Genomic DNA, 57,671 nt, shown 5'->3' with positions numbered 1-57,671 from the left:
ATTCTGAAATTTGCTTATAGTGTCCTGCCAATCGTTTATCGTGAATATTAAGCTCGACGGGTTTAGACCAATCCTGTGCTTGCTCATAAAGCTGGTTCATTTTTTCAGTCATGACCACATCAAACATTTGACTACTGTCTTTGGCCTGTTGCTGTTTGATATGTTGATAGGTGAAAAAAACAATGCTTGTGATAACAATCAGACTTGCTATCGCAATCAAAACTCGGCGCATACACACCTCCTATTTCCCTTCTTATAGTTTTGCTCTTTATAGTTATAAAATAGAGCTTATTCTTCTTTATATGCCATTTATTTCACAATACGCAACACTGTATTCGCTACTCAAAGCTTTAAATCCTTGTGCATCATCCCTATTATGATGGGTAATTAAAATTTATGAGATTCTCCCATGCGTGTTGATGTCTGGTCTGATGTAGTTTGCCCTTTCTGTTATATCGGCAAAAAACGCCTTGAACATGTAGCTGCTGAAGCAGGTATTGAGCTTGAAATTCACTGGCATAGTTTCGAATTAGATCCTGATGCGCCAGCAAAACATGACACTTCAAATACTGAGCGTTTAGCTAAAAAATATGGCCGTACCTATGAAGAAATGGAAGAAATGGAACGCAATATTGCGGCCATGGCTGCCTCTGAAGGTATTGATTTCCAATGGCAAAAGGCGAATTCTGGCAATAGTTTCAATGCACACCGTATTATTCACCTTGCGCAAAGCAAAGGCTTAGGCAATCAAGCAAAAGAAGCTTTTTTCCATGCTTATATGACTGAAGGTCTGGCAATTGGTGAACGTGAAGTTGTAGAAGAAATTGCTTCTCGTATTGGTCTTGATAATGCGGAAGTTGAATTTGTATTGGATACCAATGAGCTCTCTGATTTTGTTCGTCATGACGAAAAGATTGCTAAAGAGCAGTTAAATGTTACGGGCGTACCATTTTTTGTATTTGATCAACGAATCGCACTCGCGGGTGCTCAACCACGTGACGTCTTTTTAAAAGTCTTAGAGCAAGCACAACTGAAAGCAAATGCTGAAGCAGTTGAACAAGATGATGCAGCTGTTTGTAATGATGAATCATGTGATATTCCACAGAAATAAATCAACCCAATTGAAAGTGTGATGAAATCGTATGTTTTATCACCATTTTAGCAATAGAGCGTTCTAAAAAAAGAACTATCTAATTGTTTAAAATCAGTTTATGATTGCGTCTTAGAATATTCGCGCTGTAATGTTCTGTTTTTTATGTGTTTAATGATCGGAATTTGAAGTTTCCTTGATCTATCATCCCCCTTAATTGGGGGATTTTTTTTGGTTAAAAATAATCGCTACTAGCTTAAACTTTTTAATTTATTTCAAATATGTAAAAAAAGTTAAATTTACTTAACTTTTGTGTCGCCCTCTTGATTTTATTAGAAAAATCAACAAAAGTGGAAACAACAACAAAACATAAAGATAGATATGAAAACATTTCACGTAATGCCCTACCGGCAGCTTTTTGCACTTTTAACTATTGGATTCGGTTCGGTATGCATTGCTCATGCAGAAACGAGCTCTTCCACTCAAAGCCAACAAATAGAAGGTTTGTCATCTGGAGTTCAAACCGAAGCTACAACAGATGAAAATCTGTTAGATCAGATTCCACGTTGGGTAGATGCAACCCCAACTATTTTTCCAGAGCAATCTAGTCAACGTATTGTTCCCCCTACCGAACAAACAGAAGATCAAACCTGGGTTGACCGTAAGCAAAAGAAAATTCGTAATTGGGCCGATCGTACTTCTGAAAAAATTGATAACTGGTTTGGTGAAGTCGATCCACAAAAACCTGCTACTGCAACCATTCGCGTAATGGTCGATAACTATTGGAATGAATATGATAATTTTGAAATTAAGCCCAGAATACGAGGCAAGATTAAATTACCAACGCTAGAAAAACGGCTCAGCGTGGTGTTTGGTGATGACTCTCTTGATAATGAATTTAATAACAGCCCGGCCAATATTAATCAAAACCCAAATCAAGACTCCAATAAGAAGCTAAATGGTAAACAAACGCGAGATGACAACAGTTCGATTGCTTTACGTTGGTCAAATTTCTCGAAAAAATTGCCTTTTGAAACAGATGCTGACTTAGGTATTCGTTCTGGAGACGATATTTATGTTCGTTTAAAAGCATCAAGAGATTGGCAACTCCGTAATGATTTTAAGTTCTATGCTGAGCAAATTTATCGTTATGGCATAGACAGCGAAAACTATTTACGTACCAATCTTGAACTTACACATGCCAGACCAAATCAACCGTTTTTATCAAATCAGTTCAGCTTAACTTATGCCGATGATCAAGACGATGATTTAGCTTGGGAAAACAGAACTTTCCGCGAGCACAGTTTCTTTGCAAATAACCGTTTTAACTATGGTATTTATACAAGTGGTTATTACAACGACAATGACTTACGCTTAAACAGTTGGGGCCCGTTTGTTTCATGGCGTCAACCCGTTTTACGTGAATGGTTCTTTGTACAAGGCGATGTAAATTACTTTAATGACCACCGCGAAGATCGCAATCATTTTGTCAGCACCTTCTTACGCTTAGAAGCACTTTTTTAAGCTAGCCAACGTCACCTTGGAATTCTTCCAAGGTGATGAATAATAAAATACTTTTAAATAAAAATTTAAGCTTAGGCTTTTAAAGTACTGTTCTAATTTTTATTTTTGATTCCTTCGCCTTAAAAATGAATCAATTTTCTTCTTTTTCATTTCAAAATAGATCGGCTATCTTCATTTGTATTTATAGTTTGGGTGTATTGACTTTAATTCCGCATACTCAATTTTTTTATAATACGTTCAAGCACCAACGGTCACGGCGTTATCCTTATTCTTCTACGAGTTTTACTAAAGTAAAAAGACAATCACTTTCACTATCTCCTTGTGAAACAGAGACAAATGATGCTTTACCCGATGTCGCCTTAATTCAAGAACTAATGGCTGTATTTGGAAATGATACATTGTGGAGACGAGTGACTCAGCCTGAACAAACTTATAAGGCCTTTGGTAAGAAAAAGAAGAAGAACTCTTCAGCTCAGGTTTCGACAACTAATCCACTGAGTGCAAGCTGGGCGACCATTTCAACTTGGATGCCTTTTGAAAATAATCTTGATTTAGGTGCAAACTCAGAAAACGATGTTTATGTACAATTTTTGGCAAAGAAAAAATGGAATTTAAGACATAACATTAGTTTGGATACCGAACAGGTATTTCGCTATGGTTCTACTAGCCGGAACTACACCGAGACAACGCTAAACTTAACGCAGAAAATGCAAGATAACACTCTTTTCGCTAATAAATTTAATGTGAATAAGAGTGAAAATGAAGATTATAGTTGGGGAAATTGGACTTTCCAGCAGTATCAATTTCTAAAGGATAATCATCTTACTTACGGTGTGTATAGTGGTGGCGTATATACCAAAAATGACATTCGGCTAAATAGCTGGGGGCCTTATATTTCATGGCGGCAGCCTGTATGGCGAGATTGGCTTTTTATGCAAAATGACCTTAACTTTTTTAACCATATTGATGATGATTCGAAACATCAGCTCAGCGTTCAAATGAATCTCGAAGCTAATTTTTAATCAAAAATTATCAAATTGTGGATAACTCTTTCTTTATCCACAAAAAAAAGCCCCTGAAAGTTCAGAGGCTTTTTTTACGCTGAATTACTTCAGCAATAAGCTATTAATACGTTTTACATAAGCTGCTGGATCTTCAGGTAAACCACCTTCAGCAATAACAGCCTGATCGAAAATCACGTTTGCCAAGTCATCAAACTGCTCTGAACCTTCAAGTTTTTTCACTAAAGGATGCTCAGGGTTAATTTCTAAGATTGGTTTGATTTCAGGTACTTCTTGTCCCGCTTGTTTTAGCATCCGGATGAGTTGAGGCGATAACTCACCTTCGCTTGTTACTAAACATGCAGGCGAATCAACGAGACGTGTAGTCACGCGTACTTCTTTAGTTTTAGCTTTCAATGAGTCACTTAGTTTCTCAACAACAGGTTTGAACTGTTCAGCGGCTTGCTCAAGTGCTTTTTTCTCTTCAGCATCTTGCAAATCACCTAAATCAACCGCGCCTTTTGACACATTCTTTAATGGTGTACCGTCAAACTCTTGAACAAAGTTCATTGCCCATTCGTCAACACGCTCTGCCATTAATAATACTTCAATGCCTTTTTTCTTGAACAACTCAAGCTGTGGTGAGTTTTTCGCTGCCGCTAAGCTGTCAGCAGTCACATAGTAGATGGCTTTTTGGCCCTCTTTCATACGTGCCTTATAGTCAGCAAAAGAAGTTGTTACTTCATCATTTGTTGATGTCGCATAACGTAATAATTTTAAAATACGTTCGCGGTTACCAAAGTCTTCGCCCAAGCCTTCTTTAAGTACTGAACCAAACTCACTGTAGAACGTCTTGAATTTTTCTTGGTCTTTTTCGTCTTCTGACTTAGCCATACCATCAAGCAAGGTTAATATGCGGCGTGCGTTGCCTTCACGAATTGTTTTAACATCACGGCTTTCTTGCAACAACTCACGGCTGACATTCAGTGGTAAATCAGCACTGTCCACTACACCTTGAACAAAACGTAGATAATTTGGAATTAAGTTATCCGCATCATCCATAATAAAGACACGTTTCACATAGAGCTTAATGCCCGCTTTTGCTTCACGAGTAAAAATGTCATGTGGTGCTTTACTTGGAATATAAAGTAGCTGCGTATATTCAGTACTACCTTCAACACGGTTATGCGCCCAAGCCAGTGGTGCTTCAAAGTCATGCGTTAAGTTTTTATAGAACTCAACATACTGTTCTTCCGTGACTTCGCTCTTGTTACGTGTCCATAAAGCGCTGGCTGAGTTAATTGCTTCCCACTCGCCAGTTTTGACCATTTGGCCGCCTTTAGGCTCCTCACCTTCAGCAACCTCTTCTTCTTGCCAAACTTCTTTTTGCATTTCAATTGGCAAACTAATGTGGTCAGAGTATTTATTAACGATCTGCTTAACTTTATAAGATTCTAAATAATCAAGCGCGTCATCACGCAAGTGAAGAATAATGTCGGTACCACGTGAAGCCTTATCAATTTGTTGAACTTCAAACTCGCCTGTACCACCGCTAATCCAACGCACCCCTTCAGATGCATCTAGACCCGCACGGCGTGATTCCACGGTAATTTTATCAGCAACAATAAAACCTGAGTAAAATCCAACACCAAATTGACCAATCAACTGAGCATCTGCTTTTTGATCGCCAGTCAATTTTGACATGAAATCTTTAGTACCCGATTTTGCAATCGTACCTAAGTTATCAATCGCTTCTTGCTGATTTAAGCCGATACCATTATCAGAAATGGTTAAAGTTTTATCTTCTTTATTTAAAATAACTCGTACATGTAAATCTGGATCATTTTCATAATATTCAGGATGATTAATTCCTTCAAAACGCAACTTATCACATGCATCTGATGCATTAGAGATCAGCTCGCGTAAGAAAATCTCAGGGTTAGAATAGAGAGAATGCGTCACTAAATGTAAAAGCTGTGCAACTTCCGCTTGGAAACTATAATTTTGTGATGCTTGTTCACTCATAAATCACTCCTTAAATTTTGAAGTCTGTTTGTTCTCGAATGCTTTATGAATGGAGTACTTCTAGAATTTTTCAATCCTGAATATTAAAAATTTTTACTCTAATTAAAATGGACCCTGGCTTAACACTCTATCTTGCAAGATAGAGTCCAACTGCTGTTGTCGTTGTTGGTAAGCTTTGCTAAGACAACTTACACCAGCCGCACAAGCATTTCTTTTTTTCAGCCATTGGTATTGAGCATCTTTCTGGCTATCACGCCCACCCATCGGCAATGCATGCAGGACAATTTGATAGGTTGTTGCCATTTTCACATCAGCATCATTTAAAGAACGATTTTTACAAATACTTTTTTCCGTTTTGGTTTTTGCAGCATCACATGAGAAACTTGCGGCTTGCAAACTCTGTGTAAAAGCAATACCACTAAAAACAGCCAAACACATCGCTAATTTTTTGTTCATGATTTTATTCCCATGTTTTGTAATGAATAGAAATTAGTTTAGAAAAAAACTTGCATAAGATATGTATAAAACTGTCTGTTTTATGCTTTTTTTAGTGCAAATAAAATCCATAAAAAAACCTCACATAAAATATATGTGAGGTGCCTGAGTCTAGGTTTATTATTATATTTTTTCTATTTATTATTATGCTTAAAATTTATAGCTATAACCTAAAGTGTAAACAAACGGATTAATATCTAGATCAAACTTAGTCCCATCATTTAAAGTAACTTCTGGGCTTATATCAGCATAACGAACATCTACAAATACTCCCCAATTTTTAGCATCTGCAGGTTGGAAATTAAAACCAACTTGTCCTGCCACACCAAAATCTTCTTTCACATCTTTTACAATGCCATCTTCATCCCAAGCAATAAATGCTGTTGCACCAACACCAATATATGGCGTAAAACGAGTCGAATTTTTAAAATGATATTTAGCAGTAATGGTTGGTGGTAACTGTTTAAGACTCGCTACCTTATTTCCATTTAGCAACACATCATGGTTAACAGGTGCTGCTAATAATAACTCTGCCGAAAATGGAGACTGACCAAAAAAGTATTCTACCGATGGCGTAAATGCATATTCATGATCTGCTTTAACTACAGTGTTTTCAGCAAGTGTCGTATCTTCCGAAGGAGCGATAACACTACCACCAAATTTCACTTGCCAATTACCAGCAAAAGTAAAAGAAGACATCCCCATTAATGCAACAACCAAAACTTTTTTGAACACTTTAATATCTCCAAACTTATTTATATTTATAATAAACATGTATTTTAAAATCATGCAATACACATTATAAAATTAATTTATCATTTATTTTTAAATAACTGTTTTAAATAAAATTATATATTAACCAACTATTTTAATTGGTTTTTATTCCAACCTTATTAATCAAGATTATTTTATATTACCAACTATTTTAATATACTTTTCAATCCTGAGTATTTTAATATAATTTATTTTAAATACATCTTTTATTTAATCAATAAAAAACCTTCTTAATTTAAATCTAAAGATCATCATTAAGAAGGTTAATAATTTAATATTTTATAAAAAATCTATAAAACCATTGCAGCAATCCAGCCAAAAATTAATAGCGGAATATTAAAATGAATAAATGTAGGTACAACCGTATCCCATATATGGTCATGTTGCCCATCCACACCTAAACCAGCTGTTGGCCCTAAAGTTGAATCAGAGGCTGGTGAGCCTGCATCACCTAATGCTGCTGCTGTCCCAATAAGGGCAATCGTTGCTAATGGTGAAAATCCAAACTGTACGCATAAAGGCACATAAATAACGGCTAATACAGGTACACTTGAGAAAGATGAACCAATACCAATCGTGACAAATAAACCAATACAAAGCATTAAGAAAGCTGCAAGTGCTCGATTATCCCCAATGATTTCAACCACACCTTTTACCAGTTGATTGATATCCCCAGTATGCGTCATGACCGATGCAAAGCCCGCAGCAGAAATCATAATGAAACCTACCAAGGCCATCATTCGCATACCTTGTACAAAGACATCATCTGCATCTTGCCACTTAAAAATTCCAGCAGTAGATAGAACAGCAAAACCGACTAAACCACCCAAAATCATTGAACCCGAATAGAGCTGTGCAGCGAGTGTCAGGCCAATTGCAAGCAATGCCATATAGATTGTTTTCTTTGCAATTACGGGCGCTTGCTCTGCCTCATGCTTTAACTCTTCTGCATCTGCTTTTAAGTCAGCTGTTTCAGCTTGCGCTGTTGCACGAAGAGGTTTATCTAAATCAATCGTTGTAGTTGGTGTAATAGCACGATCAGCATAAATTCTTGGTTTACGGTAGCTAATAAATACAGCAACCAAGGTACCTAAAACCATTCCCAAAACAGGAATAGCCATGCCAATTGACATCATGCCACGCTCTACATGTAAGCCATACGCTGCGCCAACTTTGTTGATATTCCCCATCAAAATTTGTTCAAGGAAAATTGCACCAAATCCAACCGGAAGAAAAATATAAGTTCCGACTAAACCTAGCGTAAGAACACAGGCTGCTGCTCGACGATCTAACTTTAAATGGTTCATTACCCGTAATAATGGCGGAACGAGTACGGGAATAAAGGCGATATGAACCGGAATAAGGTTCTGAGAGAAAATAGCAGCGATGAGTAAAATACCTAACAGTAGATATTTCACTTTCGTTTCGCGGCTTTTTCCAGCTTCCATTCCCAACAAACCAATCAGTTTATGGGCAAGTAAGTCAGGTAAACCAGATTTTGAAAGTGCCAGAGCGAATGCCCCTAACACAGCATAGGCAAGTGCAACTTCAGCACCATCACCAAGACCAGCGTTAAAGGCATCAACGGTTTGAGAAAGGCTTAAACCTGCTACGAGGCCGCCTACAATGGCAGAAACCACTAAAGTCAGTACGACAGAAACGCGTGCCAGTGATAATAAAAACATCACTGCAATCGCAATAACGACAGCATTCATGAATAAATTCAGAGCAAAACAAAAGGCGACATTCTATCAGATTCAGACCTATGAAGCCGAAAATATCGCCTAATTAACAGTTTTATGCAGTCACTCAATGATTAAGCTTGGGCCTTAATAAACTGACGAATATGATCTGCAATTTTTGCCGGCTCACTTAGAATTGCCCAGTGATTTGCTTCAAGCTCTACATATTCAAAATTTTCTACCCACTTTGGCATAGCCTCAGTAATATATTCAGGGCTCACAAAAGTGTCATATTTTAAAATAACGGCTTTAACTGGACATTGAGCATAACGCTGACGAGGGCCAGTTAAACGAGGAATAAAATTTGCCCGATATAAATTAATGCCATATTTACCATCTGCATTAATATTATTATTTAAAGGTAAATTACTTTTTCTCTCCAGCTGAGTCAGGACTTTCCCCCATTTTTCAGGGCTAAAAAGAGACCATACTGTTGGTGCTAACAAAGGAAGATGGAATGCACCGATATACCAAGATTTGGTTAATATTTTTAGGATCTGAGCTGGTGAAGATTTAAATTTATCACGCAAAAATAAAGCTGCATGATCAAGACATGGCCCAGAAATGGTTGTATATGATAATAACCGCCCTTTAAATTTAGGCTCAGTTACCGACTCCCAAGATTGAATTGAACCCCAATCGTGTGCAGCCATATGGAATTGACGATTTGGTAATAACTCATCAACTACTTCTTGTAAATCTAGAGATAACCGCTCTAAACGGTAATCACGTATACGTTTTGGTATAGACGACAAACCCGCCCCACGTACATCATAGGTGACAATGTAAAAGTCATTGATTAAATTTTCAATGATTGATTCCCATACTTCTTGATTGTCAGGATAACCATGTACTAAAACCAACGGTGTATTTTTTTCGTCGCCCCATGTTTTGGCACAAAGCGTTTGTTGGTCACTTGTTGTTACTGTATGAACTTTTGGCTGCATAATCATTTCCTATCTTGTTTTTCAATCGATCATGTCGTTAGTCGGATAGAGCATTGCCATCAATATAAAAAAGATGATACTTATCTAGTATGAATACTGTTTCAATAAAAAAAATTGACTATTATGGCTATTTTAAGAAGACTTCAGAACAATCCTACGATTTCAAAATTTCTATTTAATCACTACCCACCTTATCGTGGTGCAGGGATTTATATTGAAATCATGAATTTAGAACTTTGCCATGTACGTGTGAAAATGCCTCTGACCTGGAAAAACCAAAACTTGGTCGGAACACACTTTGGGGGCAGTCTTTATTCAATGGTTGATCCATTTTACATGATGATTCTGCTGCATCATCTCGGATCAAAATATATTGTTTGGGATAAAGCTGCTGAAATTAATTTTCTTTCCCCTGGTCGAAGTACGGTACATGCAGACATTCGAGTAGATTTAGCTGAGATTGAGCAAATACGTGAGCTTGCTGAAAACTACGAACCTGTTTTAAGAACTTATCATCTAAATATTTTTGATGAATCGGGGGTAAGAATTGCCGAAGTTAAAAAAACGCTTTATATCCGACGTAAAAAAGCAAAACCTTTCCCTCAATGAAATAAGCGCTAAAAAGCGCTTATTTCATTCACTCAATACTGTGTTATCTTTTTTCTTCAATCGCTGCACCAGCACCACCACCTATCGCACCGCCAATTGCAGCACCAGAGTCACCACCCAATATTGCTTTACCTACCACAGAACCGATACCAGCTCCGATCGCACTTTTAGTCGTGGTTTGCTTACTACCGCCTTGGCTATTTGAACCAACACCAGCACCTACTGCTGCACCTAAGCCTGCACCAACACCACCGCCTACATGGTTACCTAAGCCACCACCTAGTGCTCCACCTGCTGCTGCTGCACCAATACGCTGGTCAGACGGACTCATATTTTGACAACCCGTAATCATAAGTGTAGACAACATTAAAGCAGAAACTAATCCTATTGTTTTTTTCATGGCCATACTCCTATTACCTGTTCTAATGAAAAGAATAATCCTCTTTTATGAGTAATTTGATCAGATTGTGTTATTCATCTGTCCTAATCGATTGATATTTTGTAAAGCTCATCTATTTATGCTCATTAAGCAAAATTTTAATTATAAAAAAGACATAAAAAAGAAGCCTCTAACAGGTTAAAGACTTCTAGGTTTAAACATTATTAGGAATACTTTTAGTACTTCCCTTTCTTCTCTTCATAAGCTGCGCCCGCACTACCACCCAGTGCACCACCTGTAGCAGCACCAGCATCGCCACCAATGATTGCGCCACCTAACACCGCACCAACACCGGCACCAATTGCACTATTACGCACGGTTTTACTACTCGATCCTTTTGCATTAGCTGCTACGCCGGCACCGAGAGCCGCTCCTAAACCTGCGCCAATATTACCGCCCACATGTTTACCTACAGCACCACCTGCACCACCACCAATTGCAGCCGAACCAATACGTTTACTTTCTGGGCTTGCATTCTGGCAACCAACAAACAAAGTTGTTGACATCAGGCCAACACTAACAATCGTCATCATTTTTTTCATTAGATTTACTCCAGTCTCCATAAGCATGTAGCCTAATCTGTTTTTGTGGAGCGTTTATCCCGCTTAAGTAATAAAATAATGGCTCTTTAATATGTTTATGTAATTACCACTTTTAATTGTTATAAATAAATATAAATAAAAAAGGCACCCTGAGGTGCCTTTTTTAATACCAGTCTAAACTTAGAATTGTTCTGAGTTTAATGCTTGGCTAAATGCTTGGTCTACTTCGCTGAAGTCATTGTGAAGCTCATGTTCAGCAGCTTCTGCTTCTTGACGACGACGTTCTAAGTGGTATGCAAGACCAGTACCAGCTGGAATCAAGCGACCCACTACAACGTTTTCTTTCAAGCCACGTAAATCATCTTCTTTACCTGTTACAGCAGCTTCAGTTAACACACGAGTTGTTTCCTGGAACGATGCAGCAGAGATGAACGAGTCTGTAGAAAGCGATGCTTTCGTAATACCCATCAATTGACGTTCAAACTTCGCAGGGAACTTGTTCTGAGCCAAGACAGCTTGGTTCTCTTGAACAACGCGGATGTAATCCACTTGCTCGCCTTTGATGAAGCTTGTATCACCACCATCAGTGATATCAACTTTACGCAACATTTGACGTACGATAACTTCAATATGTTTGTCGTTGATTTTTACACCTTGGAGACGGTATACGTCTTGAACTTCGTTCACGATGTAGTTAGTTAATGCAACTTCACCTTTCAAACGTAAGATGTCGTGCGGGTTTTGTGGACCATCAGAAACTGTTTCACCACGGTTCACATGCTCGCCTTCGAACACGTTGATTTGACGCCATTTTGGAATCAATTCTTCGTAAATCTCAGAACCATCATCTGGGGTAATTACTAAACGGTTTTTACCCTTAGTTTCTTTACCAAAGCTTACAACACCTGAAACTTCAGCAAGAATTGCATGTTCTTTCGGTTTACGTGCTTCGAATAAGTCAGCTACACGTGGAAGACCACCGGTAATATCACGAGTACGTGATGTTTCTTGTGGTACACGACCAATTACGTCACCGACACCAATCGTTTCGCCATCGCGAACAGTTACGATTGTGTTTTGTGGCAAGAAGTAGAACTGTTCGCCGCCATCTGTTGTATCCAACACGATTGCAGGACGTAAATCTTTACCAGAAGCAGGACGAGCTGTTACAGGCAAGATTTCAACAGTAGTCATACCAGTTGCATCATCAGTTTTCGATGTTGCAGTTACACCATCAGCGATTTGGCTGAAACGTGCTTTACCAGCAACTTCTGTTACTAATGGATGTGTATGCGGATCCCAAGTCGCTACGATACCGCCAGCTTCAACAGCTTCACCATCTTTCAACAAGATGCTTGCACCGTAAGGAAGCTTATAACGCTCGCGCTCACGACCTAAATCATCGGCAATACCAATTTCACCTGAACGTGAAACTGAAACCAAGTGGCCTTTTGCATGTTGTACAGTTTTCACGTTATGGAAACGTACAGTACCTTTGTTACGTACTTGAACACTGTTCGCAGCAGAAGTTCGGCTCGCAGCACCACCAACGTGGAACGTACGCATCGTTAACTGTGTACCTGGTTCACCAATAGATTGTGCTGCCATTACACCAACTGATTCACCTGGGTTAACCAAGTGACCACGTGCAAGGTCACGGCCATAACATCTAGCACATACACCAAAAGCAGATTCACAAGCAATTACTGAACGTACTTTGACTTCATCCACACCCGCTTCTTCAAGATGAGCTGCGATTTTTTCGTCAATTAACGTACCACGAGGTAATACAACTTCATCATCAGATGCACGACGTACGTCTTCAGCAGTTACACGACCTAATACGCGGTCACGTAATGGCTCGATGACATCACCACCTTGAATGAATGGAGTCATCACCAGACCACCAGCTGTACCACAGTCAGGTTCGGTAATTACCAAATCTTGCGCTACGTCTACAAGACGACGAGTCAAGTAACCTGAGTTCGCAGTTTTTAATGCTGTATCGGCCAAACCTTTACGCGCACCGTGTGTTGAAATAAAGTACTGAAGTACTGTTAAACCTTCACGGAAGTTCGCTTTAATCGGTGTTTCGATAATCGAACCATCCGGTTTTGCCATCAAGCCACGCATACCAGCAAGCTGACGAATCTGCGCCGCACTACCACGGGCACCAGAGTCAGACATCATATAGATGCTGTTGAATGATTTTTGTTTCTCGTCTTCACCTTGTTTGTTTTTCACAAGTGTATAAGACAAGTTATCCATCATCGCTTTAGCAACTTGGTCGTTTGTACGCGCCCAGATATCGACAACTTTGTTATAACGCTCACCAGCAGTTACGAAACCTTGTTCGAACTGTTGTTCGATTTCACGAACTTCTGTTTCCGCTTTATCAATAATTGTGTGCTTAGTAGGTGGAATCAACATGTCTTCCATACCTACAGATACACCTGAACGAGTCGCTTGACGGAAGCCCAAGTACATTAATTGGTCAGCAAAGATAACGGTATCTTTCAAACCAAGTTTACGGTAGCAAGAGTTGATTAACTTCGAGATATTCTTTTTAGTCATCTCAAGGTTGATCATGTCAAAGCTTAAGCCTTGTGGAACAACTTCCCAAAGCAAACAACGACCTGGTGTTGTATCAACAATAATAGTTCCGTGTTCACGTTCACCATTTTCATTGATAACAGTTTGATGCACACGTACTTTAACACGAGCATGGATCGCAACCTGACCAGTTGCAAGTGCACGGTTTACTTCGTGAGTATCAGCAAACACCATGCCTTCGCCTTTAGCATTTACTGCATCACGCGTGATGTAGTAAAGACCCAAGACAACGTCCTGAGAAGGAACGATGATCGGCTCACCATTCGCTGGTGACAAGATGTTGTTTGTTGACATCATCAATGCACGAGCTTCTAACTGTGCTTCAAGTGTCAATGGAACGTGTACCGCCATTTGGTCACCATCGAAGTCGGCGTTAAACGCAGCACAAACGAGTGGGTGAAGACGGATTGCCTTACCTTCAATAAGAATAGGTTCAAATGCTTGAAGACCTAAACGGTGAAGTGTTGGCGCACGGTTTAACATTACTGGATGTTGACGAATTACAGAAGCAAGAACGTCCCAAACTTCTGGAGTCTCGCGCTCAACCATTTTCTTCGCAGCTTTAATGGTTGTTGCTTGACCTGAAGCTTGTAGTTTCGCAAAAATAAATGGCTTGAATAATTCAAGTGCCATTTTCTTCGGAAGACCACATTGGTGAAGACGTAAAGTAGGACCTACAGTAATTACCGAACGACCAGAATAGTCAACACGTTTACCAAGTAAGTTCTGACGGAAACGACCTTGTTTACCTTTGATCATATCTGCCAAAGATTTTAATGGACGTTTGTTAGAACCGGTAATTGCACGACCACGACGACCGTTATCAAGCAATGCATCTACAGACTCTTGTAACATACGTTTTTCGTTACGTACGATGATATCTGGTGCTGCAAGATCAAGAAGACGCTTCAAACGGTTGTTACGGTTAATGACACGACGATATAAATCGTTCAAGTCAGAAGTCGCGAAACGACCACCTTCAAGTGGAACTAATGGACGTAAATCTGGTGGAAGTACGGGAAGTACATTCATCACCATCCATTCTGGCTTGTTGTTTGAATCGTTGAATGCTTCCATCAATTTCAAGCGTTTAGACGCTTTTTTCAACTTCGTTTCAGAAGTTGTTTGAGGAATTTCTTCACGTAAACGTGCGATTTCAGCTTCAAGATCGATATCTTTTAATAAGTCCTGAATCGCTTCTGCACCCATTTTCGCAGTGAATTCATCACCGTGCTCTTCAAGTGCATTGAAGTATTCTTCGTCTGTTAAAAGTTGATACTTTTCAAACGGAGTCATACCAGGATCAGTTACAACGTATGATTCGAAATACAATACGCGTTCGATATCACGAAGCGTCATATCAAGTAATAAACCGATACGAGATGGTAACGATTTTAAGAACCAGATATGTGCAACTGGAGAAGCGAGTTCAATGTGACCCATACGTTCACGACGAACTTTCGCTGTAGTTACTTCAACGCCACATTTTTCACAAATGACGCCTTTGTATTTCATACGCTTGTATTTACCACACAAGCATTCGTAATCTTTTACTGGACCAAAAATTTTGGCACAGAACAAACCGTCACGTTCTGGTTTAAAAGTACGGTAGTTAATTGTCTCAGGTTTTTTAACTTCACCATGAGACCATGACTTAATCATTTCTGGTGACGCAAGACCAATACGGATACGGTCAAACTCAATTGGTGCATGACCATCTGAGTCCGTTTTCTTACGCATGATATCGAGCAAGTCTTTCAATTTTTTTCTCCGTGTGTCGGGAAGCAATGCTTACCCGACTGGGTCACAAATATTGTTTTTTCCTAAAAAATCGTGAGTCTTACGACTTAGTCACCATTTTTCAGTTCAATGTTGATACCTAAAGAACGGATCTCTTTGGTCAATACGTTGAACGATTCAGGCATACCCGGATCCATATAATGGTTACCATCTACAATATTCTTATAGATGCGTGTACGACCTTCAACGTCATCCGACTTAACAGTTAACATCTCTTGAAGAGTATATGCTGCGCCGTAAGCTTCAAGTGCCCAGACCTCCATCTCACCGAAACGCTGACCACCGAACTGTGCTTTACCACCAAGCGGTTGCTGTGTAACAAGTGAGTAAGAACCAGTTGAACGCGCATGCATTTTGTCATCAACCAAGTGGTTCAATTTGAGCATGTACATGTAACCTACAGTTACAGGACGATCAAACTGTTCACCCGTACGACCATCAAACAATACTGTTTGACCAGTACGTGAAATGTCAGCTAATTCAAGTAAGTCTTTAATTTGGCTTTCTTCAGCACCATCAAATACAGGAGTAGCTAAAGGCACACCAGCACGTAAGTTGCCAGAAAGAGCTAAAACTTCAGCATCAGTTAAGCTATCAAGATCTTCTTGCTCGCCACCAACTTTGTTATAAATCTTGTCTAAGAATTCGCGAAGTTCTAAAACTGTACGCTGTTCTTTCAACATTTTTTCGATTTTATCGCCAAGCCCTTTAGCCGCCATACCCAAGTGAGTCTCAAGAATCTGACCCACGTTCATACGAGATGGTACACCCAATGGGTTCAATACGATATCTACTGGTACACCGTTCGCATCGTGTGGCATGTCTTCAACAGGTAAAATGTTAGATACAACACCTTTGTTACCGTGACGACCAGCCATTTTATCACCAGGCTGAATGCGACGTTTAACTGCTAGGTAAACTTTAACAACTTTCAGAACGCCGGTTGTTAACTCATCACCAGTCGAAAGCTTACGTTTCTTCTCTGCAAACTTCTCATCAATTTCTGCACTCTTCTCTTTCAAGAACACTTGAATTTGAGATAAACGTTCAGCAATTGCTTCGTCTGTAGGTTGGATTTCAAGTAAGTCAACAAGCTCTAAACCAGACAACATATCTTCAACAAGTTTGTCGCCACGTTTAGTCGAACCACCACCGTTAGATTCTTGGCCTTTAAGCAAACGAATTACACGCTCACGAGCTGCTTCTTCAAAGATCTTGTATTCTTCTTTCAAGTCTTTACGGTAAGAGTCAAGCTGTGCTTTTTCAATTGCTAACGCACGGTCATCTTTCTCTAAGCCATCACGAGTGAAGACTTGAACATCGATAACTGTACCTTTAGTACCAGATGGAACACGTAAAGATGAGTCTTTAACGTCAGCTGCTTTCTCACCAAAGATCGCACGAAGCAATTTTTCTTCAGGAGTTAACTGAGTTTCACCTTTAGGCGTTACTTTACCAACAAGGATGTCACCAGCAGTAACTTCAGCACCGATATAAACGATACCTGATTCATCAAGTTTAGAAAGTGCAGCTTCACCTACGTTAGGAATATCGGCAGTAATTTCTTCTGCACCTAACTTAGTATCACGCGCTACACATGATAATTCTTGAATATGAATAGAAGTTAAACGGTCTTCTTGAAGTACACGCTCAGATAACAAGATCGAGTCTTCGTAGTTGTAACCATTCCACGTCATGAACGCTACACGCATGTTTTGACCAAGCGCAAGCTCACCCATATCTGTTGACGGACCGTCTGCCAAAATGTCACCGCGAGCAACTTTGTCGCCCAAATTCACGATAATATTTTGGTTAATACAAGTGTTTTGGTTAGAACGTGTATATTTAATGAGGTTGTAAATATCTACACCAGCCTCACCTGCAATCATTTCATCTTCGTTTACACGAATAACGATACGAGAAGCATCTACATATTCAATCGCACCACCACGGTTTGCGATCACACATACCCCAGAGTCACGTGCTACGTTCGCTTCCATACCTGTACCTACAAGCGGTTTATCCGCACGTAGAGTAGGAACGGCCTGACGTTGCATGTTTGAACCCATTAATGCACGGTTCGCGTCATCGTGTTCAAGGAATGGAATAAGCGATGCAGCTACAGATACTACCTGCTGTGCAGATACATCCATATGCGTCACTTTTTCAGGTGGCATACGTACGAATTCACCTTGATGACGAACAGAAACGAATTCTTCTGTTAAGTTGCCATCTTTATCTACAGCAGAGTCGGCCTGTGCAATAACAGTACCCACTTCTTCAATAGCAGATAAATATTCAACTGCATCAGTTACACGACCATCTACTACTCTACGGTATGGTGTTTCCAAGAAACCGAAGTCATTCGCTTTTGCATATACAGAAAGCGAGTTAATCAAACCAATGTTTGGACCTTCAGGCGTTTCAATTGGACATACACGACCATAGTGAGTTTGATGTACGTCACGTACTTCAAAGCCCGCACGTTCACGCGTTAAACCACCAGGTCCAAGCGCTGAAACACGACGTTTATGTGTAATTTCAGATAATGGGTTGTTTTGATCCATAAACTGAGACAATTGGCTTGAACCAAAGAATTCTTTGATTGCAGCTGCAACTGGTTTTGCGTTAATGAGATCTTGTGGAGACAAATTATCTGTTTCTGCTTGGCTTAAACGTTCTTTAACAGCACGTTCAACACGAACTAAACCAACACGGAATTGGTTTTCAGTCATTTCACCAACAGAACGTACACGACGGTTACCCAAGTGATCGATATCGTCGACTTCACCTTTACCGTTACGGATTTCAACTAATGTACGTAATACATCGATGATATCTTCGTGCGATAAAATACCTTCTACTTCACGTGACTTCTGGTCAGTACCAACTTCGTATGGGCGACCCAAACGACGGTTGAACTTCATACGACCTACTGGAGATAAGTCATAACGTTCAGAAGAGAAGAATAAGTTATTAAATAAGTTTTCAGCAGCTTCTTTTGTTGGTGGCTCGCCTGGACGCATTACTTTATAGATTTCAACTAATGCTTCTTCACGGCCAGATGTTGTGTCAGCACGTAATGAGTCAGCAACAAATGAACCACGGTCAATATCGTTCGTGAACAAGATATTGAATTGTTTAACGCCGCCTTCTGCCAGTTTCACCATAACTTCATGGCTTAACAATGTATTTGCAGCAATCACATCACCATTACGTAAAGTAATATCTTCAGCAGTGATACGCTCATACAAGTACTCATCAGGAACTGATAGCTTAGCTAAACCAGAAGCTTCCATTTGACGTACGTGACGTGCATTAATACGTTTACCTTGTTCAACAATGATTTTACCGTCATTGTCAGCGATATCAAATTGCGCCATTTCGCCACGTAGACGATCTGGAACGAGGTCAATTTGATAGCTACCCATATCAAGATATACAGGTACTTTCTCATAGAACAAATTCAAGATTTGTTCATTGTTATAACCCAATGCACGCAACACAACAGTTGCTAATAATTTACGACGACGGTCAATACGTACATAAACTAAATCTTTAGCATCAAATTCGAAATCTAACCATGAACCACGGTAAGGAATAATACGTGCAGAATAAAGTACTTTACCACTTGAATGTGTTTTGCCTTTATCGTGATCGAAGAACACACCAGGTGAACGATGTAATTGAGATACAATTACACGCTCAGTACCATTGATAACAAAGGTACCATTGTCTGTCATGAGTGGCATTTCACCCATGTAGACTTCTTGTTCACGTACGTCTTTAATAGATTTAGTTTCGCGATCTTTAATAATCAAACGAATTTTTACGCGCATTGGTGCTGCATAAGTCGAACCACGTAAAATACATTCACGCACATCAAACTCAGGCTTACCAAGGCTATACTCAACAAATTCTAAAGCAGCATTGCCAGAATAACTTTCTATAGGAAAAACTGAACGAAATGCGGCTTGGAGACCGATATCTTCGCGGTTTTTTGGAGATTTGCCACCTTGCAAGAACGTTCTATACGAATCGACCTGAATCGAAAGTAAGTACGGTGCTTCCATTACTTGGGGCAATTTACCAAAATTCTTACGGATCCGTTTCTTTTCGGTATATGAGTATGCCATCTGGAGTCCTCGGAAAGTAAACCAAGCCCGCCTGCAGAACGGGCTCAGAAGGAATTACACAGGCCGATATGGCCACCACTGTTTACAAATGCTGCAATTTTTAGTGGTATTAAAACGCTTAACAATATTTTTTAAAAAGAAAAATATTGGTAAGCATTTGAAATTACTTTGATTCTTCTGAAATATAACAGTTATTGTACAGAACAAACAAAAATCGAGCCGATTATTGTAACGCAAAAAGGCTGATGACCCAAGAGCCATCAGCCATTTTATGGAGCCGATTTAAAAACCGACTCCTTTTACAATTACTTAAGTGTAACTGTAGCACCAGCTTCTTCAAGTTTCTTCTTAAGTTCTTCGCCTTCTTCTTTAGAAACGCCTTCTTTAAGAACTTGTGGAGCACCTTCAACTAGGTCTTTAGCTTCTTTAAGACCAAGGCCAGTTGCTTCACGAACTGCTTTAATTACAGCTACTTTGTTAGCACCAAAAGAAGTCAACTCAACGTTGAATTCAGTTTGTTCTTCAGCAGCAGCAGCAGCAGGAGCAGCAGCTACAGCTACAGCAGCAGCAGATACGTTGAATTTTTCTTCAAAAGCAGAAATAAGTTCAACAAGTTCAAGAACAGTTTTTTCAGCAACTGCGTTTAGGATTTCTTCGTTTGTTAAAGCCATGAGATTAACTCCAAATGGGTATTGAATGGTGTGGAAGTAGATTTAAGCTTAAGCAGCTTCTGACTCGTTTTTCTCTTGAAGCGCTGTAAGTAAGCGACCCAATTTCGAAATAGGAGCTTGAAGAACAGATGCGAGCATAGTAAGCGCTTTTTCTTGGTTTGGAAGGTTTGCGATAACGCTAACATCAGCACCTTGATAAAGTTTGCCATCAAATGCAGCAGCTTTTAATTCAAATGCTTTGTTAGTTTTAGCAAATTCTTCAAACAAGCGTGCAGCTGCACCCATATCGTCTTCAGAAGTTGAGAATGCTAAGATTGTTGGGCCAACAAGGTTGTCATTCAAGATTGCAAATTGCGTATCTTGAAGAGCACGTTTAGCCAAAGTGTTACGTACAACGCGTGTAGCAACACCTAGTTTACGAGCTTCAACACGAAGAGTAGTTAATTGCTCAACGGTTAAACCTTGATAGTCAGCAACAACGGCAGCGAACGCTGTAGAAGCAGTTTGAGCCACTTCAGCAACGATCTGTTTTTTGCTTTCAATAAGAAGAGCCATTGTAAAACCTCCTAACGGTGATTTATGTACTCAAAAAAGTACACTCCCAATTCGCAAGTCAATAAGGATTTGACTTGCACGCGGAGGAGGAATAAATCACACCACCGCGTCTACGCAGGCTGGGTTATTAAGAAGATATTCAAAAGAAGTCTCTTCGCCTGTGGTCTTTGACGCTGATAAATTTACATTTATCAATTCAAAGTCCGCCTGATGAGTGAGGAAACAAAGCAATACTTTGAATGAGTATAAAAACCTATAATTTTTATACTCTGCCCTCAATCAGGACTTTAAAATTCTTGACCAAGTTTTAAACTTAGTTAGAAACGTTGCTTACATCAACAGTAAGACCAGGACCCATAGTTGAGCTCAAAGTGATCTTTTTGATGTATACACCTTTAGAAGTTGCAGGTTTTAACTTTTTCAAGTCAGCAACTAAGGTTTCAACGTTTTGACGGATAGCAGCAGCTTCAAAGCCTAATTGACCGATCGCAGCATGGATAATACCCGCTTTGTCTACACGGTAACGAGCCTGACCAGATTTAGCGTTTTTAACAGCATTCGCTACATCAGGAGTTACAGTACCAACTTTAGGGTTTGGCATTAAACCACGTGGACCAAGAATTGTACCGAGCTTACCAACAACACGCATAGCGTCAGGAGCAGCGATTACAACATCAAAGTCAAGGTTTCCGCCTTGAATGCTTTCAGCAAGGTCATCAAAACCTACGATGTCTGCACCAGCTTCTTTAGCAGCTTCTGCTTGCGCGCCTTGAGCAAACACAGCTACACGTACAGTTTTACCAGTACCAGCAGGTAATGTAGTCGCACCACGTACAACCTGATCAGATTTACGTGGGTCTACACCAAGATTTACAGCTACATCCAAAGATTCTTTGAACTTTGCAGCAGGTAGGCTGTTAAGAACTTGCACTGCTTCTTCCAAAGTGTAAACTTTGTTTGCTTCAACAGCAGCAGCAATGGCTTTTTGACGTTTAGTTAACTTTGCCATGTCTTATAGCTCCACTTCCAAGCCCATAGAACGCGCAGAACCAGCAATGGTACGTACACGTGCGTCTAAATCAGCACCAGTTAAATCTGGTTCTTTAGTAGTCGCAATTTCTTCTAACTGAGCACGAGTCAACTTACCAACTTTAGTTTTGTTTGGTACAGATGAACCCTTTTGGATACCAGCAGCTTTCTTAAGAAGAATAGAAGCTGGAGGAGTTTTCATGATGAATGTGAACGACTTGTCGTTGTACACAGTAATCACTACAGGAATTGGAAGACCTGGTTCAACTTTTTGTGTAGCAGCATTGAATTCTTTACAGAATGCCATGATGTTTACACCGCGCTGACCTAATGCAGGACCAATTGGTGGAGATGGATTTGCTTTACCAGCTGGAACTTGCAGCTTGATATAGCCGTCAATCTTCTTAGCCATTTTAAAATACCTCTGGGTACGAACGCCGCTAGGCTCCCCAATCTTTACGCAACACTACTGTTACAACAACAATGCCCGATAAAATCGGGCGCTTTTCAACCAATTAAGATTAAATCGTTTTTTCGACTTGGCGAAATTCGAGTTCAACCTGAGTTGGTCGATTAAATACATTAATCGTCAACGTTAAACGTGACTTTTCGTATTGAACTTCTTCCACCACACCTTTAAAGTCTGTGAATGGACCGTCAATAACAAGTAATTCTTCACCAGGCTCAAACATCGTCTTAGGACGTGGTGCTTCACCTGTATTACGTACACGCGCAAGAATCGCATCTGCTTCGCGCTGAGTGATTGGTGCTGGTTTTTCAGGTGTACCACCAATGAAACCTAGAACCTTTGGACATTCTTTAACGATATGCCAAGTATCATCATTCATTTCCATTTCGACTAACACATAGCCAGGAAAGAATTTACGCTCAGATTTACGTTTCTTACCATCCTTCATTTCTACCACTTCTTCGGTAGGAACAAGGACATCACCAAAGCTATCAGCAACAGCGCTACGCTGGATTCGTTCTGTAAGCGAACGCAACACTTGTTTTTCATAGCCAGAGTAGGCATGAATAATGTACCAACGTTTCATAGCTCTTTTACCCGATAATCAACTTAATTAACCAACCCAAACCATAGTCAAAGCACCATAAAACCAATGATGCAACAACTACAACCAATAGAACCTGCCACGATGTAGTGACTGTTTCTTGTTTTGTTGGCCAAGTTACTCGACGCAATTCGACTCGTGCATCTTTTAGCAAACGAACGAAGCCTTTACCTTGATGGGTGGCGTATAATAAACCTAAAGCCACAACGATACAAGCAAAAATTGCCCCAACGCGCACCCAAATATTATTTGCAGGCGCCCAATACGCTGGTAAATACTGATTCACCATAGTAGCTAAAAGCAAGAATGCAATTGCAATCACCCATAGAACAATATCTAAAGGCGAACCAGAACGAACAACTTCAGCAGAATTATTTCTTTGAGGAATTGGCGCGTCGCTCAATGCGTCACGCGATTTATCATTCGACATTTTTGTACTCGTCGTAGAACTCGCGACTTATTATATGAACAACTAAGCCAGCATCAAGCTTTTTATTTCAAAATATGGCAGGTCAGGAGGGACTCGAACCCCCAACATTCGGTTTTGGAGACCGACGCTCTACCAATTGAACTACTGACCTATAATGCAAGTTGAGAGCCAAAGCCCTCAACTTGAGACGTAATCCGTCACTATATTATGCTTATGCAGTTACTTTCGCAACAACACCAGCACCTACAGTACGACCACCTTCACGGATCGCAAAACGTAGACCTGGGTCCATTGCGATTGGGTGGATTAATTCTACTGACATTTCAACGTTGTCACCTGGCATAACCATTTCAACGCCGTCTTGTAATTGGATTGCGCCAGTTACGTCAGTTGTACGGAAGTAGAACTGTGGACGGTAACCGTTAAGGAATGGAGTATGACGACCACCTTCTTCTTTAGAAAGTACGTATACTTCTGCATCGAATTTAGTGTGCGGCTTGATTGTACCTGGTTTAGCAAGTACTTGACCACGTTGTACGTCTTCACGCTTAGTACCACGTAAAAGAACGCCACAGTTCTCGCCTGCACGACCTTCGTCAAGAAGTTTACGGAACATTTCTACGCCAGTTACAGTTGTTTTAACTGTATCTTTAATACCAACGATCTCTACTTCTTCACCAACTTTAACGATACCAGCTTCTACACGGCCTGTTACTACAGTACCACGACCAGAAATTGAGAATACGTCTTCGATTGGCATTAAGAATGCTTTGTCGATAGCACGTTCTGGTTCTGGAATGTAAGAGTCAAGCGCTTCAACAAGAGCAAGAACTGAAGACTCGCCATATTGACCAGCATCACCATTAAGAGCAGCAAGAGCTGAACCACGGATAACAGGAGTGTCATCACCTGGGAAGTCATAAGTAGAAAGAAGTTCACGAACTTCCATTTCTACTAATTCAAGTAATTCTTCATCATCAACAAGGTCACACTTGTTCAAGAATACGATGATGTAAGGTACACCAACCTGACGAGAAAGAAGGATGTGTTCACGAGTTTGTGGCATTGGACCATCAGTCGCAGCACATACAAGGATCGCGCCGTCCATCTGAGCAGCACCAGTAATCATGTTTTTAACATAATCGGCGTGGCCTGGGCAGTCTACGTGAGCGTAGTGACGGATTGGAGAATCGTATTCTACGTGAGAAGTATTAATTGTAATACCACGTGCTTTTTCTTCAGGTGCTGAGTCGATTTGTGAGTAATCTTTCGCTTCACCGCCGTAAGTTTTTGCACAAATAGTTGCAATCGCAGCAGTTAAAGTTGTTTTACCATGGTCAACGTGACCAATTGTGCCCACGTTTACGTGTGGCTTATTACGTTCAAACTTAGCCTTAGCCATGTTTATAGTCCTCGTTTACGTCGAACACAATTCTGAGCAAGACTCAGCATCGACATATCGCCTAAAAAATCAAACACCCAATACTTGAAAAGCAGACTAATAAGCCTGCTTTTTAAATCTTTGTAGAAAATCTACTAAACTGTATCTGGAGCTCTTATCGAGATTTGAACTCGAGACCTCTCCCTTACCAAGGGAGTGCTCTACCACTGAGCTATAAGAGCGATTATCCTTCGATGGAGCGGGAGACGAGGGTCGAACTCGCGACATGCAGCTTGGAAGGCTGCCGCTCTACCAACTGAGCTACTCCCGCACGATGCTGGTATACTTAGCACTTCAATCGAAGTTAATGGTGGTGAGAGAAGGATTCGAACCTTCGAAACTTTCGTAGCGGAGTTACAGTCCGCCCCCTTTGACCGCTCGGGAATCTCACCATATCACACTTATTTCAGTGTTATCCTACATTTAACAACTTCACACTTTAGATGGTGCCGGCACACGGATTCGAACTGTGGACCTACTGATTACAAGTCAGTTGCTCTACCAACTGAGCTATGCCGGCGCTTCTTAGTGTTTCGTACGTTTCGTATCGGAACGGTGTGCAGTTTAGCAAAACTTCCAAACGATGCAAGCAGTTTTTTAAAAAAAATTGCTAAAAACTCATAAAATCAATCCGTTTGACGATAATTCAACCGCTTTGATCACTGCGCGAGCTTTTATTTGAGTTTCATTCCATTCTGATTCTGGATTTGAGTCAGCAACCAAGCCTGCTCCTGCCTGCACATACACTTTTTTATCGCGGATTACACACGTACGGATTGCAATCGACATATCCATTTCACCATGCCATCCTAAATACCCCACTGCCCCACCAAAAACACCTCTTTTCACAGGCTCTACTTCGTCAATAATTTCCATTGCACGAATTTTCGGTGCGCCAGATAAAGTACCTGCTGGGAAAGTTGCCTTAAATACGTCTAGTGCATCGATATCATCACGCACTTCACCTTGTACATTTGAAACAATGTGCATGACATGGGAATAGCGTTCAATCACCATTTGATCAGTCACTTGGACCTTCCCAATTTTGGAAACTCGCCCAACATCATTTCGACCAAGGTCAATCAGCATTAAATGCTCTGCGATTTCTTTTTCATCAGAAAGTAAGTCTTTTTCTAAAGCAATATCTTCTTCTTTAGTTTTTCCACGAGGTCTGGTACCTGCAAGCGGACGTACTGTCGCAATACCATTTTCGAGGCGAGAAAGAATTTCTGGTGATGACCCTACAATATGAAATGGCTTTTTATCTGTAATGGTTTGTCCTTGTACCAAAAATAAATAAGGCGAAGGATTTAAATGACGCAAAGCACGATAAACCTGTAAAGCTTCACCATCAAAATCAGAAACCATGCGTTGCCCAGGAACAACCTGCATCACATCACCCGCACGGATGTATTCTTTAACCTTTTCTATGGTCTCAAGAAATTTCGCTTTACCTGTAATCGATTCAAAATGTGGGGGTGTATGCGGCTTAGCTTGCAAACTAACTGGTGTAGCCAACAACTGTTCCAATTGATCTAATTTTTGCTGCGCATCTTCATAAGCATTTGGCTGTGCTGTATCGGCATGAACAATTAAAAATAGAGTATCTTTAAGGTTATCAAAGACAATGACCGTTTTTGATAGCATTAACCATAAATCCGGCAATGTAATTGGATCAGCCGCAGGAACATTTTTTAAACGTGGCTCTATGTAGCGAACTGCATCATAGCCTAAATAACCAACCAGCCCGCCAGTAAAACTTGGTAAGTCTGGTAAAAGCTCAGCTGGTGGAACTGTAAATTGCTTCTGGAATTCACGAATATATTCAAATGGATCTAGACAATCTTCTTGTGTGATCGAACCATCAACATGCTGTATAGATAAAATGCCTGCATTACATGAAAAAACTGTCGACTCCCCCAAACCAATCATAGAGTAACGCGCCCAGTTTTCACCACCTTCAACCGACTCAAATAAATAAGCTTGTTTTTGCTCCTTAAAACGAGCAAAAACAGATAAAGGTGTTTCCGTATCTGCCAAACGCTGACGATAAACTGGAATAGTGTTGTAACCTGATGCTTTAAGCTGTTCGAATTGCGCTAAAGTAGTCATGAATTTTTCTCTAATATGGTTTCGATTTAAAAGTGTGTTTTTCTAGTTTCGATTTAGACACGCCATCGAAAAACCATACGCTTATTCATGCTGATCTCCATTTCACTCATTAGATAATTAACTCAGCCAAACTATCAACCACTTGCTGAGGCTTGCAATCATAAATATTTTCTCCATGATTATAGCCATAGCTAACCACAATACAATCAATTCCCGCACGACGCGCAGCCTCAATATCATTACTTGAATCGCCAATCATTAATGATTGTGACGCAGATATTTTTAGACTTTGCATACAATGCAACAAAGGCAAGGGATGTGGCTTTCTCTCTGGCAAGCTATCGCCTCCAAGTACAACTTGAAAATAAGAAGAAAGTTCTAATGCATCAAGTAACCCTTGAGCAAGTTGCACAGGCTTATTGGTAACACATGCCATATGTATATTCAAAGTTTTACAATGCTTTAAAAACTCAGTTACACCCGGATAAATTTGAGTATTCACACAAAGTTCCGCACCGTATATGTCAACAAATTTCTGCAAGAGAACTTTATGCTGTTCAGCATCTAATTTTCCAAAAATATGAAGCAGAACACTTTCACAGAGTTTAGACACTCCCTTACCCACCCATGCTCGGATCTGGGCTTCTGTTATTAAAGGCCATTCTAATTCTTGTAAACTTAAATTCATTGATCTATATAAATCAGCAGCAGAATCAACTAGTGTTCCATCTAGATCAAATAAAATTAAATCGCGCTTACTTAATTGTGCAACAGACATCTTCTTCTTCTCAAAATTTAAAAGGCATGCGTTTAGCATGCCTTGATTGTAAAAGCAGCAACGGATTATTTAAAGAATAACCATGCTAATAAAGCTAAAATTACTAAAATAATAATAGTGATTAAACCAACTGAGGCATTCTTCTGTTGCTCTTTTTCTTCAGCAACACGAGAAACAGGCTCCTCAAAGGCAACAGGTGATGGTTGTTTTACATTGACATCCACACCCTCTGGAATAGGTGCAGGCTTTGGTATAGAAACATTCTGTGGCATACCATCGCGACGAACTTCTGTTTCTGCAGCACGCTCTGCAAGACTTGGCATTCCTTGATCACTTAAGTCTTGTGTTAGTGCAGCAGTTTGCACTGGTTCTGCTTCGATTTCGGGTAACTCTAATATTTCTTTTGCAGGCGCTAATACAGAAAATTTAAAGCTAGCAAATTGAACAATATCACCATCATGCAGCTGCTTTTCTTGTTCAATACGAATATCGTTTACAAATGTGCCATTCGATGAATTAAGGTCTTGCACCCATAGCACTTGATCTTTTAGAAGCAATGCAGCATGGCGACGTGAAATTTCAGCGGCTTGCAATAATACATCAGCATCTTGATGGCGCCCAACTAACATATCACGATCAACATTAATTTCTTGGCCAGTAATTTCGCCAGTAATTGCTTGTAATTTCCAAGTCATGCGTATGTCCTATTCATTTTTTATCAATCATAACATGCTACTACGGTGCTGTGCTTGGACGCAGTGTCGTTGTTGTTACGGTATTTTTAGTACGATTAACTTCAGGTTCAGGCAACTGTAAGGTTTGTCTTTGAACCGATGGCTCTACAGCTACAGGTGTTGTTACTGTCGAGCTTTTGCCACCTGAAGGAACTTGCTGATAATTTTTTGGCTGAGAGCTAATACTTGGCGGTGTCATCTTTTGATTATAGACATCATCAACCTGTTCAGGCAATTTGGCAAAATTGCCATTTCTATCCATCGCTAATTGCAAGCTATAAAGTTGACTATAGCGCTGCTGAGACAAACGGCGCACATCGTTTGCATCGCCTACAATCGTTGGGTGGATAAAAACGAGAAGGTTGCGTTTTACATTGCTTCTATTATCTGATCGGAACAATCGCCCAACATAAGGGATACTGCTCAACCCAGGTATGCCTTGTCTTGAAAGTGACGTATCATCCGACACCAAACCACCAAGGACCACTGTCTGTCCATGTTCGGCCAAAACAGCAGTTTTAATAGCACGTTTACTTGTTACCAAGTCAGCTGCTTGCCCGCGACTGTCTTGAACAGCAGAGACTTCTTGCTCTACTTCCAAACGCACTGTACCACCTTCACCGATATGCGGAACAACTTTTAATGTCACACCCACATCTTTACGTTCAACAGTTGTATAGGGATTAATACCTGTACTATTCGTAGTGACTGACCCTGTTACAAAGGGCACGTTCTGACCGACAACAATATAAGCCTCTTCATTATCCATCGTCACAATAGATGGTGTCGAAAGTAAATTTGATTTGGTATTCGTTTTAAGCGCTTGAATTAATGCACCATAAGCCTTACGGGAATTCTCAAAATTACCCAGAGCCAAAGTTGCCCCATTACCTTTATTGGCTCCCCCAGCAATAGCGGATGCTGCCCCAGCCGAGCCACCCGATAAATAACCAGCAGCAATAGAAGATAAACTAGCACCAACATTACTAAAGCTAAGTAAACCAATCCCACTAGATAAATCACCTAGCGCCCATTGGATTCCAAGTTGGTCCGCATCATCCCCTGAAACTTCAATAATTGCAGCTTCAATCAGAACTTGTTGACGTCTAACATCAAGCTGCTGAATCGCAGATTCAATTTCACGCATTAATTGAGGATCGGCCTTAACCACTAACGAGTTTTGGGCATTATCCGCAATAATACTCACACCATTTTGGCTAAAGCTAGAGATACTGTTCTGATTACTATTATTTGAATTACCGTTTAAATTAATAGATGGTGTAGAAATCGAGCCCCCATTTGAACCAGAGGTATTTGAGCTGGAATTTTGGTTATTACCCATCAAATTATTGATCGGATTCGATGAGTTAGAAGAACTATTATTATTTGACGAAGAAACAGCTTGTCCTGTTACGAGGCCTTGCAAAATCTCAGATAAGTTTTTTGCACTTGCATATTTTAATCGAAAAACTTTTAAGCCACCTAAACGGTCTGCTGAAGGCACATCTAACATTTCAATCATATGGCGAATACGTTTACGCGTTTCAGGATCGCCCTTTACTAAAATACGATTCGTTCGGTTGTCTGCAATAATACGGATACGGGCCCCGTTAAAATCTTTAGATGCCCCAGTAGCGCTCATTGCCTCAAGTTGAGTAATGATTTCTTCCGCTTGGCTCGATTGGAGACTTATTGCCTCAATATCATTTTGCCCCGTACCGTCGAGGTTACGAATGATATTTTCAAGTTGGTAGATATTTGCAGCTCGGTCCGACACAATCAGCGCGTTAGTCCCTGCTATCGCAGCCATATGTGCAAATTGCGGCATTAAAGGGCGAAGTGCTGGAATTAAATCATTTGGATTCGTATTTTCAAGCCAAATGACTCGAGTGACAATTTGATCACCACGCAGTCTATTTCTAGAATCGTAAGGGATTCCCGAATTCTTAACATTACTATCTGGCACAAGTTTGATGGTGTTCCCAGAAGGAATTGCCACTACCCCATTTACATTTAAGACCCCAAGAAAGAGATCATAAACTTCATCTTTATTAAGTGGTTTATTCGATATTACTGTGACATTGCCACGCACTCGCGGATCTACTGCAAAGTTTTTCCCCGTAATATCTGCAACTTCATTAATAAATGCAGTTAAGTCAGCATCACGTAAATTGATCTTCCATGTCTGGGCATAAACGCTGCTACTCACTGTCGCAATCAATGGGGCAGCTGCAAGTAATGCCCAAAGTGGACGTTGATGATTCAATAAAGCCATAACTTGCGATAATTCCTAACTCTTATGGTGACGTGTTATCACTAAAAATTTTGTTGTATGGTCATCACTTGATCACCACGTTTTATTTCTAATTTCACTTGTCCAGCTCGACGAGCCTGTTCAAGTAACTGCACATCCGTTTGTCCTTGCCCAACCGTTTGACCGTTTAAGGAAACAATCCGGTCACCCGGCCTTAAACCTAACTTATTTCTAAGCGCAGTGGGTGTACGTTCTGTAACTTCAAAACCTTCGCTTGAGTTCCCGCTTACCCCCATATCTTTGAGGTACTGCTCTCGGTTCCCCTGCATTTGCTGAATAGCCTGTCCTAACGCCTCTTGAGTCGTATTAACTGGTGCCGATGACTGAGGCGCAGTAGCAGCTGGTTGTGAGGCATCTGGCGTCATAGGTTGATATAAACCGTTTGGCAAGCCTTTAAACTGAAGTTCACGCGTACTTCCATTACCTTGACGCAATATCACGTGATCCCAATAAACTTCTGCCAACTGATAAGAGGTAGAACCTATTGTTTCTCCCACCCGATACCGGTCAGCAGTATTATCAAGCTTAATAACAGCCGAAGAAAAACGGTTCGGATAACCCAGCATCACGCCTTGTAATTCTAGGTTGACATTTTCCTGAGCTGCATTGGCTGAAGGTTCATTAAAAAGCGAAAAAGTACTAATGTTAGGAATTTGTGGTTGCTGTGATCCTAACTCTACCCGATCAAACTGCATCATTTGAGGAGGTGCAATCACCCACCAAAATAATGAAGCCAATTTCCAGCACAGCCATAGAATTAAAACGGCAAATACAACCACACTTAACCGATCTAATTTTTGCCATTGTAGATGCTGTAATTTCTCAATCCACACTTTCATTAGTTACCCCCTTGTATTAAGGGCTGACGAGAACTAATGACAAATGTATCTAAACCAGCTTTTCCATCATAAGATGGAATATTCAGTAATAATCTTTGCGTAAGCTGCACATCAAGCATCATGTTGGCATCTAATAAAAGATTCGCCATTTTTTGACTGCGTTGATCACGTATATCAACTTGTAGTTGACCGCTTTGATCTGTTAGTTGCCCAGTTAAAGAAGGCATATTCATCCGATCTTGACGATCACCAATATTATAAATTAAAGCACCGCCACCCCAATGCAATTGACCGTCAACTGCGGCGAAACCCTGCTCTTTTTTATAACTAAAATTAATATCTTTTAACTGGATACTATTTACAGGCCATTGCCAGTTCACAATTTGTTTTAATGTTTCAGGCGCAACCTGACCATTCATAGCTTTTACAATTACTTTTTTACCCACGCCATAGCCCATTACCCCAGATAGTTGAGTATTTCCACTATGGATATCTACATCAGCAGCGAACCGTAATAAAAACAGGTCAAGAGGTCTAGTTTTCCAATGAATCGAGCCTCTCAAAGTACCACGCCGCCAATCTGCTTGGCCTTGCCAGATATTTCCACTTACATTGTGTAGAGTTTGATTATTCTTTGAAAATTTAGAAATTAGCCACGTCGCCGGGATCTGTAAAATAATAAAAATTAAAAATGCAATGAGTGCAAATAACCACCACTTCCATTGCTTAGACTTTTTCTTCATTCAGCCTTACCAACATGCAAATTATCGTCCTTATTTTGAGAGTAGCTCCCTAGTCTGACATTATGCATACTTTTTCAACATCGCCAATTCACTTCATATAAAAAAACCAAGCAATCGGGCTTGGCTTCGGTATTAAGACTATAAGTTGAACGTATGACAAAATCATGAAAACCTAATGCTAAAAGAACTAAATGCAAATTTGATCTCAACAATGTATTTAAAGATGAATTTAAACACTCAATTTCTTAAATAATATTTACAGCACGCTTTAGATATTTTATGCATAAAAAAACCAGACAAATCTGTCTGGCTTTTTAAATCGGCAATACGATTAGATTAAGAAATCTTCAAGTTTTGCGCCTTTTTCAATTTCAGCAACTAACCAGCGTGGTTGTTTACCACGGCCAGTCCAAGTCTCTTCAGAATTGTTTTTGTTGCGGTAACGTGGCTCAACAGATTTACGTGTTGTTTTCTTACGTTTTTGAGCGCCAAACTCAAGAAGTTGTTCAACACTAAAACCTACATTTTCAGCGATCTCGATAATTTGATTATAAGCATCTTCGATTGCTTGATCTTTTTTACTTGCAATTAAAGCTTCCGCTTCTTCTTGTAAGCGTTTTAACTCTTCAACAGATAATTCACTGATATCCGGTTTCATTAATAAATACTCCAGTCTTACAGACAATTCAAAATAATACAGACAAAATTTAAAAACATAAAATCAAGACCAATATTATTTATAATCTATTAAATAAGCAATAGTTTGAAAGCCGTGTTCATCAGAATAACTAAAAAAATTACCTTTTATTTACATTATCAATTATAAATGAAATATATTTTATTAATATTTATTTAAGATAAATGTATTAAGTCATGCCCAACAGATTTTTCTAGCTCAATAATTTTTTGTTTTATTTCCTGAGGTATTTCACATTTTCGTTCTGTTAATTTATCTACGCAGACCATAACTGCTTCGCCAGTAGCCACGATTTGTTGTTGTGTTTCGCTCCATAATATATAAGCCATACGGAATGCACTATTACGGAGCTCTTCCACGCGAACACCGACTTTCAATACATCTGGATAAAAAACTGGCTTTAAATATTTACACTGACTTGAGGCTACAACGGTATATAATTGAGCGGTTAATATATTTATTGCTTCCATATATAAAATACGTGAGCTTTCAATATATCGATAATATTGTACATTATTGACATGACCGAAAGCGTCCATATCTCCCCATGCTACTTTCTGTTCATATATTATCGGGTAGACAGACAGTTCTTTCATTTTTGCCTCATATTTTAAATTTTAAAAAATTCGCATCATTTTCAAAGATTAGGTTTAACTGTTTGATTAACACTTCATCTTCATTAAGCGTAGACTTAATACGCAAATAGCTCATTAAAATATTATCTGGATATAATGATAATAATGTTTCAGCCTCTGCTTGACGTCCAGTTGCCATATAGACATGCCATTTTGCAAAGGTTAAAACAGGTAAATTCATATATTGATTTTCAAACTCGATAATTTTTTCTTCGACATCTGCATAGTCTGGGACTTGTTTAAGCAGTTGTTGCTGAAACCACAGATAAAACACTTCTGGATCGAACTGTTCTTTTAATAAGTGTAGTGTTAGGGCTGCGTGCTGCATACTCATATCAGGCATACGCGCCAATAGTTTAAGCCATAACAACTTACTGCTATAAGGTCGAGTTTGAATTTCAGACTCTAAATCCAGATAACGTTGTTGCAAAGCATGCAGATCATCAACAGAAGCTTCATCAAACTGCTGAAGAAGTTGCTGTAACCATAAATCACGGTGCTCAGCATCTAGCAGACCATACTTCATTGAACGTAAATACACCCATGGGTGTAGCAGCGCCAATTGCCCCCATAACGCGGTTAATCTTTGCTGGTAGGCAGTTTCTATTTCCTGAAGCCAAGGCGACAACTGATGCTGATATAAAAACTCAAGATGAGTTAATGCACGTTCAGCTTCGTTTTGGGCTAAAAAGATTTCGATTCGCTCTAACTCTGCCAATTCAAATGCCATAGGCGGTGATTGATCTAAAGCAGCCAATGCTTTCGGATAGTCCCCACTTAAAACCAAAAATTTGGCATCAATAATATTTTTTAAAAGCGCTGACTGAGTAAACACGCGTTCAATAAATACACGTTGATCTTCAGCGGCCTCTAATAACCAAACAATACCTAATTGTTCATAGGGGTGAAGGTTTTTAAACTGAAAAATGTTTTCACTTTTCCTCTGCTCGCGAGAGGAATAACGTTTAACCCAAAGCCATATAAGTTGAGCAATAAAACTCATGACCACAAAAGAAAGGGTTAATCCCCAGACATTTGTTTGCAACTGCAATTGTCGCCAGTAAATGTAGACATACCCCATTCCATAGCCATAACTCAATAAAGCTAAAGCGGCAAAGAGTATTAAACTAATTACGAAATAAACCGACAGGAGGTGTTTCATATCTCCTCCTTATGAGCCAATTAGACCAAGTGTAGATAATTTAGGAACAGGCACGACAGATAAATGTGCCACTTTAGCAATACGTTTTTTTAACTGCTGACTCGTTGCATCAGGCATTTCATCTAGCTTTTGCATCACAGATTGCAACTCGTTTTGGTACTCTGTCATTTTGCCTTGATTGAGTGCCTGTTCAGCAATTAATAATCTTAATTGCACTTCTTTGAGCACTACACTTCGATTCATCAAATTAATAGACGGCGTTTCTACTTTTTCTATGCGGAACCATTTTTTCCACCAAGATACAGACTCGGATTGATCCATCTCAAGCTTAGGCTGAGCTAAAGCTTGCTGAATATTTTTATCAATTGTCTGTAATAAATCATCGATCAATTGATGGCGCTGATTTTGAGCCAAACTGAATTGTTGAACTGCTTGCTTATCCTGCTCAAGCGATTGGCTCAAACTATGTTGCAATGCTGGAGCAATTTCATAGTGCACGAGAGATAGCTGCAACTGATTTAATTGATCAACTGCATAAATCAATTGCTGCTGATCAATTGCAAATTGAATTAAATCTAACTTTTGTTTAATTAAAACTGTAGGAGCAATACCTGTCGGTGGAGCATCTGGGTGAGCTACCGAACTTAGTTTATCGCCTGTATTTACAGGTTGATTCTGTAATTGTCGCTGTAAAGCAACCAATTGATCATTTAGATTGGCATAGTGCTGTTCTGATTGAAGCAGACTTTGCTTAAGCTCAGGAACAGTACGAGAAATTTGCCACATATCGTAACTGAGCTTAGCCAACCAAGCCATGCCCAGTAAAATGATGATAGAAACAAGTTTTCTCATACGAATCCTTATAATGCCTGAATGTGATGAATCATCCCCGAAGGCGTTAAATTTTCAAGTTGAATAATGTGAAAATGAGCCTGTTGTTGATCGCGATATTCTTTAACAATTTGAAAAAGGCGTGGTCCTAAAACCAGATATACACAATCAGGTTGTACATTATTTTTTGAACAAAGCTCTAACCAATATTTCCAGCTGGCCTCACTGGTAATTAAGACCAGCCATTTGTGTAAATTATAATTTGAATTCTGTGTCAGATGTTTGAATGTAGAATATGAGGTTTCTGGGCATTGCCGATGATATAAAACGAAATTTAAAATCTGAATGCCTTGCTGCTGCAAAGTTTCCATCATAAATTGACGTCCACCCTGTCCTCGCCAGAAAGCGACACTACCGGCCTGCTTCATATTATGAAGAATCGGTAGGTTTAACATTCCCTCAGAAGTTTCCACATCTGGAATATGTGCGTCAATGCCATATTCATAAAGACGATTAGCAGTAGCCTGCCCGACCGCAATCCACTGAATATGTTTTAAATCACTGAGCTTTAGACCGCTTTTTTCTAAATACGTCATGCCCACCTCAACAGCAGTTGGGCTGACCACAACAATAGCTTGAGCTTTTCTTAATTGCTGGTAAAGCTGAAGTAATTGTTCCGAAAAGGGTTTAGCAACAAGTTCTAAAAGAGGTAAAGACTCAACCTGATATCCCTTATTTTGCAAAGCTTCTGTTAATTCAGCTGCACGCGAATCAGGTCGAGTATTAATAAACAACATAGTTTAATAGAGAGCCTTTAATAGCTCGCCCGCACCTTGATCAAGTAAGTTTCGAGCAAGGTTTTCGCCCAGTTGATGAGCATTGCTAGCTTCATCTGTCAGTTCAGCACGTAATAATGTTTGCCCATCAGGACTTCCGACACGGCCTTCAATATGAATTTGTCCATTTTGTAGCGTGGCATAACCTGCAATTGGAACCTGACAACCACCTTCAAGATAGGCATTAAAAGCACGCTCAGCACGTACACAAACATCGGTTTCTTCGTGTAATAACGGTTGAATTAAAGCTAATACATCTTGGTCAGCTGCACGGCATTCCAAGCCCAACGCACCTTGACCCACCGCAGGCAAACTAATGTCTGGTGCTAAACAATGACGGATACGTTCTGACAATCCTAAACGCTTCAAACCAGCACTAGCTAAAATAATAGCGTCATATTGACCATCATCTAGTTTCGCTAAACGTGTGCCAACATTTCCACGCAAGTCAATAATTTGCAAATCAGGACGTTGTTTTAAAATTTGAGATTTACGACGTAAACTTGAGGTACCAACTTTTGCACCTTGAGGTAAGTCGGCAAATTTTTCAAATTGATTTGAAACGAAAGCATCTAATGGATCTTCACGTTCACAAATTACTGCCAAGGTTAGACCTTCTGGCAAAGCCATCGGGACATCTTTCATTGAATGTACAGCTAAATCTGCACGCCCATCTAAAAGTGCTGCTTCTAACTCTTTAACAAACAGTCCTTTCCCACCAATTTTTGCTAAAGGCGTATCTAAGATTTTATCGCCCTGCGTGACAAATTTAACCAACTCCACCGTTAAATCTGGGTGAAGCTCCTGTAATCGGGCACGAATATATTCTGCCTGCCAAAGAGCAAGTGGGCTTTGTCGTGTAGCAATTTTCAAGGTTTTCATAAATTCAAGCATGGGCTGGTCAAACGATACACCCTAAACTTAACTTGATCCCTTAAAATTGCAAGTAAAATCTCGCACACCCAAGATAACTCTTTTTAAGTTTAGAGCTGATGGATCCGCTCTCTAAGCATAGATAAATGTCGACGACTCACTGAAAGTCGCTCATCTAAGCCACGTAAACGAACCTGATATTGCCCAGAGCTAACGAGCTCCAGTCCATCTAAATATGCAACTGCAACCAATGCATTTCGATGAATACGAATGAATTGATCTGCAAATTCGGTTTCAAGCTCTTTTAAAGTTTCATCAATTAATACGCTGCCATTTTGATGACGCACAGTGACATATTTTTGATCGGCTAGAAAATAATAGATATTTTCAACTGGAATTAGCTCAACCCCACGATAGGTTTTTGCAGCAATTTGATGTCGCTGTGTTTTTAGATCATGTAAAAAATCATGTTGTGGTAAAGCATTGAGCTGTGCTTGAGTAAGCTGAGTCAATTGACTAAAAACTTGTTCAAGTTCTAGAGGATCAATTGGCTTAAGAAGATAAGCTTGAGCCTGAGACTTAAATGCTTCCAATGCATGTTGATCATAGGCCGTACAGAATACAATCGCAGGTCGAGGATTTAACTGACTTAGCTGTTCCGCACAGACAAGACCATTCATACCTGGCATTTGAATATCAAGTAAAATTACATCCGGGTGATGAAGCCGCGCCTGTTCCAAGGCTTCTTGTCCATGATAAGCCGTTGATACAACTTCATGTCCCATCTTTGAAACTAAACGTGATAATCGCCCCACTGCAAGTGGTTCGTCATCACAAATTAGCACCTTCATTCATCCTCCTTGTCACCGTTAACTTGATCCATTTTTTTATGGTTAACTCTGACTGACTTATTATTTTGTTTGATATTGATAGCTCATAATAGTGGTATATAAGGCTTCACCTTTATAAACCTGAAATCTAACGGTGTTCCCATAATATGCTTTCAGGCGTTGTTTTACATTTTCAAGGGCGATTCCATGCCCTTTCCTTGAATTTATTGTATCGTCTGTATATGGGTTGGTAATGACTATACTGACTTGATTTTGCAATATTTCAACCAATACCCCTATAGTTGCTTTACCCATCATTGGTTCTACCCCATGAAAAATACTATTCTCTAACAAGGGCTGTAATGTCAATAAAGGAATAGTGATCTGTTTGAGTTGCACAGGTGAAAGCTCAATCTTCCAATCTACTTTTAAACGCTCCCCTAAACGCACCTGCTCAATCATTAAATATTGTTTACTTAGCTCGATTTCTTCATGCAGACTCACCAACTTTAATTCTTGGAAACTCGCACGAAATAAACGTGACAGGCTAATGAGCATGCTTTCTGCTTTATCGGGATCTATCGCAATTAAACTGACTACATTATTTAGACTATTAAATAAAAAGTGAGGGTGAATTCTCGCTTGCATGGCCTGAATACGAGCATTTAATTCTGCATATTGTTGATGCAGCCACTGCTCCCTGACATATAAATAACGTAAGCAGAAAGCTCCCAACAATATTCCATAGCTTAGATATAAAGGTACATTGGTAAAATAAATGCTCCAGTCCTGTGTTAGAGAAGCATGTTTATTTAAAAAACCAAACTGAAAAAAATTACTCATTAAGGTGGTCAAGACAACAATACCTTGCAGCATGACAAAGCCAATAGCCAAAGCAAATTCTTGACGTAAAGTGCTAAAAAAAGCTTGAAAGCGCTCAACCAAGGCAAAAAACGACAATATTACCCAGTTAATAAAAACGATGTATTGAAAAAGCCTTCCCCCGCTCAAGGCTTGCCAAGACTGTGCTTCAGCCAATGCTAAGACCAGAGCCAAAACATTACTTGCGATAATTAATTCGAATAAGTGTTGCCAACGCCCGTTTTTCGTAAAAAAATAGGAGGAATTTTGATTTCGGTATGCTGTAGGAAACAACTTTGTTTGTTGAGCTTCGGCAAGTGATATACTCTTTTTTATTTTACTGAGCCACCATGACCACATCTTCAAATCCCCCTAATTCAGTAACCCCAGACCAAACCTCAGGTATGTGGGGTGGTCGTTTTTCTGAAGCGACGGACGCTTTTGTAGCCGAATTTACCGCCTCTGTTCAGTTTGACCAACGTTTTTATAAACAAGACATCGCTGGTTCGATTGCGCATGCTACCATGCTTGCGAAAGTTGGCGTACTCACAGAAGCAGAACGCGATGACATTATTGAAGGTTTAAGCACCATTCGCTCAGAAATTGAGGCTGGAAACTTTGAATGGCGCATCGATCTTGAAGATGTTCACATGAACATTGAATCACGTTTGACTCAACGTATTGGCATTACAGGTAAAAAACTACACACAGGTCGTAGCCGTAACGATCAGGTTGCAACTGATATTCGTCTTTACCTGCGCGACGAAATTGATGATATTTTAAAATTATTAGAACGTTTACAAAAAGGCTTGTTAGGCTTGGCTGCCAAAAATGTAAATACAATTATGCCTGGCTTTACCCACCTACAAACTGCTCAGCCTGTGACTTTTGGTCATCACTTGTTAGCATGGTTTGAAATGTTGATTCGTGACACTGAACGTCTTCAAGATTGTCGTAAGCGCGTTAACCGCATGCCACTTGGTTCAGCTGCTCTTGCTGGTACAACTTATCCGATTGATCGTGCTTATACAGCAGAACTTTTAGGTTTTGAAGCAGTATCTGAAAACTCTCTTGATGCTGTATCTGACCGTGACTTTGCCATCGAATTTAATGCTGCTGCTGCACTGATCATGATGCATTTATCACGCATGTCGGAAGAACTGATTCTTTGGACTTCTGCACAGTTCAAATTTGTGAACATTCCTGACCGCTTCTGTACTGGTTCTTCAATCATGCCACAGAAGAAAAATCCGGATGTTCCAGAACTTATTCGTGGTAAATCTGGCCGTGTATTTGGTGACTTAATTAGCTTGCTTACGCTCATGAAAGGTCAACCATTGGCGTACAACAAAGACAACCAAGAAGACAAAGAACCTTTATTTGATGCAATCGATACGGTTCGTGGTTCACTCATGGCTTTCGCAGATATGATTCCTGCATTGGTTCCAAATATTGAAATCATGCGTGAAGCTGCACTTCGTGGATTCTCAACTGCAACCGATCTTGCGGACTACCTAGTGAAAAAAGGTGTTGCTTTCCGTGATGCTCATGAAATTGTAGGTAAAGCTGTTGCATTAGGTGTTGCAGAAGAAAAAGATTTATCCGAGTTAACACTTGAGCAATTACAACAATTCTCTGACTTAATTACAGCAGATGTGTTTGATAAAGCCTTAACACTAGAAGCTTCTGTAAATGCACGTGATCATATTGGCGGAACTTCACCAAAACAGGTTGAAGCTGCAATTGCTCGTGCCCATACACGTTTAGAACAGTTATACGCTTAAGGATAAACCATGAGTCGACAAGTATTTTGCCGCAAATATCAAAAGGAAATGGAAGGTTTAGACTTCGCTCCTTTCCCAGGTACTAAAGGCCAAGATTTTTTTGAAAATGTTTCTAAGCAAGCATGGCAAGAATGGTTAAAACACCAAACTACGCTGATTAATGAAAAACGCTTAAACGTATTTGAACCAGATGCGAAGAAGTTCCTAGAAGAACAACGTGAGAAGTTCTTTAACAATGATGAGAGCGTAGAAAAAGCTGAAGGCTGGAAACCAGAATAATCGGTTTGTTTTAGCTTCTTCATCATTAAAAAGGCGGGTCCTATACACATAGACCCGCCTTTTTTTACGTGAAACTTACACAAGCATAAAAAGCCTTACATAGAGCGAACAGGACTCTACATGACATCAAAAAGCAAAAAACTTAATATCAATTCATAGCAAGAAGAACACGATCCCTGTCGTGTTTAAGCACTTGATTTTCTGTCCTGAACTTCCCCCCAAAGTTCGGGACATTTTTTTATCTATTATTTTTAAAAATAAAAAAGCCTTGTTTTAAACAAGGCTTTTAAATATTTCAGCTCAAGATTACTTTTCGTGGACTTTAGCTTCAATTTCTTCAATTTTGGTATGACGAGCATCAAAGCCTTTTGCCATATAAATGACTTGCTCAGCAATGTTACGTGCATGGTCACCAATACGCTCTAAAGAACGTAGAACCCACATGACATTAATCACACGAGCAATATGGCGTGGATCTTCAATCATATAGGTCATTAATGTGCGCGTTGCTGACTGATATTCACGGTCAATGTCAGCATCGGCTAAAAGTACACGTAAAGCTTGATCTGCATCTAAACGTGCAAAAGCATCAAGAGCATCATGAATCATGACACGAACTTGGTTACCAATATGACGTGTTTCCATGTAGCCACGAGGCGAACCACCCTCTTCACAAAGGTTCTGGGCAATACGGGCAATTTTTGCAGCTTCGTCACCAATACGCTCAAGGTCAGTATTGGCTTTACTCATGGCAATAACCATACGCAAGTCAATCGCTGCTGGATGACGACGAGCTAAAATTAGCGTCAGGCCTTCATCAATATCACGTTCATATTGGTTGACTGCATTATCTTTAAATTGAACATCAATCGCTAAATTTGCATCTGTATCAAGTAAAGCATGAATTGCATTGGCAACCTGTTGCTCGACCAAGCCACCCATGGTCATAAACTTTGTGTTTACATCTTGCAAATCTTCATTAAATTGAGAAGAAATATGATGGGTTAACACCGGATTACTTGGACTCAAGGGAAGCCTCCAACATGATGGCGCAGGAATAAAATGATTGAGCATTAAAACACAGCAATCATTAAGTTTTTATGACAAAATTAAATTTCAGATAAAAGCATTTTTATTACTGATACGTTAACCAGCTATTGAGCTCAACCAGATCTTTTTCACCTAATTGACCTACTGCAGCTTTTAAACGGAGCACATTTAATAAATAGTCATATTGAGCATTAAGATAATCCTGTTTTGCAGAAAAAGCATTACGCTGCGCTAATAAAACATCAACCATACTTTTTAAGCCTTCGTTATAACTCGCTTTCGAGGCTTGAGAAACTAAAAAAGATGAATCCATTGCAGCCTTTCTTGCTTCGAGTTTGGCTTGATCGGTATCGACCTGCATAAAGGCACTTTTCACATCAACATCGGCACGGCGGATGGCTGCATCAAGTTGTGCCTGCGCTTTATTGGCTTCTACAGTGGCTTTTTTAATTGATGTTCGAGTGCGCCCACCATTAAATAAATTCCAGTTCATTTCTACCCCAACCTGATCAAATTTTCCATCAGTCGAAATGAGCGTCTCTGGTGTTTGTTTGGTATAGCCATAGCTTGCCACAGCATCTATTTGAGGATAAAGCGCGGCTTTTTCTACACGGCGCTGATCTTCACTATATTGTTGTTGTAAACGTGCTTGCTGGATCTTTAGATTTTTTTGTTGGGCTAAAGAAATCCAATCATTAAGTTCTGCTGGATAAGGTTTTTGAAAACTAAAGTCACTTCGTAATACAGCAAGCTTATCTTGATAAGAACCAATATATTCAGAAAGCTGCTCTTGGGCCAAAAGTAATTGAACATTGGTTGAAATACGATTGGCTCTGGCATTTTGATATTGAGCATTTGCTTCACTCACATCACTACGCGCCACCAAACCTTCTTTAAGTTTGGCATTCATCATATTAAGCTGCTCAAGCAACGCTTTTTCTTCTTGTAGGTATGCCACACTGAGTGCCTGCTGACGCAGAACATTAAAATAGGCTTCTGCTACATTTAAAACATGATCTTGTTTTTGCAGTCTCAAGGTAATTTCGCTTAAGGCAACCGAAGTTTTAACTTGTTTATAACCTTCCCAAGCATCCATTCGAAACAATGGCTGACGTGCTGTTAAGGTCGCTTGCCGAGTCGTTGAAGTATTACTCACCAAAGCATCAGAAAGTCCTTCTTGGTCAACACCCGGAAAGTTTGAACGTTTTACAGTTTGTCGATTACGGGTAATGTTTCCAGACAGTGTAACGGTGGGTAATAACGCTCCCGTTGCCAAGCCTAAATTAAGTTGATCTGCTTCAAATTGTTGTTGATTGGCTTGCCATGTTGGATCATTTTGTTTTGCGCGCTCATAAGTCTCAACCAAATCTAGAGCAAAACTCGAAGATGCAAAACTCCAAAGGCCAACAGCGACCATTAATTTTATTTTCATTGTTCAAATCAACGATAAAACTTGCCTTTAAGACTAAGAAAAATTCGAATCAAACTCAAGCCATTAAAAGTTTTAGTTTTTTTAAGCGTTCTCAGTTTTTGACAATATTAAAATACAAATAAAAATCAAAAGCATGCCTGTCCAACCCAACCATGAAACATGCTCACCCACCAACACAATCGCAAAAATCGCAGCAACTAAAGGTTCAAATAAAGTTAAGGTCGTCGCTTTGCTGGCATTTACTGTTTTTAGACCAAATCCGAAAAGTAAATAACCCAAAAACATAGGAATTAACATCATATAACCAGCCACAAGTAAATTGGTTGAGCTTTGTAATAACCCTCCACCTGTAACCAACAAAGTAGGAAGCAAAATAACTGCCCCACCACCCATAATCATGCCCATTGCAGCTTTAGATTCAACACCCCGATCTATTAATCTTTTTGCAGCCCATGAATAAAGTGAATAAGTTGTAGCTGCGACAAGCCCAAGAAAAATACCGAAGTATTTATTCCATTGATTTGTACTATCTAGAACCGCATGACTTTCACCCATCGACAACATTGTTACGCCAAGCACACCGCAAATAAAACTTAGAAACCAGATGGCAGACAAAGCTTTGCGATCAAAGAATCGCTCTAAAATTGCTGCGATTAGTGGAGCCGAACCAATTGAAACCACGGTGCCAATCGTAATGCCTGCATAATGCATTGAGGAATAAAAAGCCAAAGGATAAATACCAACCGCCACTACACCTAAAAACAGTATTAAAAGATTTTCTCTTATAAATTGTCGGTTTTCACGTATCGCTCGTGATGCAACCAAAGCTTGTAAAAGACCTCCACCGCCCATCGCTACAGCGCCAATAGCAAGTGGGCCAAGTGTCGGTGCAAATGCTGCAGCCGTACCTGTTGTTCCCCACAAAACGGAAGCAACTAAAATCGCAATTGTGCCCCCATAGCTACTATTTTTAATGAGGCTAATCATGTGGACATTCTCTATTTAAAATGTCTTCTGCCATTTGTTTTGCTAATAGAAGTTGACGACTATTTCCTTCTAAGCCTGCTCGTGCCATAGAACCTTCTAAAAGAAAAGAAAGCTGCGTAGCCACATAGCTAATCCGCTGTGACTCTGTGATTAATTTTTTTAAATGTTCAGCAACAATAGCCTCGACTTCTTCTTTATGCTGTCTTACCGAACTTCGCCCTGCACTATTCGCCGGAAACTCAGCCGCTGCATTCAATAACCCGCAACCTCGAAAGCCTTTTTCATAGGCGAATTCCGCATGGTCTTGATAGGCATCAAACACGGCCAAAATAGCTTCTTTAGCTGATTTTATTTTTTCTAAACGCTTTTGGTAGAGATCAAGCCATTCTTGATGACGCGCAGCAATGTAGGCATCGACAAGCTCGCCTTTTGAAGAAAAATTATTATAAAGCGACATTTTAGCAACATCTGCTTTAGCCGTAACCGAGTTAATTCCAGTTGCAGTAATGCCGTCGTTATAAAACAAAGTTGCAGCGGCATCGAGAATTTTCTGTCTTGCAGATTTATCATTCATAGCTTTACTATTAAGTAGACCGATCTACCTAATAATAAAGATTTCTAACAATGATGCAATCTTTTTCCGAGTTATAATTTGAGCAATGTTCACTTCGATAAAAATATAATCATGAAAAAAGTTCTAATGATGAGTATGTGCAGCGCACTACTTTTAGCTGGATGTAATAAAACATCAGAGCAAAATCAGACTGTATCTAAAGAGCAAAAATCAACTGAGCAAAAGGTAACTCAAAAACAAGACAGTAGCTGCTTACAAATTATGGTAGCTATGCACACGATTAATCAGAACAGCAAAATAGAAGACTTAAATCAAATTAATGAAAAGCTTAAAACGTGTGTTCCTTCGTTAAAAAATGATGAACAGCTTAAGCTAATGGATGCATCAACAACCATGTATCAACATTTTATTAAACAAGACTACACTGAAAAAACAGGTAGAGCGTTTGAAGCTTTTGGCTATGCTGTTTTAGAACATAAACAACAAGACCTTAAAAAGGTTATTCAAAGTCAGAAAAAGCTCTTCGCCCAACTGAGCCCGCGTGACCAATATTTACTTCAACATAATGGTGAAGCCTATATTGACCTCCTTTATCAAGGCGAAGGCATGTTTACCTATCAACGTCAGCCAAACTATCTAGTCGATGTTTTTTCTAAAGCCTTAACCGCGGACCAAAAAGAGTTCTTAACTCGTATGGCGAAAGACAATCAGGATATTTTCTATAACGATGGTGCTTTGGCTGTTTCATGGAAAGAACTTACTGAACGAGCGCTGTTTTGGGAAAAATTTATTCAAAAATATCCAAAAAGCCACTTTATTGGTGATGCAAAACTACTCTTTAACGAATATCGCTATTTTATTTTCTTTGGTCTAGATAACACCCCTGTGTCAGATGAATATGCTCCGAACACATGGTTTGATAAAGATGCACTTCAACAAATCCGTTTTCTATCTACACAGAGCCAGTCGAGTTTAGCGAAACCCGCCCAGCAATTTCTTAAATTTATTGCCACGCCTGTAGAGGAGCGTAATAAGCAATTTAAAATAGATTTAACTGAGAAAAATGGCGATAAAAAATCAAATTATCAGATTACTCATGAACAACTTGAGCAGCTATTAAAATTTGATTCGCCATGGAACACAGAAGTCTATCGTGACTGCCATATGGATGCGGTTTGTATAGATACAAATTGACAATGCCAGCCAACCTAAATCATGTTAGTCTGTAATTCGCTTGACGGAGCGCGAGTAATAGCTCGCTGAGATTGTGTAAATTTCGTGTTATCGCAACACAAGTTTGATCACAAGTACCGTTGAACCTGATCAGGTTAAGACCTGCGTAGGAATCAAGCCATCTAAAAACTAAAGCCTCAAATTTATCTAGTAAAGATAAATCCGCCATCGTTTTTGGTCGTGCTTGATTCGTTGATGTTATTCATAAGGATCATGTAATGAACCAGTTAACGAATCTCTCTTCTGTTGAAATTTCAGCGCAACATGAACAAGATGCAAAAGATTTAACTCGCATCTTACCCGCTTCAAAAAAAGTTTATATTGAAGGCTCTCGCCCTGACATTCAGGTTCCAATGCGGGAAATTTCTCTCACCGACACCCCAACCGGACTTGGTGGCGAACATAATCCCCCTGTTATGGTCTATGACACTTCAGGTGTTTATACAGATCCGAATGTTCAAATTGATTTAGACAAAGGTTTACCTTCAGTTCGCCAAAACTGGATTGAAGAACGTAACGATACTGACGTACTTTCTGGCTTAACTTCAACGTTTGGTCAGGAACGTTTAAAAGATATCCGTACCGCAGATATTCGCTTTGCCCACATTCAAAATCCACGCCGTGCCAAAGCTGGCAAAAATGTCTCTCAAATGCACTATGCCAAGCAAGGTATTATCACACCTGAAATGGAATATATTGCAATTCGTGAAAATCAGCGCCAGCGTGAAGGTGTTGATACGCGCCAGCATCAGGGACAAAATTTTGGTGCAAAAAATTTAAAAGAAATTACACCTGAATTTGTTCGCCAAGAAGTTGCTGAAGGTCGCGCAATTATTCCTGCAAACATTAACCACCCAGAACTTGAGCCAATGATTATTGGTCGTAACTTCTTGGTTAAAATTAATGCCAACATTGGTAACTCAGCGCTTGGTTCTTCAATTGACGAAGAAGTTGCCAAAATGACTTGGGCAACCCGTTGGGGTGCCGACACCATTATGGATTTGTCGACAGGTAAAAATATTCATGAAACTCGTGAATGGATTATTCGTAACTCACCTGTTCCAATCGGTACTGTACCAATTTATCAAGCATTAGAAAAAGTTGATGGCGTTGCTGAAGACCTGACTTGGGAAATCTTTAAAGACACACTGATTGAACAAGCTGAGCAAGGCGTTGACTACTTCACGATTCACGCAGGTGTATTGCTTCGCTATGTTCCACTTACAGCAAACCGTTTAACAGGTATTGTGTCTCGTGGTGGTTCAATCATGGCACAGTGGTGTTTAGCGCATCATGAAGAAAACTTCTTATACACTCATTTCGATGAAATCTGTGAAATCATGAAAGCTTATGACGTTTCATTTAGCTTAGGTGATGGCTTACGTCCAGGTTGTATTCAAGATGCAAATGACGAAGCACAGTTCAGCGAACTTAAAACACTAGGTGAACTTACTCATCGTGCATGGGAACATGATGTTCAAGTCATGATTGAAGGCCCTGGTCACGTACCAATGCACATGATCAAAGAAAACATGGATCTTCAGCTAGAAGTGTGTAAAGAAGCACCATTCTATACACTTGGGCCATTAACGACTGATATCGCCCCGGGTTATGACCACATTACATCTGCAATTGGTGCAGCCATGATTGGTTGGTACGGCACAGCAATGCTTTGTTATGTCACACCAAAAGAGCATTTAGGCTTACCAAACAAAAAAGATGTTAAAGACGGAATTATTACCTACAAGCTTGCGGCACATGCTGCTGACCTTGCTAAAGGACATCCGGGTGCTCAAGTTCGCGATAATGCCTTGTCAAAAGCACGTTTTGAATTCCGTTGGGATGATCAGTTCAACTTAAGTCTAGACCCAGACACAGCACGTAGCATGCATGATGAAACCTTACCCAAAGAGGCTCATAAATCTGCTCACTTCTGTTCAATGTGTGGACCAAAGTTCTGTTCGATGAAAATCACCCAGAATGTTCGTGACTATGCCAACAACCTCACTAATAGCAATTCAGAGGTTGAAGAAGGCCTCAAAGCGATGAAAGAGGTTTATCAAGAGCAAGGTCAAAAACTGTATCACAAAGTGTAAATATTCAAAAAAAACACTTGCCTAGCCATGATTCTCGGTTAGGATGAAATAAATAGATTTCGTCCTGACCGAATCATGAGTATTGTTGAACGTCCAAGTTATACATCTAAAGATGTCGAAGTAACATCACGTGAATCTCTATTCCGTGGTTTTATTCAAGTTGAAAAAGTCAGCCTTCGACATCGTCTATTTAATCAATCTGAATATACTCATGTATTGCAGCGTGAACTCGTTCATCGGCCTGAAGCAGCTGGTGTACTACTCTACAACGATCAAAAACAACAGTTTGCACTGATTGAACAGTTCCGTGTTGGGGCTTTAGATGATCCTCAATCACCGTGGCAGCTGGAAATAATTGCAGGCGTGTTAGATGGTGATGAATCACCAGAAAGTTGTATTCGACGAGAGAGCCTTGAAGAATCAGGTTGCGAAGTTCAAAATTTAGAGCATCTATTTAGCTTTTATCCATCTGCTGGTGCTTGCTCAGAGTTATTTCATCTCTATGTTGCCGAAACTGAATTACCCGCTGAAGGGGGTGTTTTTGGCGTAGATGATGAGGGGGAAAATATTCAACTGCACTTATTTAATTATAGTGAAATCCAGACTCTACTCGACAGCGGACGTTTAAGAAATGCTCCTGTCATTATGGCATTACAATGGCTGGCCCAACACAGCAAAACGATAATAAACCCGAAGAGGTAGGACGGTGACTTTTCAAGTCTCAACACTTTCACAAAAAGACCATGTCATTATACAAATTACCGATACCCACCTATTGGAGTATCCGCATTTAGAATTTGTGGGGATGAATCCTGAAGAAAGTTTTCATGCCATTATTCAACAGATCCTAAAAAAACATCCTGAAACTGATGCCATTATCCACACTGGAGATTTGGCTCAAGCACCAACGCCTATTACTTACAAACGTTATATTCAATATATGCAAACCTTAGGTCTGCCATTTTTTCAGACACTGGGCAATCATGATAACGTTGATCATTTTCCATTACATAAAGAAAATCATCAGGAACCTGTGGTCATTTGTTTAGGAAACTGGCGCATTATTTTATTAAATAGTGCAGTAAAAGGTCAGATCAATGGGCACCTGTCGCCAGAACAACTACAAAATTTAGCGGCATTACTCGAAGAATTTTCAGATCACCCTGTTTTATTGGCTTGTCATCACCATCCTTTTGCCATGAAGTCCAAATGGATTGATCATCACAAGTTACAAAACTCTAATGCTTTGCTTACCACATTAGGTCCATTTAAAAATGTAAAAGCTTTACTCTGCGGGCACGTTCACCAAGACTCACTAAACACTTGGCAAGGGATCGAATTTTTCTCGACCCCCTCAACAAGCGTTCAGTTTAAACCGTTTAGTAATGAGTTTGCCCTAGACCAAAATGCTCCCGGCTACCGTTACATTCGTCTAAAAAACGATGGTAGTTTTGAAACAGAAGTCTTCCGTCTTGAAAATTTTCAGGGTCTTATAAATACCAATATTTCAGGCTATTAGCTCTATTTTATATATGCTTATATGCAATTATGACTAGGGTAAACATGTTTTGAAATTATTTACGAGGCGGAATGACTATCATCTTGCAGGAAAAATCTATATGATGACGACCCGATGGGAAAATCCCATCGATGGTTTTCTATAAAAACACTTGCATATCACCATATTTTTTGCGTATAGATAATACGTGTATGATGAGGAATGCCCTATTATGGCGAATGACAACCACAACCAAGTTTTGGATGAACATACAGAAGTTGTAGTGGAAGGTGACAAAGCTTCTGCAAAACGTGCACGTAAAGTGAAACCTAAAACTTCTGACATAGGCACAACTGCAAGTTTATTTGGTATTGCACCTTATCAACCTAAGAAAAATGAAGAGTACATGTCTGAAGGACAGCTCGAGCATTTCCGACAAATTCTGCAAGCATGGAAAGCTGAATTAATGTCTGAAGTTGATCGTACGTTGAATACGATGCAAGACGAATCAACTGCATTGCCAGATGTAAATGACCGTGCCACCCAAGAAGAAGAGTTTGCAATTGAATTGCGTACACGTGACCGTGAACGTAAGTTAATTCGTAAAATCGAACAATCTATGGAAGCAATTAAAAACGAAGACTACGGTTTCTGTGAAACATGTGGTATCGAAATCGGTTTACGTCGTTTAGAAGCACGTCCAACTGCAACGTTATGTATTGACTGCAAAACTTTGGCAGAAATTAAAGAGAAGCAAAATAACGGTTAATATGACCGCTGTAGCTACTCAAGAGAAGCTTAGCTTTTCATACTCAGGCCGGTTTGCGCCCTCGCCAACCGGTCCTTTGCATTTTGGATCACTCATTACCGCCGTCGCTAGTTATTGTGATGCTAAAGCTCACCAAGGCAAATGGCTGGTTCGTGTCGAAGACACAGATATCCCTCGCATTTATCCGGGCAGTGAAGAGCATATACTCACCTCACTGGAAGCCTTCCAGTTCGAACCCGATGCAGAAATCATTTTTCAAAAAAACCGTTTAGACATTTATGAAAGCGTACTAGATCAACTTAAAAAAGAGGGTCTAATCTATGCTTGTCAATGTACACGCAAAATGCTGGGTTCAAATGCCATCTATGCGGGAACATGCCGCAATCTTAATCTTGATTTTAAAGACCAAGCAATTCGGGTAAAAGTTAAAGATCAACAAATCTGTTTTGATGACCGACTGCAAGGGCATCATTGTTCTAATCTACAACATGACCTTGGAGACTTTGTTCTTAAACGCCGTGATGGGATTATTAACTATCAACTTGCTGTCGTCGTGGATGATTATCTGCAAGGCATCACCCATGTCGTTCGAGGCTCAGACCTATTAGATAACACCGAACGTCAGATCTGGCTTGGCGAGCTCTTAGGATACCCTAAACTGAGCTATATGCACCTTCCTCTCGCCATGAATGATCAAGGGCAAAAACTCTCTAAGCAAAACCTTGCTCAAGCACTCGATTTATCTAAAGCGCCTCAATTGCTGCAACAAGCCATACAAGCATTGGGACAGCCTCATGTTGATTTAGACCAGCCTAAAGTTATGCTAAAGCAGGCTGTAGCACAGTGGAATATAGATTTAATTCCACATGGACAAGAGCTCAGCGGAACATACCTATAAATAAAAAAACCCGATATCAAATCGGGTTTTCTCATGCCTAAATGTTCAACTAGAAGTTTGATTCTTCCCTTTCTGGGTTTACTTCTTGGGTTGAAGCATCAATCTTTAAGATCAAGCTAATCATCGCAGCACACATCATTAAAGATGTACCACCATAACTAATAAATGGCAGCGTCAAACCTTTAGTTGGCATCAAACCCATATTCATGCCCGCATTTACCAAGATCTGGAGCAAGAAAATAATACTAATGCCATAAGCCAAATAACCTGCGCGAAGGTAATGATGTTTCAATGCACGATGACCAATTTTGATACAGCATGCCAACATCAAGAAAGACAAACCAATGACAATAGAAATACCAAAGAAACCAAACTCTTCACCTAACACGGCCAACATAAAGTCAGTATGCGCTTCAGGTAAATAAGATAGCTTTTGGACACTATGTCCTAAGCCTGTACCAAACCATTCACCACGGCCAAAGGCCATTAATGCATTTGATAACTGATACCCCACCCCTAATGGATCTGCCCATGGGTCAGTAAACGAAATCAAACGTTGGAAACGATAGGGCTCAAATAAGATCAAAAATACGATACCGGTTACAATCGCACCTAACATAATTAAGAACTGTGTTGGCGGTGCACCAGCTAAAAAGAATACCCCAACCATCATCAATACAATTACGATCGTAGCACCCAAATCGGGCTCGGCAATAATCAAACCAACCGTAATTGCCATGACCCCACTTAAACGTAATAAGCCTTTCCAATGAGTACGAACTTCTTTGGCACGGCGCACAACGTAGTCTGCGGTAAAGATTGCCATCATGACTTTGGCAACCTCGGTTGGCTGTAAGGTAAAGCCACCGATCTTAATCCAACGTGTAGAACCGTTCACTTCTGAACCCACCACCAAAGCAGCAAGCAGCAGAACCATGGTCAACAGCCACAGCGGGAAAGTATTTTTAAACCACGTATTGAGTGATATCCGATAGGTCAAATATGCCACCACAGCCGCAGCGACAATCGAAATACCATGACGAATCACATAGTGAAACGGGTTTTCATGCATATATTCAGCATAGGGCATCGAAGCAGACGCCACCATCACTGAACCGATACACAACAATGCAACGACACAGAAAATCAGGACATTACGTGGCGTCACTTCCGCTGGCCATTTAGGCAATATCCGTTCATACCAATGATTGATTTTCTGGATTGTGGTCTGAGCTAAGCCTGCCATACTACATTCCTAATCATGTTTTCTTTAAACCAACGAATTGACGCAGGCAACAAACTGCTGACCACGGTCATTATAACTTTTAAACATATCAAAACTTGCACAGGCTGGTGATAACAACACCACATCTTCAGCTTGTGTTTCACGTTGACACAGCTCTACAGCTTCTTTAAGCGTTGCTGAATGCAAAATTTTGGTTGCGCCTTGAATAGCCTGCTCGATGACAGGTGCATCCTCACCAATCAATACCACAACTTTGGCATATTTTTCGATAGAAGAACGTAATGGAGCAAAATCCTGACCTTTACCCTGCCCACCTAAAATCAAGGCAACCTTACCTTTTTTAACCTCAATTGCAGCACCTAAACCGTCAATTGCTGCAAGTGTAGCACCAACGTTGGTTCCTTTAGAGTCATTGTAGTAACGCACATCATGTACCGTTCTCACATATTCACAGCGGTGCTCTAATCCTTTAAATTGTTTTAACGTTTCAAGCATAGATTCCATAGGCAAACCAATTGCTTCACCTAATGCCAAACAAGCTAAAGCATTGGCTACGTTGTGCATGCCTTGAATATACAAATCTGAGCTTTTAATTAAACGCTGCAAACCACGTGCAAGCCAAAGCGTGCCATCACCATCTCTTAAAACACCATACTGGTTTAAGTCTGGTGCATTTAGACCAAAGCTCTGCATTGGTGTTGTATCTGGAACAAGAGGGCGACTTAAAGCATCATCACGGTTAAATATTACTTTTTTAACGCCTTGGAAAATACGGTGTTTTGCTTGGTGATAACCCCACATATCGCCATGACGATCTAGGTGATCTTCACTCATGTTAAGGACCACAGCAACCTCAGCATTTAAATGTGAGGTGGTTTCCAACTGAAAACTTGATAGCTCAAGTACAAGCAACTCTGGTTGATCTTTTAGTAAATCTAGGGCTGGGCGTCCTAGGTTTCCACCCACAGCAACTTTTTTACCCGCATCTTTAGCCATTAAACCAATTAGAGTCGTTACTGTACTTTTGGCATTAGAACCTGTAATAGCCACAATAGGCACTTCGGTCGCACGGCGTAATAGTTGAATGTCGCCTACCACTGAAATCCCTTGAGCAATAGCTGCCTGAATTTCTGGTAATTGTGGTGCTAGGCCTGGGCTTAAAATAATTTCTTCTGCTTGTAATAATAATTCCTGGTCAAGTTGACCAAAACTGGTTTTAACGCCGGCTGGAATCTGGTCATAACCAGGAGGGGTTGGACGAGAGTCCGTTACTGCAACTTGGTAGCCTTGTTCATACAGGAAATTAACAGCAGAAACGCCTGATATTCCTAAGCCTGCGACAACTTTTAATCCACCACGTTGTATTAACATTTTTGCCCCACAATTTATCAATCGACAGAATGGCAAAAATGTTAGCACTTTGCTGTTTTGAATGCTTTTTCAGTTTGAACTTTATTCATCTTTTTTTGTGTCAGTGCGTAAAAAAGCCATCAATATGATGGCTTTTTAAACGAAACAGGAAATACTAAATTTATTGCCATTTAATCGGCTTGATTTCTTGAACTGTATTGGTAGGTTTATCTTCGCTTGAACAACCACAACCACCAGCACAACCAAAGGTCATTTTTGGTTTAAGCCATTTTGCCAAGGTTGTCCAACCCTGCTTTTCACAAAATACAGAGAGTGAAGAAAAGACTGAATTTGCTGTTTTTGGAAATACTTTCTTAAAAACAACAACTGCACTCCAACTCACTAAAACCGCAATAATCAGATATTGAATCATATACAACCTCCTTTCTTGCTTTAACCCCAATAGTGGGAAGCAATTTGATAGGTAACAAACGATGCCAAATAAGCCAAACCGAACAGATATGCAGTCATGGCAGCAACATGTTTCCATGAACCTGTTTCACGTCGTACTGTTGCCAACGTAGCCAAACAATGTGGGGCATAAATAAACCACACTAAAAGCGATAAGCCTGTTGCCAAAGACCAACCAGTACCATCTGCACTAATCAGATGTGACAAACCTTGAGCTACAGCATCGTCACTCGTTGCAGACAAGGCATAAACCGTACCTAATGCTGCAACCACAACTTCACGCGCTGCCATTGCTGGAATTAAAGCAATACAGATTTGCCAGTTAAATCCAATTGGAGCAAATAAAGGTTGAATAAGGTGTCCGAGCATACCGGCAAAACTATAATCTATAGCAGGTAATGTCGCCCCTTCTGGTGGTTGTGGGAAAGTACACAAAAACCAGAGCAAAATAGAGAGCGCAAAAATGATTCCGCCGACGCGTTTCAAGAAGATTTTTGCACGGTCGAGCAAACCGATTCCCACACTTTTTAAATCAGGGAAACGATAACTTGGCAGCTCTAGCAATAAAGCATGCTGTGACTTATCTTTTTGCAAAAATTTCATTAAAAATGAAACACAAAGAGCGCTCACAATACCAGCCATATACAGACCAAATAACACCAGACCTTGTAAGTTGAAAAGCCCCCAGACCATTTTCTCTGGAATAAATGCAGCAATCAGCAAGGCATATACAGGTAAACGTGCCGAACACGTCATTAACGGCGCAACCATAATGGTTGTAAAGCGATCACGAGGGTCACTAATACTACGCGTTGCCATGATTCCCGGTACTGCACAAGCAAAGCTTGAAAGTAAAGGAATGAAGGCACGGCCGCTTAAACCAGCTTGAAACATTAATTTATCAAGCAAAAATGCTGCACGCGGTAAATAGCCAGATTCTTCCAATACTAAAATGAAGAAGAACAAGATAAGAATTTGTGGCAAGAACACAACTACGCTACCTGCACCTGCAATAATTCCGTCAACAACCAAACTATGCATTAGAGGCTGTGTAATCACAGTTCCCACGACTTCACCTAACCAGCCAAAGAAGCCTTCAATGCCATCCATGAACGGAGCTGCCCAAGCAAAAACTGCCTGAAACACAATAAACATCATGAGTGCAAGGCTAAGCAGGCCTAGAACTGGGTGTAAGAAAATTCGATCTAGAAAATCAGTACGCTTATCTCCCTGATCGACATATTGAACAACATCTTTAAAAATCATATCGATTTTTTGATGATGAGTTCCAGTTAAACCACTCAGTTCTGTCTGTGGCACACTGTATTTTTCTTGATCAAGAGCATGTAATAGATTTTCAATACCCGCATTACGGACAGCAACTGTTTCAACAACGGGTACGCCCAAACGTTGAGACAACTTTTGAGTATTGATTTGAATGCCGCGACGTCGCGCTTCATCCATCATATTCAATACAATTAAAATCGGACGGCCAAGCTCGATCATTTCGAGCACTAGTCCTAAATGCAATTTTAAGTTAGTGGCATCAACCACACACAAAAATGCATCTTGCTGCCCTTCTTCTGCAATCTTACCCAAACAAACGTCACGAGTAATAACTTCATCAGGACTGGTTGCATTTAGACTATAGGTACCCGGTAAATCGAGTACACGTACTGCTCGACCTGACGGTAACTGAAAATGACCTACTTTACGCTCAACAGTTACGCCCGCATAGTTTGCAACTTTTTGTCGAGTTCCAGTTAAATGGTTGAAAAGAGAGGTTTTACCGCAGTTAGGGTTTCCCACAAGGGCAATACGTAACGCATCACTCATGCGGGTACTCCTTCTTCTACTAGAATTTCAATTTTTTCCGCTTCTGCTTTACGTAAAGCGAAACGAGTAAAGCCAATTTGGATCAAGATCGGATCACCACCAAAAATACCTTTGGTAATCACTTCCACTCGTGTGCCTGGTACAAAGCCCAGACTTTCCAAACGAATTGCGACCAAATCTTGCTGCTCGGACTCTACTTCTATCCGATTCACTTTGGTGATGGTCGCCGCTTGCTTCACTTTTAAAGCTGATAAACGCACCGCATCCGATCCTAAACCTTTTTTTCTAGTATACATATAAATGAGAATAATTACCAAATAAGGTTAAATTTCACTTCTTATTCAGTTTAATCGACAAACCTTAAAGTTTCTTTTACAGTACAGAGGTTTAGAGGATCTAGTGTATGTTGAATAAAAAACCGCGTATTCCAAGCCCAGTTCAAATTCCTGAACATTTAAGCTTTTTACAAGGTTTTCGCGACTATTTAGTTGCACAGACAGTAAGTCCTCATACACGAAATGCTTATTTATCAGACCTTATTCAATGCAGTGAACTTCATAAAAAAACAGCTCTTCCACAGTGGACAAGTGATGATATTGCTGATGTTTTGATTGAGTTGACCAAAGTTGGGAAAAGCCCCCGCTCGATTGCCCGCTGCTTATCTGCTCTACGCCAGTTTTACAAATTTTTACGTGAACAGAAATTACGAAGTGATAATCCTGTAGCAACCCACCATTCTCCAAAAATTGGACGAGCCTTACCTAAAGATCTATCTGAAGAGGATGTTGAAGCACTGATTCAAGCACCTGATATCAATACGGCACTTGGCTTACGTGATCGGGCAATGTTTGAAGTACTTTACGCCTGCGGTTTACGTGTTTCAGAACTACTTAACTTGCGATTAGAGCTTATTAATTTAAAACAAGGCTATTTACGTGTTACAGGTAAAGGCAATAAAGAACGTTTAGTTCCGTTAGGACAATTCGC

53 protein-coding genes, 5 tRNA genes and 1 riboswitch (2 of these 59 cut by a window edge) are annotated in these 57,671 nt (G+C 40.0%); of the genes, 13 read left to right on the top strand and 45 right to left on the bottom strand.

What is annotated here, in order from left to right:
• Nucleotides 1-232, bottom strand: the 5' end (the start) of a protein-coding gene (locus ACT53H_RS09655; protein WP_151964095.1) for a hypothetical protein. 527 nt of this gene lie to the left of the window's left edge; the window shows 232 of its 759 coding nt (coding positions 1-232); the start codon lies at nt 230-232; the stop codon falls past the left edge of the window.
• Between the two features lie 177 nt (nt 233-409).
• Here ACT53H_RS09655 and ACT53H_RS09650 point away from each other — a divergent pair, with 177 nt between their 5' ends.
• The 3 genes from ACT53H_RS09650 to ACT53H_RS09640 all read left to right on the top strand — a co-directional run bounded on the left by ACT53H_RS09650 (nt 410) and on the right by ACT53H_RS09640 (nt 3,636).
• Nucleotides 410-1,111, top strand: a complete 702-nt coding sequence (locus ACT53H_RS09650) for a DsbA family oxidoreductase (RefSeq protein WP_004795074.1) — start codon at nt 410-412, stop codon at nt 1,109-1,111.
• A 360-nt stretch (nt 1,112-1,471) separates the two neighbouring features.
• Nucleotides 1,472-2,614, top strand: coding sequence for a hypothetical protein (locus tag ACT53H_RS09645; protein ID WP_476009156.1), 1,143 nt, complete (start codon nt 1,472-1,474; stop codon nt 2,612-2,614).
• A gap of 125 nt (nt 2,615-2,739) precedes the next feature.
• Nucleotides 2,740-3,636, top strand: a complete 897-nt coding sequence (locus ACT53H_RS09640) for a selenocysteine synthase (protein ID WP_174730287.1) — start codon at nt 2,740-2,742, stop codon at nt 3,634-3,636.
• Between the two features lie 84 nt (nt 3,637-3,720).
• Here the strand turns inward: ACT53H_RS09640 and htpG are convergent, their stop codons facing one another.
• The 5 genes from htpG to ACT53H_RS09615 all read right to left on the bottom strand — a co-directional run bounded on the left by htpG (nt 3,721) and on the right by ACT53H_RS09615 (nt 9,604).
• Complete coding sequence (gene htpG, locus ACT53H_RS09635; protein ID WP_174759585.1) at nt 3,721-5,640, bottom strand: molecular chaperone HtpG; 1,920 nt, start codon at nt 5,638-5,640, stop codon at nt 3,721-3,723.
• A 102-nt stretch (nt 5,641-5,742) separates the two neighbouring features.
• Entirely contained in the window at nt 5,743-6,096 is a 354-nt protein-coding gene (locus tag ACT53H_RS09630; protein WP_476009155.1) for a lysozyme inhibitor LprI family protein, read from the bottom strand.
• A gap of 189 nt (nt 6,097-6,285) precedes the next feature.
• A complete protein-coding gene (locus ACT53H_RS09625) occupies nt 6,286-6,870 on the bottom strand; it encodes an OmpW/AlkL family protein (RefSeq protein WP_004795086.1) in 585 nt (194 codons plus the stop codon).
• Between the two features lie 329 nt (nt 6,871-7,199).
• Nucleotides 7,200-8,624 (bottom strand): Na+/H+ antiporter family protein, encoded by a 1,425-nt coding sequence (locus ACT53H_RS09620; protein WP_476009154.1) that lies wholly within the window; start codon nt 8,622-8,624, stop codon nt 7,200-7,202.
• A 101-nt stretch (nt 8,625-8,725) separates the two neighbouring features.
• Complete coding sequence (locus tag ACT53H_RS09615) at nt 8,726-9,604, bottom strand: alpha/beta fold hydrolase (RefSeq protein ID WP_107880609.1); 879 nt, start codon at nt 9,602-9,604, stop codon at nt 8,726-8,728.
• A 117-nt stretch (nt 9,605-9,721) separates the two neighbouring features.
• Here ACT53H_RS09615 and ACT53H_RS09610 point away from each other — a divergent pair, with 117 nt between their 5' ends.
• Nucleotides 9,722-10,207, top strand: coding sequence for a DUF4442 domain-containing protein (locus ACT53H_RS09610; protein WP_107880608.1), 486 nt, complete (start codon nt 9,722-9,724; stop codon nt 10,205-10,207).
• A 43-nt stretch (nt 10,208-10,250) separates the two neighbouring features.
• Here ACT53H_RS09610 and ACT53H_RS09605 read toward each other — a convergent pair whose 3' ends face one another.
• The 30 genes from ACT53H_RS09605 to ACT53H_RS09460 form a co-directional block, all read right to left on the bottom strand.
• Nucleotides 10,251-10,607, bottom strand: a complete 357-nt coding sequence (locus ACT53H_RS09605) for a hypothetical protein (protein WP_004795095.1) — start codon at nt 10,605-10,607, stop codon at nt 10,251-10,253.
• A 215-nt stretch (nt 10,608-10,822) separates the two neighbouring features.
• Nucleotides 10,823-11,188 carry a DNA transfer protein p32 gene (locus ACT53H_RS09600; RefSeq protein WP_151964102.1) on the bottom strand — a complete coding sequence of 122 codons (366 nt, stop codon included), beginning with the start codon at nt 11,186-11,188 and terminating at the stop codon, nt 10,823-10,825.
• Nucleotides 11,189-11,368: 180 nt separating this feature from the next.
• Nucleotides 11,369-15,562: a DNA-directed RNA polymerase subunit beta' gene (gene rpoC, locus ACT53H_RS09595; RefSeq protein WP_013199106.1), complete on the bottom strand. Its 4,194-nt coding sequence runs from the start codon at nt 15,560-15,562 to the stop codon at nt 11,369-11,371.
• Between the two features lie 86 nt (nt 15,563-15,648).
• Nucleotides 15,649-19,737 (bottom strand): DNA-directed RNA polymerase subunit beta, encoded by a 4,089-nt coding sequence (rpoB, locus tag ACT53H_RS09590; RefSeq protein WP_004795100.1) that lies wholly within the window; start codon nt 19,735-19,737, stop codon nt 15,649-15,651.
• 305 nt (nt 19,738-20,042) lie between these two features.
• Nucleotides 20,043-20,408, bottom strand: coding sequence for a 50S ribosomal protein L7/L12 (rplL, locus tag ACT53H_RS09585; protein WP_004795102.1), 366 nt, complete (start codon nt 20,406-20,408; stop codon nt 20,043-20,045).
• A gap of 48 nt (nt 20,409-20,456) precedes the next feature.
• Nucleotides 20,457-20,963: a 50S ribosomal protein L10 gene (rplJ, locus tag ACT53H_RS09580; RefSeq protein ID WP_004699170.1), complete on the bottom strand. Its 507-nt coding sequence runs from the start codon at nt 20,961-20,963 to the stop codon at nt 20,457-20,459.
• A gap of 313 nt (nt 20,964-21,276) precedes the next feature.
• The gene (gene rplA, locus ACT53H_RS09575; protein ID WP_004795104.1) at nt 21,277-21,972 is read right to left on the bottom strand and encodes a 50S ribosomal protein L1; all 696 of its coding nucleotides are present in this window, start codon (nt 21,970-21,972) and stop codon (nt 21,277-21,279) included.
• 3 nt (nt 21,973-21,975) lie between these two features.
• Nucleotides 21,976-22,404: a 50S ribosomal protein L11 gene (gene rplK / locus ACT53H_RS09570; protein WP_001074682.1), complete on the bottom strand. Its 429-nt coding sequence runs from the start codon at nt 22,402-22,404 to the stop codon at nt 21,976-21,978.
• A gap of 109 nt (nt 22,405-22,513) precedes the next feature.
• Complete coding sequence (nusG, locus tag ACT53H_RS09565; protein ID WP_003654499.1) at nt 22,514-23,047, bottom strand: transcription termination/antitermination protein NusG; 534 nt, start codon at nt 23,045-23,047, stop codon at nt 22,514-22,516.
• A gap of 7 nt (nt 23,048-23,054) precedes the next feature.
• Complete coding sequence (gene secE, locus ACT53H_RS09560; RefSeq protein ID WP_004795106.1) at nt 23,055-23,495, bottom strand: preprotein translocase subunit SecE; 441 nt, start codon at nt 23,493-23,495, stop codon at nt 23,055-23,057.
• Nucleotides 23,496-23,570: 75 nt separating this feature from the next.
• Nucleotides 23,571-23,646: transfer RNA gene (locus ACT53H_RS09555), tRNA-Trp, on the bottom strand.
• Between the two features lie 60 nt (nt 23,647-23,706).
• The gene (gene tuf, locus ACT53H_RS09550) at nt 23,707-24,897 is read right to left on the bottom strand and encodes an elongation factor Tu (protein ID WP_004794160.1); all 1,191 of its coding nucleotides are present in this window, start codon (nt 24,895-24,897) and stop codon (nt 23,707-23,709) included.
• A gap of 146 nt (nt 24,898-25,043) precedes the next feature.
• Nucleotides 25,044-25,118, bottom strand: a tRNA-Thr gene (locus ACT53H_RS09545).
• 13 nt (nt 25,119-25,131) lie between these two features.
• Nucleotides 25,132-25,207 (bottom strand) — tRNA-Gly (locus ACT53H_RS09540).
• Nucleotides 25,208-25,244: 37 nt separating this feature from the next.
• Nucleotides 25,245-25,328: transfer RNA gene (locus tag ACT53H_RS09535), tRNA-Tyr, on the bottom strand.
• A 52-nt stretch (nt 25,329-25,380) separates the two neighbouring features.
• Nucleotides 25,381-25,456, bottom strand: a tRNA-Thr gene (locus ACT53H_RS09530).
• A 98-nt stretch (nt 25,457-25,554) separates the two neighbouring features.
• The gene (trpE, locus tag ACT53H_RS09525) at nt 25,555-27,048 is read right to left on the bottom strand and encodes an anthranilate synthase component I (RefSeq protein ID WP_476009153.1); all 1,494 of its coding nucleotides are present in this window, start codon (nt 27,046-27,048) and stop codon (nt 25,555-25,557) included.
• Nucleotides 27,049-27,157: 109 nt separating this feature from the next.
• Nucleotides 27,158-27,826 (bottom strand): phosphoglycolate phosphatase, encoded by a 669-nt coding sequence (locus ACT53H_RS09520; protein WP_151964621.1) that lies wholly within the window; start codon nt 27,824-27,826, stop codon nt 27,158-27,160.
• A 65-nt stretch (nt 27,827-27,891) separates the two neighbouring features.
• On the bottom strand, nt 27,892-28,521 hold the full coding sequence (locus ACT53H_RS09515) for an FHA domain-containing protein (RefSeq protein WP_174731720.1): 630 nt from the start codon (nt 28,519-28,521) through the stop codon (nt 27,892-27,894).
• 40 nt (nt 28,522-28,561) lie between these two features.
• Nucleotides 28,562-30,835, bottom strand: a complete 2,274-nt coding sequence (gene gspD / locus ACT53H_RS09510; RefSeq protein WP_474772352.1) for a type II secretion system secretin GspD — start codon at nt 30,833-30,835, stop codon at nt 28,562-28,564.
• Nucleotides 30,836-30,876: 41 nt separating this feature from the next.
• A complete protein-coding gene (locus ACT53H_RS09505) occupies nt 30,877-31,713 on the bottom strand; it encodes a type II secretion system protein N (RefSeq protein WP_174731713.1) in 837 nt (278 codons plus the stop codon).
• Nucleotides 31,713-32,456, bottom strand: a complete 744-nt coding sequence (gene gspN / locus ACT53H_RS09500; RefSeq protein ID WP_174731710.1) for a type II secretion system protein N — start codon at nt 32,454-32,456, stop codon at nt 31,713-31,715. The genes ACT53H_RS09505 and gspN overlap by 1 nt, the downstream gene beginning before the upstream one ends.
• Before the next feature lie 331 nt (nt 32,457-32,787).
• Nucleotides 32,788-33,114 (bottom strand): H-NS histone family protein, encoded by a 327-nt coding sequence (locus ACT53H_RS09495; RefSeq protein WP_002053185.1) that lies wholly within the window; start codon nt 33,112-33,114, stop codon nt 32,788-32,790.
• A gap of 194 nt (nt 33,115-33,308) precedes the next feature.
• Nucleotides 33,309-33,749, bottom strand: coding sequence for an acyl-CoA thioesterase (locus ACT53H_RS09490; protein WP_174759469.1), 441 nt, complete (start codon nt 33,747-33,749; stop codon nt 33,309-33,311).
• Between the two features lie 7 nt (nt 33,750-33,756).
• Nucleotides 33,757-34,950: a heme biosynthesis protein HemY gene (locus ACT53H_RS09485; protein ID WP_174727279.1), complete on the bottom strand. Its 1,194-nt coding sequence runs from the start codon at nt 34,948-34,950 to the stop codon at nt 33,757-33,759.
• A gap of 9 nt (nt 34,951-34,959) precedes the next feature.
• Nucleotides 34,960-35,802 carry a hypothetical protein gene (locus ACT53H_RS09480; protein ID WP_476009152.1) on the bottom strand — a complete coding sequence of 281 codons (843 nt, stop codon included), beginning with the start codon at nt 35,800-35,802 and terminating at the stop codon, nt 34,960-34,962.
• Nucleotides 35,803-35,810: 8 nt separating this feature from the next.
• Entirely contained in the window at nt 35,811-36,578 is a 768-nt protein-coding gene (locus ACT53H_RS09475) for a uroporphyrinogen-III synthase (protein WP_476009151.1), read from the bottom strand.
• A gap of 3 nt (nt 36,579-36,581) precedes the next feature.
• Nucleotides 36,582-37,499, bottom strand: coding sequence for a hydroxymethylbilane synthase (gene hemC, locus ACT53H_RS09470; RefSeq protein ID WP_035366533.1), 918 nt, complete (start codon nt 37,497-37,499; stop codon nt 36,582-36,584).
• A 101-nt stretch (nt 37,500-37,600) separates the two neighbouring features.
• On the bottom strand, nt 37,601-38,341 hold the full coding sequence (locus ACT53H_RS09465) for a LytR/AlgR family response regulator transcription factor (RefSeq protein ID WP_476009150.1): 741 nt from the start codon (nt 38,339-38,341) through the stop codon (nt 37,601-37,603).
• A 60-nt stretch (nt 38,342-38,401) separates the two neighbouring features.
• Nucleotides 38,402-39,541: a sensor histidine kinase gene (locus ACT53H_RS09460; protein WP_476009149.1), complete on the bottom strand. Its 1,140-nt coding sequence runs from the start codon at nt 39,539-39,541 to the stop codon at nt 38,402-38,404.
• Between ACT53H_RS09460 and argH the strand changes: the two genes are divergently transcribed.
• Both argH and ACT53H_RS09450 read left to right on the top strand, forming a co-directional pair.
• Entirely contained in the window at nt 39,532-40,965 is a 1,434-nt protein-coding gene (gene argH, locus ACT53H_RS09455) for an argininosuccinate lyase (protein ID WP_034590825.1), read from the top strand. The genes ACT53H_RS09460 and argH overlap by 10 nt on opposite strands.
• 9 nt (nt 40,966-40,974) lie before the next feature.
• Complete coding sequence (locus tag ACT53H_RS09450) at nt 40,975-41,244, top strand: oxidative damage protection protein (protein WP_238612810.1); 270 nt, start codon at nt 40,975-40,977, stop codon at nt 41,242-41,244.
• A 306-nt stretch (nt 41,245-41,550) separates the two neighbouring features.
• Here ACT53H_RS09450 and phoU read toward each other — a convergent pair whose 3' ends face one another.
• The 4 genes from phoU to ACT53H_RS09430 all read right to left on the bottom strand — a co-directional run bounded on the left by phoU (nt 41,551) and on the right by ACT53H_RS09430 (nt 45,287).
• Complete coding sequence (gene phoU, locus ACT53H_RS09445) at nt 41,551-42,273, bottom strand: phosphate signaling complex protein PhoU (RefSeq protein WP_151964613.1); 723 nt, start codon at nt 42,271-42,273, stop codon at nt 41,551-41,553.
• A gap of 106 nt (nt 42,274-42,379) precedes the next feature.
• Entirely contained in the window at nt 42,380-43,726 is a 1,347-nt protein-coding gene (abuO, locus tag ACT53H_RS09440) for a multidrug efflux outer membrane protein AbuO (RefSeq protein WP_476009148.1), read from the bottom strand.
• An 81-nt stretch (nt 43,727-43,807) separates the two neighbouring features.
• Nucleotides 43,808-44,713: a DMT family transporter gene (locus ACT53H_RS09435; RefSeq protein ID WP_476009147.1), complete on the bottom strand. Its 906-nt coding sequence runs from the start codon at nt 44,711-44,713 to the stop codon at nt 43,808-43,810.
• The gene (locus ACT53H_RS09430) at nt 44,706-45,287 is read right to left on the bottom strand and encodes a TetR/AcrR family transcriptional regulator (protein ID WP_476009146.1); all 582 of its coding nucleotides are present in this window, start codon (nt 45,285-45,287) and stop codon (nt 44,706-44,708) included. Before ACT53H_RS09430 ends, ACT53H_RS09435 begins: the two co-directional genes overlap by 8 nt.
• A gap of 111 nt (nt 45,288-45,398) precedes the next feature.
• Between ACT53H_RS09430 and ACT53H_RS09425 the strand changes: the two genes are divergently transcribed.
• From ACT53H_RS09425 to gluQRS, 6 genes are all read left to right on the top strand, one after another.
• The gene (locus ACT53H_RS09425; protein WP_476009145.1) at nt 45,399-46,481 is read left to right on the top strand and encodes a hypothetical protein; all 1,083 of its coding nucleotides are present in this window, start codon (nt 45,399-45,401) and stop codon (nt 46,479-46,481) included.
• 34 nt (nt 46,482-46,515) lie between these two features.
• A riboswitch (TPP riboswitch) is annotated at nt 46,516-46,650 on the top strand.
• 88 nt (nt 46,651-46,738) lie between these two features.
• Complete coding sequence (gene thiC, locus ACT53H_RS09420) at nt 46,739-48,616, top strand: phosphomethylpyrimidine synthase ThiC (RefSeq protein WP_476009144.1); 1,878 nt, start codon at nt 46,739-46,741, stop codon at nt 48,614-48,616.
• A gap of 75 nt (nt 48,617-48,691) precedes the next feature.
• Nucleotides 48,692-49,318 carry an NUDIX domain-containing protein gene (locus tag ACT53H_RS09415; RefSeq protein ID WP_004795135.1) on the top strand — a complete coding sequence of 209 codons (627 nt, stop codon included), beginning with the start codon at nt 48,692-48,694 and terminating at the stop codon, nt 49,316-49,318.
• Nucleotides 49,319-49,322: 4 nt separating this feature from the next.
• Nucleotides 49,323-50,135 carry a 3',5'-cyclic-AMP phosphodiesterase gene (gene cpdA, locus ACT53H_RS09410; protein ID WP_004795136.1) on the top strand — a complete coding sequence of 271 codons (813 nt, stop codon included), beginning with the start codon at nt 49,323-49,325 and terminating at the stop codon, nt 50,133-50,135.
• A gap of 211 nt (nt 50,136-50,346) precedes the next feature.
• Nucleotides 50,347-50,883: an RNA polymerase-binding protein DksA gene (gene dksA / locus ACT53H_RS09405; RefSeq protein ID WP_002121205.1), complete on the top strand. Its 537-nt coding sequence runs from the start codon at nt 50,347-50,349 to the stop codon at nt 50,881-50,883.
• 1 nt (nt 50,884) lies between these two features.
• Complete coding sequence (gene gluQRS, locus ACT53H_RS09400) at nt 50,885-51,781, top strand: tRNA glutamyl-Q(34) synthetase GluQRS (RefSeq protein WP_476009143.1); 897 nt, start codon at nt 50,885-50,887, stop codon at nt 51,779-51,781.
• A 49-nt stretch (nt 51,782-51,830) separates the two neighbouring features.
• Here the strand turns inward: gluQRS and ftsW are convergent, their stop codons facing one another.
• The 5 genes from ftsW to ACT53H_RS09375 all read right to left on the bottom strand — a co-directional run bounded on the left by ftsW (nt 51,831) and on the right by ACT53H_RS09375 (nt 56,944).
• Nucleotides 51,831-53,027, bottom strand: coding sequence for a putative lipid II flippase FtsW (gene ftsW, locus ACT53H_RS09395; RefSeq protein WP_004795141.1), 1,197 nt, complete (start codon nt 53,025-53,027; stop codon nt 51,831-51,833).
• A gap of 24 nt (nt 53,028-53,051) precedes the next feature.
• Entirely contained in the window at nt 53,052-54,398 is a 1,347-nt protein-coding gene (gene murD / locus ACT53H_RS09390) for a UDP-N-acetylmuramoyl-L-alanine--D-glutamate ligase (RefSeq protein WP_476009142.1), read from the bottom strand.
• Between the two features lie 160 nt (nt 54,399-54,558).
• On the bottom strand, nt 54,559-54,810 hold the full coding sequence (locus ACT53H_RS09385; protein WP_151964607.1) for a DUF6587 family protein: 252 nt from the start codon (nt 54,808-54,810) through the stop codon (nt 54,559-54,561).
• A gap of 20 nt (nt 54,811-54,830) precedes the next feature.
• Nucleotides 54,831-56,684, bottom strand: a complete 1,854-nt coding sequence (gene feoB, locus ACT53H_RS09380) for a ferrous iron transporter B (RefSeq protein WP_151964606.1) — start codon at nt 56,682-56,684, stop codon at nt 54,831-54,833.
• Nucleotides 56,681-56,944 carry a FeoA family protein gene (locus tag ACT53H_RS09375; protein WP_013199126.1) on the bottom strand — a complete coding sequence of 88 codons (264 nt, stop codon included), beginning with the start codon at nt 56,942-56,944 and terminating at the stop codon, nt 56,681-56,683. Before ACT53H_RS09375 ends, feoB begins: the two co-directional genes overlap by 4 nt.
• Before the next feature lie 143 nt (nt 56,945-57,087).
• Between ACT53H_RS09375 and xerD the strand changes: the two genes are divergently transcribed.
• Nucleotides 57,088-57,671, top strand: partial view of a site-specific tyrosine recombinase XerD gene (gene xerD, locus ACT53H_RS09370; RefSeq protein ID WP_151964605.1) — the 5' portion only. The gene runs 337 nt beyond the window's last position; the window shows 584 of its 921 coding nt (coding positions 1-584); the start codon lies at nt 57,088-57,090; its stop codon lies off the right edge, out of view.

The sequence above is a fragment of the Acinetobacter sp. DMC2 genome (genome assembly GCF_056314305.1).
Note: the sequence above shows the minus strand (reverse complement) of the source record. Positions and strands in the feature narration are given on the sequence as shown.

What these genes read in the sequence shown, in the direction of transcription:
- feoB (WP_151964606.1), bottom strand. Translation starts at nt 56,684, where the DNA reads ATGAGTGATGCGTTACGTATTGCCCTTGTGGGAAACCCTAACTGCGGT.
- thiC (WP_476009144.1), top strand. Translation starts at nt 46,739, where the DNA reads ATGAACCAGTTAACGAATCTCTCTTCTGTTGAAATTTCAGCGCAACAT.
- ACT53H_RS09605 (WP_004795095.1), bottom strand. Translation starts at nt 10,607, where the DNA reads ATGAAAAAAACAATAGGATTAGTTTCTGCTTTAATGTTGTCTACACTT.
- ACT53H_RS09475 (WP_476009151.1), bottom strand. Translation starts at nt 36,578, where the DNA reads ATGTTGTTTATTAATACTCGACCTGATTCGCGTGCAGCTGAATTAACA.
- murD (WP_476009142.1), bottom strand. Translation starts at nt 54,398, where the DNA reads ATGTTAATACAACGTGGTGGATTAAAAGTTGTCGCAGGCTTAGGAATA.
- ACT53H_RS09485 (WP_174727279.1), bottom strand. Translation starts at nt 34,950, where the DNA reads ATGAAACACCTCCTGTCGGTTTATTTCGTAATTAGTTTAATACTCTTT.
- ACT53H_RS09425 (WP_476009145.1), top strand. Translation starts at nt 45,399, where the DNA reads ATGAAAAAAGTTCTAATGATGAGTATGTGCAGCGCACTACTTTTAGCT.
- ACT53H_RS09495 (WP_002053185.1), bottom strand. Translation starts at nt 33,114, where the DNA reads ATGAAACCGGATATCAGTGAATTATCTGTTGAAGAGTTAAAACGCTTA.
- ACT53H_RS09385 (WP_151964607.1), bottom strand. Translation starts at nt 54,810, where the DNA reads ATGATTCAATATCTGATTATTGCGGTTTTAGTGAGTTGGAGTGCAGTT.
- rplK (WP_001074682.1), bottom strand. Translation starts at nt 22,404, where the DNA reads ATGGCTAAGAAGATTGACGGCTATATCAAGCTGCAAGTTCCAGCTGGT.
- tuf (WP_004794160.1), bottom strand. Translation starts at nt 24,897, where the DNA reads ATGGCTAAGGCTAAGTTTGAACGTAATAAGCCACACGTAAACGTGGGC.
- rplL (WP_004795102.1), bottom strand. Translation starts at nt 20,408, where the DNA reads ATGGCTTTAACAAACGAAGAAATCCTAAACGCAGTTGCTGAAAAAACT.
- ACT53H_RS09430 (WP_476009146.1), bottom strand. Translation starts at nt 45,287, where the DNA reads ATGAATGATAAATCTGCAAGACAGAAAATTCTCGATGCCGCTGCAACT.
- ACT53H_RS09450 (WP_238612810.1), top strand. Translation starts at nt 40,975, where the DNA reads ATGAGTCGACAAGTATTTTGCCGCAAATATCAAAAGGAAATGGAAGGT.
- ACT53H_RS09620 (WP_476009154.1), bottom strand. Translation starts at nt 8,624, where the DNA reads ATGAATGCTGTCGTTATTGCGATTGCAGTGATGTTTTTATTATCACTG.
- ACT53H_RS09460 (WP_476009149.1), bottom strand. Translation starts at nt 39,541, where the DNA reads ATGTGGTCATGGTGGCTCAGTAAAATAAAAAAGAGTATATCACTTGCC.
- abuO (WP_476009148.1), bottom strand. Translation starts at nt 43,726, where the DNA reads ATGAAAATAAAATTAATGGTCGCTGTTGGCCTTTGGAGTTTTGCATCT.
- ACT53H_RS09615 (WP_107880609.1), bottom strand. Translation starts at nt 9,604, where the DNA reads ATGATTATGCAGCCAAAAGTTCATACAGTAACAACAAGTGACCAACAA.
- ACT53H_RS09640 (WP_174730287.1), top strand. Translation starts at nt 2,740, where the DNA reads ATGAATCAATTTTCTTCTTTTTCATTTCAAAATAGATCGGCTATCTTC.
- ACT53H_RS09505 (WP_174731713.1), bottom strand. Translation starts at nt 31,713, where the DNA reads ATGAAAGTGTGGATTGAGAAATTACAGCATCTACAATGGCAAAAATTA.
- ACT53H_RS09520 (WP_151964621.1), bottom strand. Translation starts at nt 27,826, where the DNA reads ATGTCTGTTGCACAATTAAGTAAGCGCGATTTAATTTTATTTGATCTA.
- rplJ (WP_004699170.1), bottom strand. Translation starts at nt 20,963, where the DNA reads ATGGCTCTTCTTATTGAAAGCAAAAAACAGATCGTTGCTGAAGTGGCT.
- ACT53H_RS09435 (WP_476009147.1), bottom strand. Translation starts at nt 44,713, where the DNA reads ATGATTAGCCTCATTAAAAATAGTAGCTATGGGGGCACAATTGCGATT.
- ACT53H_RS09465 (WP_476009150.1), bottom strand. Translation starts at nt 38,341, where the DNA reads ATGAAGGTGCTAATTTGTGATGACGAACCACTTGCAGTGGGGCGATTA.
- ACT53H_RS09480 (WP_476009152.1), bottom strand. Translation starts at nt 35,802, where the DNA reads ATGAGAAAACTTGTTTCTATCATCATTTTACTGGGCATGGCTTGGTTG.
- nusG (WP_003654499.1), bottom strand. Translation starts at nt 23,047, where the DNA reads ATGAAACGTTGGTACATTATTCATGCCTACTCTGGCTATGAAAAACAA.
- trpE (WP_476009153.1), bottom strand. Translation starts at nt 27,048, where the DNA reads ATGACTACTTTAGCGCAATTCGAACAGCTTAAAGCATCAGGTTACAAC.
- ACT53H_RS09645 (WP_476009156.1), top strand. Translation starts at nt 1,472, where the DNA reads ATGAAAACATTTCACGTAATGCCCTACCGGCAGCTTTTTGCACTTTTA.
- ftsW (WP_004795141.1), bottom strand. Translation starts at nt 53,027, where the DNA reads ATGGCAGGCTTAGCTCAGACCACAATCCAGAAAATCAATCATTGGTAT.
- ACT53H_RS09490 (WP_174759469.1), bottom strand. Translation starts at nt 33,749, where the DNA reads ATGAAAGAACTGTCTGTCTACCCGATAATATATGAACAGAAAGTAGCA.
- rpoB (WP_004795100.1), bottom strand. Translation starts at nt 19,737, where the DNA reads ATGGCATACTCATATACCGAAAAGAAACGGATCCGTAAGAATTTTGGT.
- htpG (WP_174759585.1), bottom strand. Translation starts at nt 5,640, where the DNA reads ATGAGTGAACAAGCATCACAAAATTATAGTTTCCAAGCGGAAGTTGCA.
- ACT53H_RS09610 (WP_107880608.1), top strand. Translation starts at nt 9,722, where the DNA reads ATGGCTATTTTAAGAAGACTTCAGAACAATCCTACGATTTCAAAATTT.
- ACT53H_RS09515 (WP_174731720.1), bottom strand. Translation starts at nt 28,521, where the DNA reads ATGACTTGGAAATTACAAGCAATTACTGGCGAAATTACTGGCCAAGAA.
- gspN (WP_174731710.1), bottom strand. Translation starts at nt 32,456, where the DNA reads ATGAAGAAAAAGTCTAAGCAATGGAAGTGGTGGTTATTTGCACTCATT.
- hemC (WP_035366533.1), bottom strand. Translation starts at nt 37,499, where the DNA reads ATGAAAACCTTGAAAATTGCTACACGACAAAGCCCACTTGCTCTTTGG.
- gspD (WP_474772352.1), bottom strand. Translation starts at nt 30,835, where the DNA reads ATGGCTTTATTGAATCATCAACGTCCACTTTGGGCATTACTTGCAGCT.
- dksA (WP_002121205.1), top strand. Translation starts at nt 50,347, where the DNA reads ATGGCGAATGACAACCACAACCAAGTTTTGGATGAACATACAGAAGTT.
- ACT53H_RS09630 (WP_476009155.1), bottom strand. Translation starts at nt 6,096, where the DNA reads ATGAACAAAAAATTAGCGATGTGTTTGGCTGTTTTTAGTGGTATTGCT.
- ACT53H_RS09650 (WP_004795074.1), top strand. Translation starts at nt 410, where the DNA reads ATGCGTGTTGATGTCTGGTCTGATGTAGTTTGCCCTTTCTGTTATATC.
- rplA (WP_004795104.1), bottom strand. Translation starts at nt 21,972, where the DNA reads ATGGCAAAGTTAACTAAACGTCAAAAAGCCATTGCTGCTGCTGTTGAA.
- ACT53H_RS09415 (WP_004795135.1), top strand. Translation starts at nt 48,692, where the DNA reads ATGAGTATTGTTGAACGTCCAAGTTATACATCTAAAGATGTCGAAGTA.
- gluQRS (WP_476009143.1), top strand. Translation starts at nt 50,885, where the DNA reads ATGACCGCTGTAGCTACTCAAGAGAAGCTTAGCTTTTCATACTCAGGC.
- argH (WP_034590825.1), top strand. Translation starts at nt 39,532, where the DNA reads ATGACCACATCTTCAAATCCCCCTAATTCAGTAACCCCAGACCAAACC.
- secE (WP_004795106.1), bottom strand. Translation starts at nt 23,495, where the DNA reads ATGTCGAATGATAAATCGCGTGACGCATTGAGCGACGCGCCAATTCCT.
- ACT53H_RS09600 (WP_151964102.1), bottom strand. Translation starts at nt 11,188, where the DNA reads ATGAAAAAAATGATGACGATTGTTAGTGTTGGCCTGATGTCAACAACT.